Source organism: Corynebacterium sp. HMSC063G05 (genome assembly GCF_001810555.1).
In the GTDB taxonomy this organism is placed as follows: Bacteria; Actinomycetota; Actinomycetes; order Mycobacteriales; family Mycobacteriaceae; genus Corynebacterium; species Corynebacterium jeikeium_D.
In genome coordinates this window covers 57,672-110,877 of sequence record NZ_KV801833.1, presented here as the reverse complement: position 1 = coordinate 110,877, position 53,206 = coordinate 57,672, and the positions used below count along the sequence as shown (strand labels likewise).

Genomic DNA, 53,206 nt, shown 5'->3' with positions numbered 1-53,206 from the left:
ACGCCGAGCGGACACACTTTTTGCTACTTAACCCCCAATTTCATCGAGTCCTACCGCTCCCCCGGGTTAAGCAGGAAAAATATTGTCCGGCGGGCGTCTCGGCTGGCAGGTTTTCCAATTCGGCGAGCTTTGCTGAGCAGCTCGCTCGTCTAAATGCTATGGACGGTCAGCCCATGACAGCTCCCCGAATTTCGGTTTGGCTGGACGCCAAGCCCATCAATTGATACCCCAGCTAAATAGAAATGACCGCCCTAGGCAGTTAGCCCCAGGGCGGTCATTTCTATCCAAACTGCGAACCGAGCTCGATATTAAGCTGCGTCGCGAGCGCCAAGCTCCCGGTCGATACGCAGCAGGCCAGCACCGTTGTCGCCAACGATCTCCAGGCGACCGATGATGCCACGCACGGTGTCCTCTTCCTCAATCTGCTCAACCACGAAGCTGTCCAGCAGCGGGCGGGAGTCGAGATCACCCTCGCTATCAGCAAGCTTGCGGAGGTTACGGATAGATGCCGAAACCTTCTCTTCATGCTCGAGAGCAATGCGGAATGCATCGATTGCGGAAGTGACCTTCACCTCCGGTGCGTCGACAGCACCAATCTGCGGGTGGTTGTCGCGAGCATCGAGGTGTGCGATGAACTGATTCGCGTGATCAACTTCCTCATCCGCCTGTGCACGCATCCACTCTGCCATGCCGGAGAAATCCAGCAGGTCCAGTTCGATTGCCAGCTGGCGGTAGACGTGGGAAGCGGTGAGCTCCATAGTGATCTGGTCGTTGAATGCCTTCTCAAGAGTATCTGTTAGTCGCATGCCCCTACTATAAGTCCAATCCTTATAAATGACAACGATTATAACACTTCCCTTATAAGCCAGGCCTTGCCTATTCTGCAATCGTCGGCTTAACCTCGGCGGTATGGCTACACTCACCTCCGTAAGCCCATCGACCGACGAAATTCTGCAGTTTCTTTCTCGACCTGCGCAAACGACACATGATACAGCGGCGGCGTCTCACAACACCTCCACCGTCACGGCCATCGCCGTCACCAGCTTGGACGGACGCGGCGCCGTCGAAGGCACCTCGGGCCAGCTTGGCAACGACACCGATGCCACGGTTTTCAACACGCTTCGCGCGCTTGCCGACGTCGTTTTCGTTGGTACAGGCACCATTGCGTCCGAGGGGTACGGGCCAGTTGAGATACCGGAGTACCTAGAGGCCGTTCGACAGAAGCTAGGTCGCTCCGAGCACGTGGCGATGTCCACACTTTCGCGCTCGTTGGATCTAGATATAGAATCCGACTTTTTCGCGAATGCAGAAGTCAATCCTCCGATAATCTTCACCCCGACTGAGGACGCTTTTAATGATGAAGGAGCAAAGACCGCTCACAAGAACAAAGCTAAAAAGATGGAGTCGGCCGGGGCTCGCGTCGTTAAGCTCCCTAACCCCTCGGTAAAAGCGGCGTTAACCTGGCTGGCTGAACATGGGTATCGGGACATTGTCGTAGAGGGTGGACCGACGATGTATCGAGAAGCATTCAAAAAGGGGTGCGTCGACGAACTGTTCCTGACGTTGTCGCCGATGTGGGTGGGTAACGGTCCCCTGGCTTTCGGCGAGAACGACCCTGATGATGACGGGAACTCGACGAACCCGCAGGCTTTTGAAGTGCGGGATATCCTACGTTCCGACTCACACATCTTCCTACGCTATTCCCGCAGCTTCACCCAGTAGGGTGGAGTATTGTGAGTAAACCAAAAATCGACGTGAGCGCAAGCGCAACGGCATTAACGCAAACGTCCAAGGACACGCCAGAGACAAATTCGGTGGCTCCACGCCCTCTGTCTCGGCACGTGTCGCGAGGACTCAGCGCTTTCTTGTGGCCTATCGCAGCTGTGGTGATTTTTCACCGCACCTGGGTTTTGCCGAAAGACGTTTCTGGCACAGATGACTTTACGACCGTCTGGTCGGCAATTAATCGATTCGTATCGCAGGTACCCGTTTATTCGGAAGACTACGTAACAGCCGATCCGCACTATCTGTATTCCCCAGGCGCTACCCTACTTTTAGCCCCGATTGATTTGTTCGGCTCGCTTGAATCGGGCCGAATCTGGTTTGCGGTGTTTCAGTCAGCTGCAATCATTGCGGCAATTGTATTGCTGCTGAGGTGGCTTGGTATTGCGCGCTCTGGCCCCATCATTCCAGCGTCGATAGCACTGCTCTACCTCACGGAACCCGTTACCAACACCCTTGATTTTACGAACGTCAACGGTTCACTCTTCCTTGCATTAGTGCTGTTTTTTATTGCTCTGACCGAGCGGCGCAATATCCTGGCCGGCCTGATCATCGGTATCGCAATCACCATTAAACCTGTTTTCTTGCCAATGCTGTTCCTACCGTTCATGCGCAGGCAGTTCTCTACGGTACTGACCAGTATCGGAGTGGTAATTGCAGCCAATGTCATTGCGTGGCCGCTCATGGTCCAACCACGTGACTACCTAGATATCACCGTCCCCTACCTGGGAGTTGTCCGTGACTTTGCAAATGCTTCACTGACTGGACAGCTTGTTTGGCTAGGTGCCCATCCGACCCTGATTTTGCTGTGGCAGATCTTTTTCGGCATTTTCGTCTTGGTATCCGTCGTGCTCCTTCTTCGCTGGCTCGAAAGGGATGAGATATTCTGGATTGCTACGACTTCCGGAGTTCTCTTCACCGGCGCGTTCTTCCTTTCCAGCCTGGGCCAGCAGTACTACTCGATGACGCTCTTGCCAATGGTTCTCACCGTGCTTCGCCCATTGGTTTTGGCTCGCGACAATGAAGGAAATATTGGTTCGACAGTCATGTTGAATTGGGGCGCAGGACTCGGAGTCGTACTCTGTTTCTTCTACGCCAATTGGTGGATTGATGAAGATGACCTCTTTTTCCCGTGGTTCACGGTTGCAATCGGCGGTATTGGATGGGCCGTTCTTATTCTCTCCATCACGGCAGCACTCATTCGAATGACGATTGTGGATGCCGTCAATGGGCGTAGCTTTGCATCCGGCTTCAGCTGGCTGAGCGACTGGAAGATAGCAGGCAGGAAGTCTAATCAGGAATCTGATCTCAAGTCTGAGGAGGCTATTCAGAATGGTTGATTCGCATAGCGAAGACTGGAATCTGAGCGAAGAAGAATGGCGCGAACGCCTCAGTGCCGCGGAGTACCAGGTTTTGCGTCAGGCAGGTACTGAACGCGCCTTCACCGGTGAGTACACCGATACCAAGACTCAAGGTGTCTACCGCTGCCGGGCCTGTGGTTACGAGCTGTTTCGGTCGAACGAGAAGTTCGACTCTCACTGCGGTTGGCCATCCTTCTTCTCTCCACTAGCTGGAGACCGGATTATTGAGCGCCGAGACACCAGCCTCGGTATGGTCCGTACCGAAGTGCTGTGCAGTCGTTGCAAGTCTCACCTCGGCCACGTCTTTGAGGGTGAGGGATACAATACTCCGACCGACCTGCGTTATTGCATCAATTCAATTTCACTCACGCTCGAACCGGACAAGACGGCTGAATAACTAGATAGAGAAGCAGCGCCGCTGGTCAAAATCCCGTCAGTTAACGGGGCTTGACCAGCGGCGCTGCTGATTCTCTCGTTGATTGCGTGAGCTACGGCAGAACGTTGATGATCTCTGCGATGTCATCGACGCGACGTCCCGTGTGGAACGGAATCTCTTCGCGGACGTGCAGACGAGCCTCGGTGTAACGCATCTTCCACATCAAGTCCACAATGCGGTCGAGCTCCGGCCCCTCGAATGCAAGGATCCACTCGTAGTCACCGAGTGCGAACGCCGGGACAGTATTGGCGCGCACATCCGGGTAGTCACGACCGGCCATACCGTGTTCAGCAAGGATGCGGCGTCGCTCGGTCGGCTCCAGCAGGTACCAGTCGTAGGAACGAACGAAGGGGTAAACCGCAATCCATCGTCCCGGCTCTTCACCCATGATGAACGACGGCAGGTGCGACTTGTTGAACTCAGCTGGACGGTGCAGCGCAGCGTTCGACCAGTGCGGAGTGGATGCCTTGCCCAGCGGAGTCTCGCGCAGGAAGGCGTTGTAGAACGCCTGCAGGTCTTCCAGCTTCTCTGCGTGGATCCAGAACATGAAGTCGGCTTCAGCACGCATGGCCGAAACAACGTAGAAACCACGGATGATCAGATCAGTGTCTTCGTAACGAGCCAGGAATTCCTTGGTCTTAGCCACTGCCTCTTCGCGGTTATCACCGAGTGCACCTGGGGTCACCTTGAAGGCAGACCACATGGTGTAGCGGATGGTGTCGTTGAGCTTCTTGAAATCGAGCTTGGTCATTAGTTGTCTCCTAGTTCGGTTGAAAGGTTTGTTTAAAAACGATGGGTCAGCGCCAGTTTCGTACTCAGCACCAATCTCGCAGCTTTATGCCAGCTCCGCAGCAATCTTGCTGGCCGCAGCCTTGGCGTTGGAGATACATTCCGGAATGCCCGGGCCACTGAGCCACGCCCCCGTTGCTGCAAGCTTAGGCACCTCGGCCAATTCCTGGCGAGCAAAATCCATCAGGCCGCCATGCCCCATATCGAAGCGTGGAATCCCCGCCCACCAACGCTGGACGAAAACCGCAGTCGGTTCAGCATCAAAGCCAGTCGCCTTAGCCAAATCCGCCTTTGCCCTGGCGATGAGGTCCTCGTCGCTACGATGCACGTGCGAGTCATCATCAAAACGGCCGAAGCTTGCCCTCACAACGGCACCGTAGCGCTCACCAATATGTGGCCACTTCCGGGACGACACTGTAAAAGCTTTCGCGGACAGGTCAGCACCAATCTCGCACAACACGCCGTTAATCTCCGGCAGTCCTTCCGACGAGTCGAAACACATACCGACCACCGCCGAGTTCGACGTGTCTACCCCACCAATGAGCTCGGCCGCCTCTGGCGCAAGATTGCTCAACAGCTCCGATGTGGTTGCAGAAGGTGCCGCCACGACAACGCCGTCGACGTCGATAGTGCTAACGCTCGTGCCGCTTTCCGACGGCAGTTCCACAGTGACCTCAAAGCCATTGTCATGCTGCCGCAGACCAGTAGCCTTCGTCGACAAGAGGAGTTCGGCTCCCGATTCGTCGACAAGCGTGTTGTAGAGAACCTCGAAGCCATCGCGGAACGTTTGGAAGACCACCGGTCGATTCGTCTTCGTCGAGTCTGTCGCAGCCTCACTGCTCAGACGCGCCTGCTGCGCCTGCTTACGTGCTTCCAGAACGCGCTGGACAGCGCCGGTGAGGCTGACATGATCACCGACACTAGCCATTTCATCAAGCGCTGCCGCCAACTGTGGGATGGTCGCACGCAGGCCCAGGTCGTATGCGGTGGTTGAGTAGACGCCTCCGAGCAGCGGGGAGACGATGCGGTCAACGACTTCCTCACCGAGCCGCGCCGCGACCAGCTGGCCGACATTCATGTCGTCACCCAGTACCCAGTGCAAGGCTGGAGTGAGCTCGGGGTTCGACTCGGCATCAATCTTGGCGAGGGTGGCCTCGCTGAGGAGGTAGCCCAACCCTTCTGAACTTCCTGGAATACCGGTGACCGTGTTACGCGGAAGGTCCTTGAGTTCACCGCCAATGTAGAGCTTGGAAGGCAGCCCCGAAGGGGCGACTAGCTGATCTGCCAACCCGAGTTCCTTGAAAAAATCGGTGGCATCGTGACGGAACGCCAGGTACGCCTCAGCGCCCGCTTCGAGAGGGCCGTTAGTTCCTGTTCGAGTCTTCAGCTTGCCGCCGACCTGTGCACTGGACTCGATGACAATTATTCTTGCGGCGGGTCCGAGCTTTTTACGCAACTCATACGCTGCGCTCAGGCCGGAGATACCGCCACCTATGACGGCAATGGTAGAAGGTTGTGCAACCACGGTATTTCGTACGCTTTCTCTATGCCCGCGCCTCAAGCGGGCACGGTCGATAAGACTTGTAGGAAATTAGCTAGTGCGTGTTTTACACGCCTGTTGCGTCGGCTTTTACGTTGCGTGAATGATCTCAACGGCGCGCGTAATCGCGTCGGCATCGGTATTCGGTAGCACCCCGTGACCCAAGTTGAAGATATGTCCACGGGCGTCACCACGCTTAATTGCACGGTCCGTCTCAGAGCAGATGCGCTGAATCTCTTGGGTCATTGCATCTTCACCGGCAAAGAGAATCGCCGGGTCAAGGTTGCCCTGCAATGCAAGGCTGTTTTCCGCCGGGTCTGCGCCTCGGTGAACGTCGGAAAGCGTGGCACGAATGCGGTTGGCAGCAACGTCCAGTGGCACGCGCCAGTCGACGCCCATGACTTCTGGGCCGGCTTCAGCCATCGCACCGAGAAGCTCGCCGGTGCCCACACCGAAGTGGATGCGCGGAATGCCGGCGTCGGCGACAGCCTGGAAGATTTCCTTCGAGTACGGCAACACAAAGCGGCGGTAATCACGCTCGGTGAGATAGCCAGCCCAGGAGTCGAAGAGCTGAATAGCGTCCACACCAGCGCCAATCTGCGCGCGCAGGAAAGCAATCACCATCGGAGTGATTTTCTGCATCAGGTGATCCCACAATTCAGGGTCCGAGTGCATCAGCGCCTTAGTGCGCTCGTGATTGCGGGATGGACCGCCTTCAATCAGGTACGACGCCAAGGTGAACGGTGCACCGGCGAAACCAATGAGTGCCTGGGTATCAGTCAGCTCTTGCAGAATGAGGCCGATACCCTCGGCCACCGGAGCGAGTTGCTCTTCCGTGACTTCCGGTAGAGCCTTGATGTCTGCTTCCGAGCGCACCGGAGTATCCATTACTGGACCGCGGCCAGGAACAATATCCAGGTTGACACCCGCAGCCTTCAGCGGCACGACGATATCGGAAAAAAGAATCGCAGCATCAACGTCGTGCCTACGTACCGGCTGCATAGTAATCTCAGCGAGCAGTTCCGGACGGAAACAGGAGTCCAACATACCGATGTCCTTGCGCACCTCACGGTATTCAGGCAGTGAACGACCGGCTTGCCGCATAAACCACACCGGGCGGCGCGACGGAGTTCGACCGTAAGCTGCATCAAGAATCGGGGCATCAGTCAAAGTGCGACGATTGTTCATACGGACAATCATGCCCCACTTACCTTAGAAATTGATGTGTGGGGTACTAAGAACAGGGAAATCGCTCGCCCTGCTGTGCGTTTTCGACGAACCGCTTGGTCGCTTCCCACTCTTTTCGGCGCGCCTCCCACTAACGCAAGCGTCATATGGCTAAGTTCAGGCGCGTGAATGGAACCGATTCAATGCCACAGAACTTCCGCGCCGCGGTCCAGTCAATGCACTCTGCTGAACTGCGACCTGAGATTGCTCTGGGCACCGTTCGGCCACCGCAGAAGCTGGCACCGTTTAGCCACGCTGTCTCGCTTGAGGTCACGCAGCCCGAAGCTGATATCGTCCCCGAGTCCTCGGACGACGATGCCTTTGGTCGTTTAATTTTGCTCCATGACCCCCGCAGTGAGGAAACCTGGGACGGTGACATGCGCTTGGTTGCATACATCCAGGCGGATATGGACGCCTCCCTCGCGGAAGATCCGCTGCTTCCCCAGGTTGCCTGGCAATGGCTCACCGAGGCTCTGGCTGAGAACAACGCCGAACTGTCGAACTTGGGTGGCACGGTGACTACTACGAACTCTGTCCGCTATGGCGAGATCGGCGGCAAGCCACAGGCCTTTCAATTAGAAATGCGCGCATCGTGGACTGCTCGTGGCACCGACCTGCGCACCCACGTTGAATCCTTCGCTCAGGTACTAGCGAACGTCGCTGGTCTGCCACCCGTCGGCGTTTCCCTGCTGGGCTGATACCGGCGACTGCTGATACCGACGACCGAAGAGGCGTGCGATGAGCTCCGACGTGGAAACTAGTCCCGACGTAGAAGTAAGACTTGCCCCAGCCGAGGGAACTCCACGCGTGCTTTCTGCCATCGACGACATTATTGACGCCGGTGAGCAGCTGGCCAAAGGACACGGTTGGCTCGCAGTCGATACTGAACGAGCTTCGGCATATCGCTACGACGACCGCGCCTTCTTGCTTCAATTTCGCCGCCGTGGAGCGGGCACCTTTCTCATCGATCCCGAAGATGGTCGCAAGGCGATGGCCGTTTTCGGTTCCTCAGTCAACGACCTGACCTGGATTATTCACGCCGCTCATTCTGACCTTCCCTGCCTCGCAGCTCTGGGTCTCTACCCCACCAAAGTCATTGACACTGAGCTGGCCGGCCGCCTTCTCGGCCTGGAGCGAGTCAACTTAGCAGCTCTGACAGAGCGACTCCTCGGAGTTGGACTTGCCAAGGGGCACGGTCGAGAGGATTGGTCTACTCGTCCACTGCCAGCAGATTGGCTGGACTACGCAGCCTTGGATGTCGAGCTGCTCATCGAACTCGCCGAGGTTCTTTGTCAGGCGCTGACTGAGCTCGACCGTTTGGAATGGCTGGAACAGGAATGCGAACGCGAACTCGCTCTAAACCGTAAATACCTCGATGGTCTGCACGTCGGACACTCGTGGCAGGGGCTCAAAGGGATTGGGAAGCTGCGCACTCCCGAACAACTTCACGTCGCCCGTGCACTGTGGACTGAGCGTGACGAAATCGCGCAGCGCCGTGATGTCTCCCCAACACACGTCATGGGTCACAGCGTTCTACGTACAATCGCAGAACAACTCCCCGGTACGCAGCGTGAACTAACTGCAATCCGTGGATTTCCACGTCGCCGTCGCGGTGCCGCGGACGCTTGGTTGAAGGTCGTTAATGAAGCCCGTCAGGAACCCAGGTCGTCATGGCCGAAGCCCCAGAAGCAGGCTCCCAACCAGATGCCCCACTTTCGCCGTTGGGCTGAACATGCCCCACAAGCCGCCGAGATTTTCGAAACCACGCGAGACTGCATCGACAACGTCTGTGCCCAAATACACCTGCGCAAAGACACACTCATCACTTCCGCGCAGACACGTGAACTGGTGTGGTGGATTCACAGTCGCGCAGTCGGCTCATTCGTATTCCGCCACCACGACAACTACGCTGGCGGCCTGCCAGCCGTTACAGAAATCTCCGCTCACCTCAGGGAACAGGGTTTCCGCCCATGGCAGGCACATTTGCTTGCCGACGTGATCGGCGCCAACGTTCTTGCGCCCATGCGGCAGCCACTCTAGCTACAGCTGCTCCAGCACCGCGATGGTTTCAAAGTGATGCGTTAGACCAAATGCGTCCACGACCTCGAGGTGTTTGAACGCGTAGCCATAGTCAGCCCAGTACCGGGCATCGCGGGCAAAAGTCGCCGGATCGCAACCGAAATGTACGACCGTGCGTGGCTTTGCCTCAGCAATAGCGGCAATGGCATCCTTACCAGCACCGGAGCGCGGAGGGTCGAGAACGACGATATCCGGGTTTGGTGTTTCCGCATTAGCAACTTCGCGGCGCACTACCTTGGTGACATCCCCGGTTACGAACCGGACTGGTGCCGCAGGCGACGCATTTCCACTGTGGTCAGCTGCAGTGAAAGCCTTGCGCCCCGCCGTCGCGGCCGCGGCAAAACCCTCGACAGAGAGAATTGAACCCTCTGCGTCAACTAGCTTGCGCAGTGCCGCCGACAGAACGCCTGCGCCACCGTAAAGATCCCAACCGCAGGAGAAAGACTGACCAACCAACAGGTCGATGATGCGCGATCCATAGAACTCAGGGGCATGGCAATGGGCTTGCCAAAAACCGGTCGTCGGCACATCGAAAGTAATTCCGTGAACGGTGTGCTGTGTAGTTGGCTCGCCTTCAATCAACGTTTGCGTGCGGTTCCTGCCGCTGCCGGAAACGTATACAGCACTTCGGTTACCCTCCGTGTCCATGGCCACATGGAGTTCTCCTGGCTTCGGCTTCTTGCTCCCTCGACCGCGAGCAGGCTTAGCAACAGGGATGGTTCCGGCCGTCGAAAAGCCAGCGATGAGATTGGGAACTGTTTGGACGCACTCGGAGCCGATGACGAGCTCGTGGGAACGGGAACGACGTAATCCCGCTCGTCCCTGGGAATCCACACCCAGCCGCACGCGCGTGCGCCAACGGGAGGTCGGAGCCAGTGGAAGAACATCGATAGCTGGCAGCTCGTCGGCGGTGAAACGTCCAAGACGGCGCAGGCAATCGGTCAAGACATCAGCCTTGAGACGCGCCGCGTGCTCAGGATCAATAAAACCCCAGTCGCAACAGCCCGCGCCCTGCTGAGCTGCTTCGCAACGCTGCGAAATTCGATGCTCTGAGGCATCCAGAACCTCAACGACATTGCCGCGCCAAAGCTTGGCATCAGGTTTGGCAATTTCGACAACAACGCGTTCGCCGGGGATACCGCCGGTGACGAAACCGATACGTCCGTCATAGCTGGCAATGAATTCTCCGCCGGCAGCGGGACGGTCAATAGTCACTTCGATGTTCACGCAGTGTGATACTACCCGCTGACAAGAGAAAAGCCGCCGTCGGGTGACGGCGGCGGGCAGTGCACAGTGGCACCTGCAGATCCTCTTCTACCTTGTCAAGCAGCTAGCCTCTCTCTGCTGGCGGGTTAACCAAACTAATTGGTGGAACCATCCGGGTTGATACCAGTAGCGCCTGGCACCTGTCCAGGTTCACCTTCAGCTTGAGCAGCCTGGGTCTGCTGCTGGTATGCCTGACGAATCTGCTCGGCCATCTGGGACGGCAGCGTAACCGGAAGCGGCTGACCTGCTGGCATCGGGTTCTCACCGCGAGAGACGAAGCTACGGGCAAGGAGACCGCGGGCGAGATTCGCAAGTTCCTCCGCCCGATCAGCCGGACCGGAGGCCGTCATGCGAAGCATCCAACGCGGGCCGTCGGCGCCGATGATTCGCATTTCCATATCGGAGGTGCGACCTACGACCTCAGAACCCCACGGCCCCTGCTCGACATGGACATCGAGGCCATCGGACTCAAGACCGTCCTTGATTTCCTGAGCGGACTCCTCCCAGAGGCCACCCGACGTCGGAGCAGCGAATGCTACAGGAGTTACGCGGCCATGCTCAGTGGCGACGTGCAGCATGGTTGGACCTGTCGGCCCCATCTCCACCTGAATATCACCAACGTGAGGAATAGGCAGCAGCATCGAACCGAGGTTCAGGCTGGCCTTCGCGAAGTCCGAAAAATCAAACTGCGTCGGGCTAGCGCTGTTGATATCGAAGGGGCCGTTTGCTGGTGCGTTCTCCGCGGCGGTTTCCGACGCGTCGTCATGCACGGTTGCGGTAGCCTCCTCAGAAGCTGGCGCCGCAGAGTCGGTGGCAACGGTCTCTGCCTCAGCAGCTGGTTCTTCTGGCTGGTTCTTCTTTCCAAATGGCCACATGGTGGTTTATTGACACCTCGCTAAAAAGAAATCTTTGTATACGCTTTTGTAAACGCTTTATTGAGCTCTTCACGCATTGAACCACACTTGGTAGGGTCCCCGCGCTGTCAGAGGCGTTTTAAAGCGTCGTGGACACTCCGGTTGACCCGTGACCTCCCACGCCGCGTTCAGTTTCATCGAGCTCATCGACTTCCACCAGCGGGCTGAGCTCGACCTTCTGCACAACCAATTGGGCAATTCGATCGCCCTTGGCGATCTCCACCGCATTGGTCGGGTCCAAGTTGATCAGGCAGACTTTAAGCTCACCACGGTAACCGGCATCAATCGTGCCGGGAGCGTTGACGATGGACAGCCCCTTTTTGAAAGCCAATCCGGAGCGAGGATGAACCAATCCCACTGTGCCCGCCGGCAAAGCAATGGCAATACCGGTTCCCACGAGCGCCCGCTGCCCTGGTGCTAGGATGACATCCTCCACTGAGCTCAAATCCACACCGGCATCATCGGCATGCGCACGCTGGGGAATCACTGCGTCTTTAGCGAGCTTTTTCACTTGCACCGGGGCATAAGTCATCTCTTTGTATATCCTTCGCTGTCGCGTCTTTTAAGAACCGCACTTCGGCCTTGTCAGTACCGAGCATAGCCGTGCCCTAGAATGGATAACCGTGAGTGGAAAAGATAACCTGCAGCCTCGTCGCGACGACAGCTCAGCATCCGTCTCTGAAGGTGCGGCAATAGCAATGAGCTCGAGCGGAGATTCATCGATTGTCTATTCCGAAAAGCTCTGGGTTCCCTGGTGGTTCTGGGTACTCGGCGCTGCTGCCGTTTTTGTATGCACGGCCCAGATTGGCTTTAACCGTTCACCGTTTTGGCTTGTCATCGGCGGCATTATTTGTCTGGCCGTGGGCGTGTGGGTGCTGTTGACTATGTCGAAGACCACGGTGTCCGTGGAAGTGGACAGCACTGGTGAACGCTGGCTTCACGCTGGCACGGCAGTTTTGCCAGCATCGGTTGTTGCCAAATCCCTGGTGGTCCCGAAGTCCGCGCAGCGCAATGCGTTGGGCCGTCAGCTCGATCCAGCAGCGTTCCTGGTTACACACACGTGGATTCCCACGATGGTGCTGCTAGTCCTCGACGATCCGGACGACCCCACCCCCTATTGGCTGGTCTCCACCCGCCACCCCGAGGCACTGCTTGACAGTCTCTTCGACCGCTAGGTCAAATCTCTCACCGCCGCTACACGCTTGCCGACGGCCCCAGCGCCGCCAGAACCGTGGTAGTGGCGGTTTTCCTTTTTCCTAGGAAGCTATCCCGGCTGTGCGGGGATTAGGCACAGTCCTGACAGATGGGGAATCCATCGCCGTTATCGATTGCGATCATTGAGCGGTGCATCACCATGAAGCAGGAGCCACAGGTGAATTCATCCTCCCCCTTCGGGGCAACATCCATATCGAATTCTTCACCCGCGATGTCGGCAACCGGCAACTCGAACGGCTCAACAATTTCGCCGTCGTCAGTGTCGTCGATTTCCTTCTCAGCAGATGCAGCCTGAAGGCCCTCGAGGGAATCGGTCTCCAGCTCTTCGGTTTCACGAGTACGCGGGGCATCGTAGTTTACAGCCATGTCCCAAACCTTCTTTCTGGACCTTTGCTAGACATTGTGAACTGACTTTTTCTCGGAGAATACAACGCGTTGAGACGATTGACACCCTGTACTCTCCAGCGCCTTTCTCAGCGGATATTAAGGCAATTCACGCAATCTGTCATCTCTGCAGGTCAGAATAGGTTTCTATGCCCATAAGCCGAGGAGAGGATAACATGATGGCTATGAGTTCAGGCCCCGCGAGCACTTCGAGCACATCACATCGACGAAAAATTGTTCCCTACGTGGTGGTTTCCGTCGTTGCTGTAGTGATTGCCGCTACGTTGTGGGTATTGGCATTCCGCAGCCAACCGGCAAGTTATCCGGTGTCCTGTTCCCTCCCCGCGGCTGGGGCCCCTGTTTCCTCCACCACGCTAATCGGAGAGCACGTCGTTCCACCGTCGGATGTTCATGTGCGCGTTTATAATGCCAACGGCAAAGTCGGCCAGGCTACAACCGTCGCCGAGCAATTGCGGCAGCTCGATTTTGTCCTCGATGAGCAGGTTCCCTACGGCAACGACCCTATTGTGGAAAACCAAGACCTCGGTTGCTTCGGCCAGCTGCGTTATGGCGAGGACTTCAATGGCCACGCCGCGGCGCTTCACGCTCTTTTCCCCTGCTTTGAGCTCATCCACGATGGTCGGCCGGATGCAACCGTCGATGTGTCGTTGGGTAAGGGGTTTAAGGATCTCGAAGTAGCCAGCCAGGTTGAGGAAACGATGTCCGCATTGAACCGTGGCGAACAAGCCGACCTAGAGGGTTTGAGCTCGTTAGGCTCGAGCACCTGCTCCTAGACCGACGCACTAATTCCTAGCCTTCGCGATAGCACCATCCAATGCCTCGAAGAACGCATCGGCAACTTCAGAGTTCGCCGCACCGACACCAAAGTCGAGCGGGTCTCCCTCCGGCCGGCCAGTAACGTTGGCACACTGAGTGAATTCCGGGACCCTAATCCTTGCGCCTGCTTCAGCCGCAATCAGAGCACCAGCTGCATAATCCCAAACCTTGATGTCGTGTTCGTAATACGCATCAACACGGCCGTGCGCCACCATGCACAAATCCAGCGCCGCCGATCCCATGCGCCGAATATCTCGACACTCCCCCAGCAACTGCGACGCTATCCGGCCCTGCACCTGCCGGAGACTAGCGGAATAGCTGAATCCCGTTGCCACAAGTGTCTTTTCCAGCTCGGCCGTTGGGGAACAACTAAGCGTCTGCACAGTGCCGTCCCGTCGAGAAACCTGAGCGCCCTCTCCCTTAGCTGCACTGTAAATCTCTCCCGAGGACGCATTTGCCACTGCACCCGCCACTACCTCATCGCCTACGGCGCAAGCGATACTCACGGCACAATTGGGCAGGCCGTAAAGGAAATTCACCGTGCCATCAATGGGGTCTACAATCCAGGTCACCGCTTCGCCCTCGTTGGCAGCCTGCGCTGGGGAACTCGCGCCGTCGTCAAGCCCGCCTTCTTCGCCCAAAATGCGGTCAGAGCTGCTAAACGTCTTGATAAGCGAACGAATGAGCTCCTCAGATTCACGGTCGACGACGGTGACGGGGTCAACAGATGAGGACTTCGTTTCGGAACTTGCTAAAACGCCATCGGAGCCGAGTTCGACCCGACGACTGGCGATGTGCGCCGCGGCTGCGCGGGCGATAAGTACCGCGCGGTCACGCAATTCCCCGACGCTGGGCCGCACGGACCCGGGGCTATTCGGTGCAGCAGACCCCCTATTATCCGCGCTGTTAGCGAGTTGTTCGGTGCCATGCGAGTTATTGCTCATGCCCCCATTGTGTCTGTTTCGTACAATTTGAGCTATGGGACAACGAATTGGATTTGGCATCGACGTGGGAGGCTCTGGAATCAAGGGTGGCCGCGTAGACCTTGAAACTGGGCAGCTTATTGGCGACCGCATTAAAATTTTCACGCCACAGCCGGCAACTCCGGAAGCGGTTGCGGAGACCATTGCAGAAATTGTGGACATTGCGAAGTGGGATTCCGATGTCGGCATCACGATTCCGTCCGTCGTACAGAATCAGATTGCCTTGCTGGCCGCCAATATTGACGGTTCTTGGGTTAATACGAACTGCCAAGAGCTCTTCGCTAAATACCTGCCCAACAACAAGGCGCACGTGCTTAACGACGCTGACGCTGCCGGCCTCGCTGAAGTCCAGTTTGGCGATCCGGGCAATAAGACAGGCGCCGTGTTGTTGCTAACTTTTGGTACAGGCATCGGCTCCGCGCTTATTCATGACGGACTGCTCTACCCCAATTCGGAGTTAGGCCACCTCATCATTGATGGCATGGAGGCCGAACACTTTGCATCCGCGAGAGTTAAGGATGTGGAGGGGCTCGGCTTCGAAGAGTGGGCTGAGCGCGTGAGCAAGGTGCTTAAGACCTACGAGGCGCTGTTTTGGCCGTCACGGATCATCGTCGGCGGCGGAATCAGTCGCGAACACGAAAAGTGGATTCCGCTGTTGACATGTAAGACTCCAGTTGTCCCCGCAAGTTTGGATAATAATGCGGGTATTGCTGGCGCCGCCTTTGCAGCTGACCAGGGACTTTACCCTTAACCACTTTCATTTCTTATATGGGGATTGGTAGCTACGTGTCGGGCGTGACACGTGCTTGAAGCCATGCCCCGTGGCGGCGATTTTAAGAATTGGTTTACAATAAGAAGTTGACTCACGGCAAGGTTGAATAATCAACAGGCTCGAGGAGGATTGGGAAAATCGAATTCCAGCGCACTGCTTCGATGAGGATTTTCACCGATTACTTCTTCGCTAGGAGCCAGAAAGCAACACTGATGACCGTGGCACGAAAAGGTCAGCTCTGAATGTTTTCCATTCGGCTAGTTGGCTATAGACGAAGTAAAGGCGCACCACTGGCGCGTTGAGCTTCTCTTCGACCGAGAGAAGCTGGCGGCGGCTTTGGCGGCGCACACAACGTACATCGTGAAAGGGCGTTCGTGGCAGGCAACGAACTGGGGCAAGCTCAGGACCAATCCACCGGGAGTGGCACCGGTTCAGCTACTCCTGCAAAGAAGGCTGTAAAGAAGGCCATCAAGAAGGCAGTGAAGAAGACCGTGGCAAAGAAGACTGCCGCGAAGAAAACTGCTGCCAAAAAGACGGCTGCTACCAAAACTGCGGCGAAGAAGACGACCGCTAAGAAGGCAGCGGCCAAGAAGACCGTGAAGAAGGCGGCCAAGAAGTCCGTCGCTAAGAAGACCACGCGTAAGGCCGCCGCCAAGAAGGCAACTAAGCGGACAACGGCTGCGAAGGCCACCGCGGCCAAGGCTGCTGCAGCGAAGGCGAAGGACGCGCAGGCTCTCGACGCAACTGAGAACGAAGAGCTCGAGGACGAGGAACTCGACCACGACTTGGAGCAGGAGCAGGACTACGACCCGGATCTGGATGATGATCTCGAAGACGATGATCTTCACGACGATCTGGATGATGACGACCTCGAAGACGACGACCTCGACGATGATGAAGAAGAGGACGACGAGGACGAAGACGAAGACGAGGATGAAGAGGACGAGGGCGACGAGGTCTGGAACGAGGACGAGTCCGCTCGTCTGCGTCAGGCCCGCAAAGATGCTGCCCTCACCGCCTCCGCCGACTCTGTCCGCGCCTACCTCAAGCAGATTGGTAAGGTCGCGCTGCTGACTGCCGAGGAAGAAGTCAGTCTGGCAAAGCGCATCGAGGCCGGTCTGTACGCGCAGTACAAGATTGACGAGGCCAAGGAAGCCGGCGAGCGCATCGCTTACGCTCAGAAGCGCGACTTGCGCGAGATTTCTCGTGACGGTCAGCGCGCCAAGAATCACCTGCTCGAAGCCAACCTCCGTCTTGTGGTGTCCCTGGCAAAGCGCTACACCGGCCGTGGCATGGCTTTCCTCGACTTGATTCAGGAGGGCAACCTCGGCCTGATTCGCGCCGTCGAGAAGTTCGACTACACCAAGGGCTACAAGTTCTCCACCTACGCAACGTGGTGGATTCGCCAGGCCATTACTCGTGCAATGGCCGACCAGGCTCGAACCATTCGTATTCCGGTTCACATGGTCGAGGTCATTAATAAGCTCGGTCGTATCCAGCGTGAACTGCTTCAGGATCTGGGCCGCGAGCCCACCCCGGAAGAGCTCGCCAAGGAAATGGACATCACAGAGGAAAAGGTTCTCGAGATTCAACAGTACGCTCGTGAACCGATTTCCCTGGACCAGACCATCGGCGACGAGGGTGACTCTCAGCTCGGTGACTTCATCGAGGACTCCGAGGCAGTTATCGCCGTGGACGCCGTCAGCTTCACGCTCCTCCAGGATCAGCTTGGCGACGTCTTGGAGACTCTCTCCGAACGTGAAGCCGGTGTCGTCCGCTTGCGCTTCGGCCTTACCGACGGCATGCCACGTACCCTGGACGAGATTGGTCAGGTCTACGGTGTGACACGCGAGCGCATCCGTCAGATTGAGTCCAAGACGATGTCCAAGCTGCGTCACCCGTCGCGCTCGCAGGTGCTGCGCGACTACTTGGAGTAAAGCTTTAACCTGGAGTTGTTCAGGGGCTAACAGCTAGACCCAGAGAATCGGGCTTGAATGAGGTTTCACACCTTATTCGAGCCCGGTTTTTCTTTTGGTGTCAGCGCTAGTGAGTTACTGACTGCGTTTATGTCAAAAATGACCTCAAAAATGGCCTGAAAGTGTCATAAACTCACACAGTTTCACATTTGCAGCCAAAAGCCCCGAACCACCAAAGTGGAACGGGGCGAAGGAGCATCTGAGCAACGCTAGGCGGAGAAGCCCGACGGTGGTTCAGCACACTGGCCCACCATCCACTACGGGCTACTACCTACCCAGCTAGTACACGACGCCGAATACCCACTGCAGCAGCGTCAGCGATGCCACAGAAATCACGATCAGTGCGACGACGTTCAGCCAAACACCGGCCTTGACCATGTTGTCCATGCTGACGTAGCCGGAGCCGTAGGCGATGGCGTTCGGCGGTGTTGCAACCGGCATCATGAATGCCGAAGTAGCTGCCAGTGCAACTGGAACTGCGAAGATCATCTGGTCGTGGCCCAGACCGATTGCCATCGCACCAACCAGCGGCAGGAAGGTCGCGGCCGTCGCGGTGTTAGAGGTGAACTCGGTCAGGAACAGCACAACGGCGCCGACGACAACCACGAGTGCAGCCACTGGCATCCAGCCGAGAGTAGACAGCTGCTCGCCAATCCAGTCCGACAGCCCAGAGGCACCGAACTGCGAGGACAGCGCCAGGCCACCACCGAACAGCAGCAGCACACCCCACGGCAGCTCCAACGCATTTTCCCAGCGCATGAGCTTCACGCCATTAGGGCCACCCGGAATAAGGAACAACGCAATACCCACGGTCATTGCGATAACCGCATCGGCAATCTTGGTGTCGGGCAGCAGCACCGGAACAAAGACCCACGCCAGTGCCGCCGCGATAAACACTAGGAGCACTCGGCGCTCTCCAGTCGACATACGGCCAAGGCGCTTCAACTCGTCACGCATGAGTTCGCGCCCACCTGGAATATGCGTAATCTCCGGCTTAAACAGAACATTTGTCAGCAAAAACCATGCACAGAGCATGAGCACAACCGCCACCGGGACACCCAGCAGCATCCACTGGCCGAACCCAATGTTGACACCCTGCTCCGCCATGTAGGCCGCCAGCATCGCGTTCGGCGGAGTACCAATAATCGTGCCCAGCGAGCCAATCGATGCCGCGTAAGCGATACCCAGCATCAGCGCGATACCGAAGTTTGACTTTGGCATCGGGTCATAGCTTGACGACGACTCCTCGGCCTCCTCCAGCGCATCCCCACCGGGGGTTTCAGCGACGGATTCACTCGCAGAGCCCGTATCCTCTGCAGGAACCTTTTCATCGTGCAGCATTCGGACAATGAGGCTCAGGACGGACACACCGATTGGCAGCATCATCACGGCCGTGGCCGTGTTGGAGACCCACATCGACAGGAAGCCAGTAGCCACCATGAAGCCGAGAATCAGCATTTTTGGTGACGACCCCATGAGCACCAGAACCCACAATGCGACGCGCTTGTGGAGGTTCCAACGCTGCATCGCCAGCGCCAACAGGAAGCCGCCCATAAAGAGGAAGATGGTCGGGTCTGTGTACTTGCCCGAGAAATCCTTAATCTCCGCGAGGTTGAGAATCGGGAATAGAGCCAGCGGCAGCAGAGCCGTAACGGCAATCGGGATAGCCTCGGACATCCACCACACGGCCATAAGCACTGCTACACCTGCGGTTGCACGCAGGTTGTGATCGAGCTCAGCCGGCATAAAGAAGTACACGAGCAGGGCCAGGATGATACCGAGTCCTAGACCGGTGCGCTTACGGAAAAGCTCCCGGCTGAGGTATCCACGGTCTTGTTGGCCAGGTGACAGTTCCGGGGAGTTATCGCGCGTAGATGTCGCTGCCACGATTCACGCTCCTATTTAATAATCAGCAGACATCCTGTATTGCACGCATGTTCAAACGTTTACCGCATGTGGGGATGCCAAATGTGGGTACTTTCTGACACCAATATCATTACCAACACTCGGCCAAATATGAGATTTCACTAAGAAACCCCCGGCCGAAACTGCAGGCAGTTGGGCTTCGGGGGTGGACTACGGGGTTAGCTCATTTCCTGATTGCGTATCTGGCATTGACCGAAAACTCCGGGCACAAAGTAAGACCGCCATTGATGTCGCTTCCAAACTCACTCCGATTGCTTCTTTGGCTGATCAGTACCCATCTGCTTAGAGATGCACTCGGCATACTCTCCAGAGGTGCGCTCGAACTTCTCGCACTTCGACATCGCATCTGATGTCGACGAATACAGCATCAGCGATACCACGGCGGCTGCAATACCCGTCACAATGCCGACCACGCCCAATCCGAACGAACCGCTGATGACCGCGTCTCCCCCGGCTGCCTGCACGCGTTTCTTGGCACTCATTGCCTTCGCCATCGCGATGATGCCCAGAACAATGCCAAAGACACCGAGGATGCCACCAACAATCATCCAGGACATCAAGAGTCCGCCGACGCCAAAGATCAGTGCCAGCACGCCAATAGTCCGACCGTCATTGCCTGGTACAGCTGACAAACCACCGCCGGTCAATTCCGACGGCCTCGACTTATCACTGCTTGCCGACATTCTTCTCTCCACCATAGATTGCTCAGTTCGTTTGAAACCCTACCAATTACGCAGGTAGCTGATGCGATCACGCAACTGTTCCTCCGTACATAGCGCAGTCGGCGGGCCACCACAGGCGCGCCGAACCTCGTTATGCACTTGACCATGTGGCTTACCGGTTCGCGCCGCTGTCATCGACACCAGCGTATTGAGCTCCTTCCGCAACTTCGGCAACACCTCACTGGCCACCTTCTGCGGCCTTGGGTACGCCGATCCCTCAATCCGGTGCACCGCGCCCCCTTCGCCTCCGCTTGACGACGATTCCCTCGCCTCCTCGCGGGCTTCCTTCTCTCGGGCACTGGCGGCTTTAAGCTGTTCATCCTGCCGCTGACGCAGCAAGAGTCGCATCTGATCGGCGTCGAGAAGCCCTGGCAAACCCAGATAATCGGCCTCTTCGGCGGAACCGGCAACGGTTGCGGTGCCGTAGGAGGAGCCGTCGTAGATGAGGTAGTCAAGTTCAGCATCCGCGCCAATGGATTCGTAGGCCGGCAGCAATTCGTCGGGCTCATCCTTGCGGCGATTGGCCTCAGCGACCAAGTCATCCTCCCAGCCTTCCGAAGGCCGATCCGGCTTGCCGAGCACGTGGTTGCGCTGCACCTCCATCTGCGAGGCCAAGTCGAGCAGCACCGGAATCGACGGCAAGAAGACCGAAGCGGTCTCCCCCGGCATGCGGCTTCGCACGAATCGTCCGATAGCCTGCGCGAAGAATAGTGGAGTCGAGGAACTGGTCGCGTACACGCCGACCGCCAGCCTCGGCACGTCCACGCCTTCGGAGACCATGCGCACGGCCACCATCCACTCATCGGTGGACTCGGAGAAAGTCTTAATTCGTTCCGACGAGCCCGGTTCATCCGAGAGCACTAACGCCACCGGCGTAGAGGCAATCTGCTCGAGAATGCGTTTGTACGCACGGGCAGTTGCCGCGTCGGAGGCGATAACCAGGCCACCCGCGTCCGGGATATGCTGCCTCATCTGCGAGAGCCGGGTGTGCGCTGCCCGCAGCACAGATGGCATCCACTCGCCCTTTGGGTCAAGCGCGGTGCGCCAAGCACGCGTGGTCTCCTCTGGACTCATCACGGTGCCCAGACGCGCAGCAAACTCATCGCCCGCACTATCACGCCAGCGGGCTTCACCGGAATAAGCCAGAAAGACCACCGGGCGGACAACGCCGTCGGCAAGCGCATTGGAATAGCCGTACGTGTAATCAGCGACGGAACGCGAGTAACCATCGCCGTCCGGCGAGTAGCGAACAAACGGAATCGCTGCGTCATCGGAGCGGAACGGCGTACCAGTTAGGCACAGGCGGCGTTCGACATCGCCGTAAGCTTCGGAAATACCGTCGCCCCAGCTCTTGGCATCGCCGCCGTGGTGCACCTCGTCCAGAATCACCAATGTCGGCCGAGCGGTGGCTACGGCATGGTGCTTAAACGGATGCACTGCGACTTGGGCGTAGGTCACAACAATTCCCTGGTAGGAGGGGTTTACCACACCCTTGGCGTTGGTGAATTTGGGATCCAACGCAATCCCCGAACGAGCAGCGGAAGCAGCCCACTGCACTTTCAGGTGCTCAGTGGGAACCACGACGATGATGCGCTCGACGATCCGGCGCGACAGCAACTCACTGGCGATACGCAAGGCGAAGGTCGTCTTACCTGCGCCCGGTGTCGCCACTGCAAGGAAGTCCTTGGGGTTAGTCGCCAGGTATTTGTCGAGGGCCTCCTGCTGCCATTTACGAAGCCCGCTCACTTGCGACGCAGGGACTTGTAAATCCGCTCGCAGTCAGGGCATACCGGTGAACCCGGCTTCGCTGACTTCTTCACAGGGAAGGTTTCACCGCACAGAGCAACGACGTAGGAGCCGTTGACCGCGGAGTTCACGATCTGGTCCTTCTTGACGTAATGGAAGAACTTCGGGGTATCGTCCCTCGTCGACTCATCGACGCGGGTATCGGTGCGTTCAATCGTCTTTGTCGTCTTCAATGGAGTGCTCACAGATTCCAATTGTGCCCCATCGGTCAAATTATGCCCAGTGACCCAGGTGCTGGCCGCTGCTGACTGCTGCCTTCCACAGCCATCCACAACATCGCTACGACTACGCGAGCATGCGGCTGCAACGGACATAGCTAGTTGAGACGACCCCACGCCACAGGCGTATGCTAGACAACCATGGCGCGAATCAATGACCGTCGCGACTCCGCGCTGCCGAAACGCGGAAGTTCCCGGCGACGCAAGAAAGACGCGGCGTTGATTACCGACGCCCGCGGCTCTCGGATTCGCAACTATGACCACCGCCGCCACGTCTACGCGGCTCTGCAATGGTCTCGCATTCCGCTGCTGCTTCTTTCCGGCGCTTTTTATCTGTGGTGGGATGTGCCGTGGATTGCAGCGATTCTCATGGTCGTCTCCGTACCCATGCCGTGGATCGCGGTTGTCATCGCCAATGGCGTTGGAGAACCCGCTGACAAGCGTAAGCCGCGCGTCTACAAGCCTGGAGTTGTACGCGAGCAAAACCGCAAATGGGAGGAGCAGCAACGCCAGCGCGCCCTCAAGGAAGCAGAGATGCGCGCGCTCGGTTCTGCCGCCAGTACCGAAGACACCGACGCACCGACGCAGTCCGGTAACGAGACCACCTCAAATCCCTTCGATGACGCAAATGTCATCGATATGCCGGAAGACGACGATTCGTCGTCAAGCTCCCCTAACTAGCCCCTCCGCCCCGCTTTACGACGAAGGTAGTGCCTACGATGACCTTTTCCCCCTCCACCTTCACCCCACCGACTGATCAGCAGCTTCGTGATTTTGTCGACTGTGCGGAGGAATTTGCCACCGCGCTCAGGCGCCTTGAGTTTTCCAGTGAGTCACTGCGTCGAGTCCTAGGCGCCGAGGGACTGGCCGCGCTGGACCGCGGTGAGCCCGGCGTTGTCGATGTTCTACTTACCGAAACTGAGGGCGTTTCTGCGGACACTGTGACCGCGTTGCGTATTTTCATCCTGGGCGATTTCGCCGACGCACAGCAGCTATTTGGGGCTGAGCTGACAGCCAAGTTACTGGGCAGCGGCATACTTGCCGGCACCGCCACCAACGCACAGGTGTGTATCGATGTGCGCCCGGTCGAGATTGCGGGAGTCGACCGTATTGTCTTTTCCGACCGCGATGCCTCTATGAGCGATCACGTTCCTGGACCCGATCATGTCTTGGGCGTAGGGCGGGCTTCCCGCTCCCTCCTCGATATTTCGCCGACCTCGGCGGTGGAATCCGTACTCGACCTCGGTGCCGGTTGTGGCGTCCAGAGTCTTGCCCAGCCGGATGCAAAGTCGATTGTCGCGACGGACATTCACCCCCGGGCGCTGTTTTTTGCCCGCGCTACTTTCGCCGCAAATGGCTTCGACCAGGCGCAGGCCGTCGAAGGTTCGTGGTTTGAACCGGTTGCAGGCAAGAAGTTTGACCGCATTGTGGCGAACCCGCCGTTCGTCGTAGGGCTGCCAAGTGTGGAACATGTTTACCGTGACTCAGGATTGAATCTGGACGGTGCCACCGAACTTATGATCCGCGGTCTGGCCGACCATCTCACCGACGGCGGCACGGCGCATCTGCTCGGTGCTTGGGCCCATATCGAAGGCGAAAGTTGGCAACAGCGCATCGCCTCTTGGCTCCCTGCTGAAGGCCTCGAAGTGTGGGTAACACAACGAGATGTCGCCACGCCGGCGGAATACATCGGCACCTGGCTTCGAGACGAGTCCATCGACCCCCGCAGCCCAGAAGGCTGCGAGCGCTCCCGTGCCTGGCTGGAGCACTTCCGCAACAGCGGCGTGACAGGCATCGGGTTCGGCTACATCACAGTCCAACGCATTGCCGGCCCGACTTCCGCCGTGTGCGAAGAAATGCCGCAGCCTTTGGCCGCTCCCTTCGGCGCCGAAGCCCAGGAGTATCTCGGCCGCGCCGAATGGCTTCGCGCACAAACTGCTAACACCATCCTCGAAGCTGCCTTTACTCTGCGCCCTGGCGTCGCCTTAGAACGCGTTTCGCTTGCCGACGTCGACAGCGGCCAGGGCTTCACTGAGTTCGATACGCGCATCTCACGCACCGACGGCCCCGCCTGGACACACTCAATCGATGAGTCCGTGGCAACCATTCTGGGTGCGCTGCATCCCGAAGCTGCTCTGGGCTCCGTCATCGACATCATGGCAATGTTTGGAGCCTTTGATGAGTCCGAAGTCCCTGCAATCAAGGACGCCCTAGTTCCCATCGTCGTTGACCTGGTTCGCCATGGTCTGATTCTCCCCACCGAGCTCTTGGAGGATAAACAGTAAATGAAAGCCGTTCTCACCCTAGTTAAATCCGCGTCAGTCACTGTCGACGGCTCCGTTGTTGGCCACGTTGACGGAGGCGATACCGGCGCCATTTTGGCGCTCGTAGGTGTTGGCCGCGAGGACACTGCCGATGCTTGGGAAACGATGGCCCGCAAGATCGCGGAGCTGCGCATTCTGGATGGCGAGCTCAGCGCTGTCGACGCTGGCGCCCCGGTGCTCGTTGTTAGCCAATTCACGTTGATGGGGGCGACAAAGAAGGGACGGCGGCCGTCGTGGGTAGACGCGGCTCCGGGCCCAGAAGCCGAACCCGTCATAGAAAAAATTGTCGAGAACTTGCGCAATCGTGGCTTGACGGTCGAAACGGGACAATTTGGAGCGATGATGGAGGTCGCATCCGTCAATGATGGACCCTTTACAGTTCTCGTAGAATGCTAGTCGCGGCAGTTTTTCTTAACATTATATTTGCATGCCAAAATTACCCTATTGACATTCATCAACTTTCACGGGAACATTTCCGTAACTCCGTGCGTTGTAGTTATCGAGTCCACTTAAAAATCCAGGAGGCAGATTCATGAAGAGTGCCGATATTCAAAATGACGAACTGGAAGGTCAGCCACGGGACAAGGGGCGCCGCACTGGCAATAACTCCAATCCGTCCGCCGATTTGGTTCGTGTGTATTTGAACGGCATCGGAAAGACTGCTCTTCTCAGCGCTGAAGAAGAGGTGGAACTTTCTAAGCGCATTGAAGCCGGTGTATACGCCGAGCATTTGCTGCAGACCGGCGCGAAAATGACCCGCGCAAAGAAGCGTGATGTCAAGATTTTGGCAAAGGAAGGTAAGGCTGCACGCGCCCACCTACTCGAAGCCAATCTCCGTCTTGTGGTCTCGCTGGCGAAGCGCTACACCAACCGCGGTATGCCTCTGCTGGATCTAATCCAGGAGGGCAACTTGGGCCTCATCCGCGCCATGGAAAAGTTCGACTACACCAAGGGTTTCAAGTTCTCCACTTACGCAACGTGGTGGATTCGCCAAGCTATTACCCGCGGTATGGCTGATCAGTCGCGCACCATTCGCCTCCCTGTTCATTTGGTTGAGCAGGTCAACAAGATTTCTCGTATCAAGCGTGAGCTCTACCAGCAACTCGGCCGTGAGGCTACGAATGAGGAATTGGCAGAGGAATCCGGCATTCCAGAAGCCAAGATTGAGATGCTGCTGCGTCAGTCCCGCGACCCGGTGAGCTTGGACATGCCGGTGGGCACTGATGAGGAAGCTCCTCTGGGAGACTTCATCGAGGACTCAGAGGCAACTGATGCCGAGGAGGCAGTTGTCGCTTCCCTGCGTCACCACGATGTCCGCAAGGTTCTGTCCACTCTCGAGATTCGAGAGCAGGAAGTTATTAAGCTCCGCTACGGTCTCGACGATGGCCTGCCCCGCACGCTGGATCAGATTGGCCGCCACTTTGGCCTATCTCGAGAGCGCGTCCGCCAGATTGAGCGGGAAGTTATGTCCAAGCTCCGCGAGGGTGACCGTGCTGACAAGCTGCGTGAGTACGCAAACTAACGCCACATGGCGGTGACATCGATAGGGTTCCTAATTTCAGCCCTGAGATAGAGCTGGACTTCAATGCCGACCCCGTGCCGGAGTTTCATCCACACTGGCGGTCGGCGTTTTCGTCTGCACGTCGAACTTTCGACATCGCGTACGCTCCCTTCCGTCTCAGCAGCGCCCACCGAACCAAGCTTTTCGCTGCCTAATCAGCACCAAAGCCACTAGATTTGCGAGCCCTAACATCTTTCTTGCGCAAGTGTGGTTATCCTAATACTTGAGTGAAAACTTTTAAGACTGTGTTATCGGAGGAAAACCGTGAGGGATTTGGTTGACACCACGGAAATGTACTTACGTACGATTTTCGAACTCGAAGAAGAGGGCATCATTCCTTTGCGTGCTCGCATTGCCGAACGCCTTGAGCAGTCGGGGCCGACCGTTAGCCAAACCGTTGCGCGCATGGAGCGCGATGGCCTTCTCGTAGTTGCCCCAGATCGCAGCTTGCAGCTTTCCGACGAGGGCCGCAGGCTGGCCACGGCTGTCATGCGTAAGCACCGCCTAGCTGAGCGCCTACTTACGGATGTCATTGGCCTCGAATGGGACAAGGTTCACGACGAAGCCTGCCGCTGGGAGCACGTAATGAGTGACGAGGTCGAGCGCAAACTTCTCGACGTGCTTGACTCTTACACACGCTCCCCATTCGGCAATCCGATTCCCGGTTTGGGAGACCTCGGTGGGACTCAGTCACCAGAGTCGTTAGAGAACGTTCGCCGACTGTCCGATCTAAACCCCGGCGAGTACACCGTTGAGATCGTCCAGATTAACGAAATCCTGCAGGTCGAGCAGAGCTACATGAAGCGTCTCCACAAGGCTGGAATTATGCCGGGTACTGAGGCACTTGCCGAGGTTGCCGCCGGCCGCGTGACTCTCGCCCGTGGTGATCATTCTCTTGACATTCCGGATACTCTGTCTCACGCAATCATGGTGATTATCAAATGAAACTCCTCGTCACTGGTGGTGCCGGCTACGTCGGTAGCGTGTGCTCGGCAGTATTGATTTCTCTTGGCCACGACGTCACCATTCTGGACAACTTCTCTGTTGGCAACCGTGATGCGGTGCCAGAGGGCGCGACCCTAGTCGAAGGCGATGTGGCGGACAAGGCCTACGAGGTTCTGTCCTCCGACAGCTTCGACGGCGTCGTTCATTTCGCTGCGAAATCGCTTGTTGGCGAGTCTGTTGAGGTTCCTTCCGACTACTGGCACAACAATGTGGGCCAAACCCTGAAGCTACTCGACGCAATGCGTGATACCGGTACGAATAACCTGGTGTTCTCTTCGACAGCTGCAACCTACGGTGAGCCAGAGAAGACACCAATTACCGAAGACATGCCAACCGCACCGACCAACCCTTACGGTGCCACCAAGCTGGCCATGGACTACGCCATCTCGTCTTACGCCAAGGCATACAACATCGGCGCTACCAGCTTGCGTTACTTCAATGTGGCGGGTGCCTGGGGCGGTTTTGGCGAAAACCGTGAGGTGGAAACTCACCTCATCCCCCTGGTACTGCAGGTTGCGCTCGGTCACCGCGACAAGATTATGGTCTTTGGCAATGACTGGCCGACTCCGGACGGCACCGCGGTTCGTGACTACATCCACATCAAAGACCTCGCCGATGCGCACGTCTTGGCACTGGAGTCCAACACGCCGGGAACCCACCGTATCTTCAACCTCGGTTCTGGCGACGGCTTTTCGGTTCGCCAGGTTATTGAGACCTGCCGTAAGGTCACCGGTCACCCGATTCCTGCTGAGGATGCACCGCGTAGAGCCGGTGATCCGGCAACCCTTATTGCCTCTTCTCAGCGCGCCATGGACGAGCTCGGATGGAAGCCCAATCATACGGAGCTGGAAACCATCGTCGCCGATGCATGGGAGTACACCAAGAACCTCGGCGACCGAGCCCACTCGGCGCACCGCTAGGTACTGCAGCACAGCTTGCAGGGTCGCTAATCAATACGCGGCATTTTCACCTTGTATACCCTGCGCAGCACCTCTTGTGCCGCACCAAGAATTGTGCCAACGCACCTCGGCACAATTTGATTGGCGACCGCAATTTCCAGCAACTGAGTCAGTGAATGATTCGGTTGCTCCCCCGCTGCCTCATCGAGAGCTGTTTGCGCATAGTTCTCCAGCCCAGCCGCGAACTTTGCGATGGCAAAACACGCTAAAGCGTTAGCACGCAGGCTGCCGCGGTGGACGATTGCGGCCTCGCGCCAGATTTCTCCCATTGATTGCGCCAACTGCGTAGTAATGAAAATCATGGACATATCGCGCAAGGTGACGTTGGTCAGTGCTGCAGCAATGGCATATCCCGCGGTTTCATCGCGAACCGCCTCATGTGCATCCATCACACCATCGGCCACGTTTTCCACGGCGGCTTTTAGCATGTCGAAATGCTCGATGAGCGCGGGATTGTCCGAACCAATTTTGAGCTTCCTAGGCTGCTCAACGGCTGTCGCTCGTTCCCGGAGGCGTTCAATCAGAGCCCTGTCTTTACTGTCGCGGAATTGGCCACCTCGAAAATAGCTGCGGTACTCCTCATAGTTTTTGAAAATCTGCTCTCCCTGCCGAGAGATTAGATTTGCATTGTCGGTCATCAGACTGTCACCGACAATGCCGACGATCTCTCCCTGCTCGTCCGTGACAACTTCCCCCGCAGCAATAGTGGCAACGCCCGCCAAACGCACCTCATGCAGGCCGCCTTCTCGCAGCCAGCCTGTAATAGGTGTGGAGTCCTTTTCAATCCCCCAGGATTCGTCGATGATAAACACATCTGCGTGAGTGCATCCTTCATCGAGCAGGAAGTCCGCGGCTGCCCGCACCAAGTCAGGATTGTTCTCCATCGAGGCCACATCCTTAATCAGCATCGGGCCAGCATGCGCTGTCGGATCAAACTCGACCTTGCCATCGATGAGATCTTCGACCTGCTGACGATACAACGCCGCAATCACTACCTGCCCCCGCGGATAGAATCCAACGATTCCCGGCAGGTTCGTCAGAAAAACACTCGGCTCAATTTCAGGCTTTTGTCCTGCACCGAAGTTCTGTTTGTTTCCCATTAATTCCTTACCCCTTTTCCCCCATTGGAATAGCTCGACAGCGGACAATCCTCTCGCCATCTGGTGGCTCTCATTGTTATCGAATCCGCAACAGCCTTGCTTGTGCGCGACCGGAAAAATCGGCCCATCTGTGGACTACTTTCTACTTGTGGATAACTGGAATAGTTTCTGCGGTATCGTGGTTGTTTACTTCAAATGACGAAAAATGTGATGCAGGAGGTAGTCGTACGTGAGTGATCCGACCGACAAGCCTCAGGGCAATATGTACGAGGTAGTTTTTCCGGTTCCTGACGTAACGGGAAGCGAGGGCCATCTGACCCTGGTCATTGCACTTAGCGGTTATGCGGATGCCGGTAATGCCGTCTCGGAATCAGCTAGTTTCCTCTTGGATGCTCTCGAGCACCGTCCATTGGTGAACTTTTCTATCGACGAGCTGATTGATTATCGTTCTCGCCGTCCCTCTGTGACGATGAACCACGACCAGATTGTGGATGTATCCGATTTGAACCTGTCACTCAATGTGGTTCGCGACAACGTCGGTAAGCCGTTCTTGCTGCTTTCTGGCCCTGAGCCAGACATGCGGTGGGAGGCTTTCTCGACTGCCGTTGCAGAGTTGGCGGAGCGCTACGATGTCGGTCGGACTGTGTCGCTGTACTCGGCTCCGATGACGGTTCCGCACACCCGACCACTGGGCATCATCGCCCATGGCACAGATAAGCGGAAACTCGGTGATATGCATACCTGGGGAAACCGCGTCACAGTTCCGGGTGCTGCGAGCCTGAACATTGAGTACGAGCTCGCAAGCCGCGGTTGTGATGCCTTTGGTTTCACCGCACAGGTGCCACACTATGTCGCGGCCTCTGAGTATCCGCTGGCGTCACTGCGGCTGTTGCAGGAGGTAGCAAAACTAGCCAAGCTCGAGCTCCCGCTTGAGGCGTTGGAGAAGGAATCCGCGCGGGTGGCGGAGCTGCTCAATACGCAGACGAATGATTCCGGCGAGGTCTCTCAGCTGGTCAATCTTCTCGAGGAACAGTACGACCAGGAAGTTCAACGTCGTCAAGAGCTGGAGACTTCTCCCCTGCTTGGACCTAACGGCGAGATGCCTTCGGCCGACGAGATTGGCGCTGAGTTCGAAAGGTTCCTCGCTTCTCAACCGCTGCGCCCAGTAGAGGATTCTTCCTCGCTTGACGACGAGGCGGAGACCCCGGCCAGCTCGGATTCCTCGGCAACTACATCAGAGGACACTGACGCACACTCGGAAGAATCCGAGTCGGCCTCGGCGGATGATAGGTCTGCGGAGTTTTCTGCAGACGGCACTGCCGAACAGCCTGAGTCAGAACAGCCTCGGGAAGAGCAGGCGGAAAGCGAAGAATCCGGTGAACCGGAACAACCTCGCCGTCGGCGCGGCTGGAAGCCCTGGTTCCGCTTCTAATCCGGGGTTACCGCTAGGGTGGGAAGCGTGTCACTATCTGAAATGCTTCCCGACCTAGCTGAGGTTCCAGAGTCCCTTTTCGACGATGCGATTATGGACTCGTTCATTGCCTGGACCAGGGATCAGGGCATCACGCTCTACCCGGCCCAGGAGGAGGCCGCTATTGGTCTCGCTGGTGGCGACCACGTCATCCTTGCCACTCCGACAGGTTCGGGCAAGTCCATGGTGGCTATTGCTGCCCACTTCTGCGCCCTCGCTCGTGGCCAGCGCAGCTTTTACACAGCGCCTATTAAGGCCTTGGTCAGCGAGAAGTTCTTTGCCCTCTGCGAGGTCTTTGGCGCTGAGAACGTCGGTATGATGACCGGCGATGCCACCGTCAACGGTGGTGCACCCATCATCTGCGCAACTGCGGAAATTGTCGCCAATATCGCCCTGCGCGACGGGGCCGACGCCGATATTGACCAGGTGGTAATGGATGAATTCCACTTCTATGCGGATCCCGATCGCGGGTGGGCATGGCAAGTGCCCTTGCTCGAGCTTTCCCGTTGCCAATTCCTGTTGATGTCCGCCACTCTCGGCGATACTCAAAAGTTTGAGACGGATTTGAAGGAACGCACGGGACTCGACGTCAACCTCGTTACAGGTACGACGCGCCCGGTACCGCTGGATTTCCACTATGTCTACACACCAGTTCATGACACGCTGGCGGAGTTGCTGGAATCCGGCAAAGCCCCAATCTACATCGTCTTTTTCTCCCAGCGCCAAGCAGCTGAACAGGCTCAGGCACTGACCGGTCTGAAGCTGCTGACGAAGGAGGAGAAGGAGCGGATTCGCGAAGAGATTGGCGATTTCCGGTTTACCACGGCCTTTGGTCGAGTTCTTTCCAAGTTGGTGCGCCAGGGCATTGGCGTCCACCATGCGGGAATGCTGCCGAAGTACCGTCGTTTGGTTGAGCGTCTCTCTCAGACTGGTCTGCTGAAGGTCATCTGTGGCACGGATGCCCTCGGCGTCGGCATTAACGTGCCTATTCGCACGGTGCTGATTACCGGTTTGGCCAAGTTCGATGGCCGTCGTAGCCGTATTCTCAAGTCACGCGAGTTCCACCAGATCGCTGGACGCGCCGGCCGTGCTGGCTACGACACCGAGGGCACCGTAGTTGTCGAAGCACCTGAACACGAAATCGAAAACGCCAAGCTGCGGCGCCGTGCCGGCCAGGATGAGGCCAAACTGAAGAAGTTGCGGCTGAAGTCCGTTCCCAAGGGCGAAGTGACATGGTCGGAGAAGACCTTCGACAAAATCGTTTCTCAGCCACCGGAGCCGCTGACCAGCCGCTTTGCAGTTACCAACGGTATGTTGCTCAACGTCATTGCACGTGGTGGCGATACCTACGAACACATGCGTCATCTGCTGCGCACCAATCACGACACCCGCCACCAGCAAAATGAGGCTATTCTGACCGCAATTGAGCTCTACCGCGGTTTGGTCAACGCGGGAATCGTCGTCATGCATGGCGAGGGCGATGACTGCCGCCCCGAGCTGACAATGGAGCTGCAGCGTGACTTCGCGCTCAATCAGCCGCTGTCGCCTTTCGCCATCGCCGCGCTCGAACTGTTGGATAAGGACAGCCCGAACTACGCACTCGATGTCATCAGTGTGTTTGAGTCAATTCTGGAAGACCCTCGCCCACTGCTCATCGCGCAGCAGAAAAAGGCACGCGGTGAAGAAATCGCCGCGCTCAAGGCCGAGGGTGTTGATTACACCGAACGTATGAACATCGTCGAAGACATCACATGGCCGATGCCGCTTGCCGACGAGCTGGAGGGCGCATTCGACACCTATGCTCAAGGTCACCCGTGGGTGCGTGAGTTTTCGCTGTCGCCCAAGTCTGTGGTGCGCGAGATGGTGGAAAAGGCCATGACTTTCTCGGACGTGGTATCTGAGTATGGAATTGCCCGCTCTGAAGGTATTTTCCTGCGCTACCTCACCGATGCCTGGCGCACTTTGCGACACACTCTCCCTCCGGAAGCCGCTAACGAGGAACTCCGGGACATTGTGGAATGGCTCGGCGAGCTCGTTGTGCAGGTGGATAACTCCCTGGTGGATGAATGGGCGCAGATGGCCGATCCGGACAAGCCATTGGACGAGGAAACTCTCAAGGAAGCGGCTTTTGGCACCGACGAGTCGCGGCCCCTTACAGGCAACGAACGTGCATTTACCCGTATGGTGCGCAATCTCATGTTTCGCCACGTGCAGCTCTTTGCCTTTGAAAAGGAGGAGGAGCTGGCCGACCTGGACAACTACCTCGACGATGCGCCAGATTGGCCTGCCGCGATGGATGACTACTTCGATGAATACGATGACCTAGGGATCGATGCAAAGGCTCGCGGCGGCGATATGATTTCGATTGACCGCAAGGCTGGTGAGGGCCTATGGCATGTGATCCAGATACTCGATGACCCTGAGGGCGACCACGGCTGGCGCTTTGAAGCGGGCGTTGACTTGGCTGCATCTGATGAATACGGCGAGGTCAGGTTGGCATCGCTGCGAATTATTCAGGGATAAACGCGAAAAACCGGGCTGGAACTACCAGCCCGGTTTTGCTTATTTCATACGCTACTGCGGCATGCGCCAAGAGAGCTTTAGGCAACAGCGTCTATGTAGGCCTGCCGTACCAGTTCAGCAATTCGATTGAACTCGCCGCCGCGTACCGATGATGCGCGGTGAACCAGCCCAATGGTGCGTCCCGGCCGTGCCGGACCTTCGAATCGCGCAACAGCCAGGCCGGGACGGTCGGCCTCAATCTTGACAGCCGATTCCGGTACAAGCGACTGCCCCAACCCACCGGCAACACACTGCACGACGGTCGATAGAGAAGCCGCCCGTGTTTCCAAGCTGGAGGTCTCGCCGTGAACAGCATCGACCTTGCGACAAATATCCAACACTTGGTCGCGCAGGCAATGACCGTCGTCAAGCAGAAGCAAGTCCAAGTCTCTGATTGCCTCAAGCTTTACCTCTTCCTTACCTGCCAGCGGATGATCCTCTGGCACGACGATGTAGAACTCTTCGTCGTAGAGGTAGATCTCTTCAAAGGAAGGCACATCGGACGGCAGTGCCATGATGGCTGCATCAATGGTGCCGGAGCGAAGTGATTCGATGAGGCGCTCGGTCGGCTCTTCGACGATCCTAGGCTTTAGATCTGGCAGCTCGTCACGAACCAACTGGAGGAAGTTGGGCAGCACGTATGGAGCAACCGTAGGGATAACACCAATGGATAGTGGTCCGGACAAATCATCTGTACGGCCAGAGGCGCGAGCAACGATCTCGTCAACAATTTCAGATGCTTGGCGGGCATATGGAATCAGACCGCGACCGAGTGGCGTCACCAGCACTCGGCGAGTCGAACGCTCTACAAGCTGCACCCCCAGTCCCTGCTCAAGGGTGGAAAGCGCTTGTGACAGGCTGGGCTGTGAAATGCCGAGGCGGGCAGCGGCTTGACCGAAGTGACCGGTATCGGCAATCGCGACAAAGGCACGTAACTGAGGCAAAGTGGGCCGATAATCTCTATTACGCATACCTATAAGCCTACACGAGCTTATTAACTTTTTCCTCTTGACGGTTCGGGAATCCATAGGCATAATGGTGTGTGACCCCAAAAGGAATACATTCAGGAGGATTCCATGGCAATTTTGACTGTTGGCGACAAGTTCCCCGAGTTTTCTCTGACCGCTCTGAAGGGCGGCAACCTGCGTGATGCAAACGCTTCTTCTCCGGATGACTACTTCGAGCAGGTAACCAATGAGTCCTACGAGGGTAAGTGGAAGGTCGTCTTCTTCTACCCGAAGGACTTCACCTTTGTCTGCCCGACTGAGATTGCTGCATTCGGCAAGCTGAATGAGGAATTCGAGGACCGTGACACCGTTATTCTCGGTGGCTCTGGCGACAACGAGTTCTCCCACTTCAACTGGCGTGCAACCCACGAGGAACTGCTGGACATCCCGTTCCCGATGTTCTCCGACATCCGCCATGACCTGATGCGTGCACTCGGCGTCGAGAACGCTGACGGTGTTGCAGACCGCGCAACCTTCATCATTGACCCGGACGGCATCATTCAGTTCGTTTCCGTTACCCCGGACGCTGTCGGTCGTAACGTTGACGAGGTTCTGCGTGTTCTCGACGCTCTTCAGTCTGAAGAGGTCTGCGCATGTAACTGGCAGAAGAATGACCCGACCAAGAACATCGACAAGATGGACGTTCTGAAGCAGGAGCTGAAGTAACTCATATGAGCATCGATAACCTTCGTTCCGGTCTACCGGAGTACGCCAAGGACATGAAGCTGAACCTTGGCACTCTCACCCGTTCTACGGAACTCTCCGAGCAGCAGCTGTGGGGTACCCTGCTTGCATCCGCTGCTGCCACCCGCAACGAGACCGTTTTCTCCGAGATCGCTGAGGAAGCCAAGGAGCACCTGTCTGACGAGGCTTTCGAATCTGCGCTTGGTGCGGCCACCGTTATGGGCATGAACAACGTTGCTTACCGCACTCGCCACATGCTCGGTGATGACTACGCACAGGTCAAGTTCGGCCTGCGCATGAACATCATCTCCAATCCGGGTGTCGAGAAGGAAGACTTCGAGCTGTGGTCTCTGGCAGTTTCTGCCATCAACGGCTGTGAAGCTTGCGTGACTTCTCACGCAAAGGTCGTCCGCGATGCTGGTCTGACCAAGGAGCAGGTCTGGGAAGCTGTGAAGATTGCAGGCACCGTCTCTGGTGTTGCACAGGCTGTCTTCGCTGAGGCTACCCGCTAAATATTCAGAGCTTAGGTTCGGCTTTTGATAGCCGAACGCTCCCCCGCAGGATTACCTGCTGACGAAATAGCGCCCGAGGAACCAATTTTTATCGGTTCCTTGGGCGCTTTTTCTTGTACGTTTTTGGCTACTGCTGTGGCGGGTAATAACCCGGATTCTCCTGGGCTTCATTAACTACTCGACGGCCACCGATGAGCTGACGGTAGATATGTACTTGCACGAGGAGAGCAAGCGGGACTGTGTACAACATACCGATATAGAAGAGCATTGCACCTGCGGAAGAAACAATTGACGTCAGAATGAATGCAACGAGCATCGTCCAATACTGAGGCTTCACCAAGCGCCATGCGACGACCGGAGCCTCAAGTGCTGTTGCTCGACCATCAAAAACAAGAAGCGGCATAGTCGCTGTGATTGGCATGATGAAGATGGACAGCACAAGTACCAACAGGTAGCCGATGGGAATCATCGCAGCTGCAGCTTCACTGCCGTTGGCAGACAGGGATACTCCAGCGATGAAGAGCACCATCCCCGGAAGCATGGCGAGCAGCCCCACCAGGAACGTGACAATGTAGGCACCGATAAGAGATCCCCACCGGTTTACACGGAAGAAAGTACCGTAGCTCGGCACTCGGCCGTCGACAGCTTCGAATGCACCGCGCAGCATAAATGCCTGCATCGCGAACATGCCCACGGCAAATAGGAGTGCCATCGCGCCGAGAGTCGCGAACATTGACCCTAGATCCTCAAACGGAACATCGCCTGGATAGTTCGGCTCAAAGTCCGGATCGAAGTCACCAGTCGCAAAGAGAATTGCCGCTGCGCCAACAATCAGTGCGACTAGTACGGCGAAGAACGTCAGCATGATGCCAAGCCAGGAAGCAAAATTGCTGTTTAGACTACGAAACGCCGCGGAAAAGGCACTTCCAATGTCGACCTTCGTCGGCCCCTGTGCCACAGGCTTCACCGGCGGCTCATCGCCACCTGGCATGTTGACTCCGGGAGCAAGTGCACCGGCTGCAGAAGCCCCGCTGGACTGGTGCTGCCAGTAGCTCGAGTCCGCACCATAGGGTTGCCCGCCGTAACTATCGCGCGACTCGCCAGTTCCATAAGAAGGAATTTCGCCATAAGCCTGTTCACGGCCGTAAGTCTGATTCCACTGTGGCGAATCCTCTGGTCCACGCGGGCCATGTTGTGCGTCCGAATCGAACCCGTAAGGGTTGTAGTCCTGCGAACCATTGTTGGGAAAACCGTGACTCTGGGAGTCATAGTTATTGGACTCATTGTCCCGGCTGCCGTCACCGTAAGAATCGTTGTTGCTATATGGATCGTTTGAGGTATTCATGAAGCAAATTGCTCCTGCCAAATTGACGGATACATACAAATAACGCGCACAACGGACTATACGTGAGACAAGCCCTTGATGAGTTTTTAAAGGCCGAAGTATAAGTCACATTGTGCGCATGGACGTATTTAATTGGACGTTCTTACACGAGCTCCACCGCGGCGACTCCCTCGAACTCGTTCAGCGAATCACCGGCACCCAACGCGCTACCACGCACGATGATGTCATACTTGCCCGGCGCGACTCCTCCGGTCTCCCAAGTGACCTTGGCGGTGGTGTAATTACCGTCCTTGGCAAATTCAATGACAGTTGCCTGGTCCCAGTCGTCAGAAACGATCTCACCGCGGTCATTCTTGATGAGTAGGTAGCCGTCTTCCAGTCGCAAGTCGTTATTCGGATTTGCCGCGACGAATTGGGCAACGGCCTGCTGCCCTACCGTGACGCTTGCAGTCGATTCGAGCACGTCACCAAAATTCTTGCCCATTGGTACGGAATCGATAGTCTTTCCTCCTGCTGGCGACGGCGGGATGATGCCAGTGAGATCACCTGCAGCACTGCCCGGGTCGACAGCCATGCCGTCGGCAAGCGCGTGGGCGAGATCGTGATAGATGGAGATCATCGCACTGAGCGTGTACTTGCCGAAAGCCGTTGCGCCGCCCTCGTAGTCCTGCTGATCGTATTCCTCTGGGGTAACGACGTAGTGTCCATAGCTGTTGGTGTAGCCCTGGCAGATGACAGTGTCGATTGGAACGCCGAGGACATCGGCGACGTGCTGACGCATGCGGTAACCCGACATCGTGGTGGGTTCAAGGCCGTTGGTAATCAAGGTGAAGCCACCGATGCGGGTGATGGAGAACATGTGGGTCTGCTGGAGAAGACCATCGATGTAGCCCACTGGCAGCAGGCATTCTTTCTCGCCCTGAATCTCCCCGATATTTTTCGGGAGTACGACGTTATTGAGCTGACGTACCCACGGTGTGCCTCCACGCTGGCCCTCGTTGAAACCTAGGGCTGGTTCGCCGCCGCCGTCCTCCTGGCTACTGGCTGCGAAGGCCGCACCGAGGATTGCAGGTCCAGTGCGGTGCGGCTGGCCGTCGGGCGTGAATTGGCCGTCAATGTCGACATCGCCGAGGTTGACCCACTTGTGGACGGTAGAGATTCCGCCTCCTGGCAGTGCAATGGTCTGACCCTGGGTAGCGTCAATCTGACGCTGACCGAGAATGCGGGCGGACTCTGCTTCGTCTCCGTTGCCGGGACCCGAATTTGGCACGAGCCCCATGTTCGGGCTGATGTCACCCGGGCACGACATGGTAAATGCGGCGACAAAGGGGGCATCGGCCGGCTCACGGTGGGTAACCCCGCGGTCGACCTCAACCTTCCATGCTGCATAGCCCTTGTTGTCGCCGTCGATGATGGTGTGCTCGGGGCCGAAGGTGGTCGGATGAATTCCATACCAGTTAATGAATCCGACTTCGCGACCACCGCGACTCACGTGCAGTGTATGGCTTTCCGGGTTGACTCCGTCGGGGAAAAGACGCTGTTCTTCCTCGGGGTTACGCCTGAATGCCTCCAGGGAGCGGTTAACACCCGCATCCTTGGCAATCCCCTTGGTCAGGTGGATAGTCGACGGCTGGTAATCAGCGTGTGCACGTTCAATAGCCTTGACCACACCGACGACCACAGCTTCGAAAGTGACGGGACGGAAACCGAGAGTAGTCAGGTCGACCATAAGATGGCCCGATGTACCACCCGGCGCGACATGCGTATGAGATGCGCAGATAAGCACGTTGCCCTCGTGGTAGAGGTCTCCGAAGAGAGCTCGCAGTCGCCGCAGAACTTCCATCTGGATGGACTGGAACATGAGCCCCATATCTGCGGTGACGTGGACGACACGGTTGTCGTTGTCATCACCGAAGATGAATGCACGCGCCATCTGGCGAAGACGCAGACCCGAGGTGGTCTGGTCCATGACCGCATACCCGTTCATGCCAGCGCCGAGTGGCTCGCCTGTCATGTCAGCCATTCCTCGACCGACATTCAAAGTGGTGGTCGAATTCCCCGCGGCGGCAGAAGCCCCGTTTGCAGGAGCGGCGTTTGCCTTTGATGCACCATTTACGGCAGGCATCATACTCGCAGCTGACACGGCAGTTGCTCCGACGAGGAAGCCTCGCCTGCCCACTTGGTACGGGGCGCGTGCGGTTGGTTCTGCCGAATTCGACGATGATGCCATCTGGGGATCGAGCATGTCACATCCTCTTCATATTTCTTTTTGAATATCAATATGTTGGACTTTAATCAGACAATCCCCTACGCGTGGCCTAATAAGCCAAAGTTCCCAAAATTCCCCCCGCGACAGCAGTAACCGATACGACATTCGCAAGGCAGTATCACTACCATGGACACAGTAGAATTTCGCAAGCTTTAGCGCGCTCCTCGCAGACACAACTTCAGAAAGGGCACCATGGCTCAGGCTGTCGGTTTTAACCGCGAAAAGTACATCGAAATGCAATCCGCTCATATTAAGAAGCGGCGCGCAGACATCGCAGGTGAAGGCGGCAAGCTCTATCTCGAAATGGGCGGCAAGCTATTTGATGACATGCATGCCTCGCGCGTGCTCCCCGGCTTCACGCCTGACAATAAAATCGCTATGCTCGATCGCCTCAAAGACGATCTGGAAATCATGGTGTGCATCAATGCCAAGGATTTGGAGCGCCACAAGGTCCGCGCTGACCTCGACATCACTTACGAAGACGATGTGCTGCGCCTCGTCGATGTCTTTCGTGAACGCGGGTTTCTAGTCGACAGCGTCGTCGTCACGCAGCTTTCCGACGACAACACCCTGGCAAAGAACTTCATTGAGCGCCTGCAGCGACTCGGATTGAGCGTAATCCGCCATCGCAATATCGAGGGCTACCCGACAAACACGGAGAAAATTGTCAGTGAAGCCGGCTTCGGGCTGAATGAATGGGCGCAAACGTCGCGGGACTTGGTCGTTGTTACAGCGCCGGGCCCGGGCTCTGGAAAGCTGGCGACCTGTCTATCGCAGATTTATCACGATCACAAACACGGAATTCGTTCCGGTTACGCAAAGTTTGAGACCTTCCCTATCTGGAACCTGGCACTCGAACACCCGGTAAATCTGGCCTACGAGGCGGCAACAGCTGATCTCGATGACATCAATCTCATCGACCCTTTTCATTTGGCCGCCTATGACACCAAGGTCACCAGCTATAACCGTGATGTCGAGGTCTTCCCACTGCTGCGCACTCTGTTGGAGAAGCTCGCGGGCGAGTCGCCGTACAAGTCACCGACCGACATGGGCGTCAATATGGCCGGTTACTGTATCGACGATGACGAAGTGTGCCGAGAGGCATCCAACCAGGAAATCGTTCGCCGTTACTACAAGGCTCTTGTCGACGAACACAAGAACAGCGCAGACGACGAAGTCTCACAGCGCATTGCCATGATTATGAGCAAGGCCAACGTGTCGACAGCCGCCCGCCGAGTCGTCGCACCAGCACTTGAAGTTGAGAAATCTACCGGGGCACCGGGTAGCGCAATCGAATTGCACGACGGCACAATCATCACGGGCAAGACTTCTGAACTACTCGGATGCTCAGCAGCAATGCTCCTCAACGCTCTCAAGAAGCTCGCCAATATCGACCCGGACTTGCACTTGCTCTCCCCAGCTGCCATTGAGCCAATTCAAACGCTTAAGACGCATCACCTGGGCAGCCGCAACCCCCGCTTACATACCGACGAGGTTCTTATCGCCCTTTCCGTGTCGGCGGCCACCAGCGACGATGCCCGCGCAGCCCTCGCCGAGCTGAAGAACCTTCGAAACTGCGATGTCCACACCACCACCATTCTGGGCAGCGTGGACGAAACAATTTTCCGCAACCTCGGTGTGCTAGTGACTTCGGAGCCTAAGTACCAGAAGAAGGCTCTCTATCAGAAGCACTAAGCCATACCAGCAGCTCACGCCGAAAATAGGATAACTGAGAGAGCAGACTAGAATAGTCCCCGTGAGCATCAGCAAGATTCTTCTGTACTACCAGTTCGCCCCACTGTCCGATCCGCGTGCCATCATGCTATGGCAGCGCGATCTTTGCGAGTCGTTAGGGCTCAAGGGCCGCATTCTGGTGTCCGAGCACGGCATCAATGGCACCGTCGGCGGTGATCTCGATGCCTGCAAGAAGTACATCAAGAAAACCAAGCAGTACCCCGCTTTTCACTCCATGCAGTTCAAGTGGAGCGAAGGCGGCGCTGATGACTTTCCAAAACTCTCCGTCAGGGTTCGCGACGAAATCGTCGCTTTCGGTGCTCCGGGTGAGCTGAAAGTCGATGTCGATGGTGTCATTGGCGGCGGCACACATTTGAAGCCGGAAGAGGTCAATAAACTGGTCGAGGAACGCGGCGACGATGTCATCTTCTTCGATGGCCGCAACGCAATGGAAGCCGAGATTGGCAAGTTTAAAAACGCTGTCGTCCCGGACGTAAAGACCACGCACGACTTCATCGACGAACTGGAATCCGGTAAGTACGACTGGATGAAGGACAAGCCGGTTATCTCCTACTGCACCGGCGGCATCCGCTGCGAGATCCTCTCCGCACTTATGAAGAACCGCGGTTTCGAAGAGGTCTACCAAATCGACGGCGGTATTGTGCGCTACGGCGAAAAGTTTGGCAATAAGGGGCTGTGGGAAGGCTCCCTATATGTCTTCGACAAGCGCATGCATATGGAGTTTGGCGATGGCATCGAAGACGAGGACTACGTACAGCTCGGGCACTGCGTCCACTGCGGCAAGCCCACAAACACCTTCCAGAACTGCATCAACGAAGATACCTGCCGTCGTCAGGTGCTTATTTGCGATGATTGCTGGGAGCACACCGAGACACAGCACTGTGGGCGCGAGGACTGCAAGGAAGTTGCCGAAGAGCTAGCAGCCGCAAAGTAGGACGCTCCCTGCTGCCATCGGACTATCTCGAGCACCTCTTAATCAGCACAGATGTGGGTTGTCTCCCCAGACGCGGCTAATCTAGTAGGCAACCATGAGTACTCCTAGCCGTTCTGATAAACCAGCTCCACGTGCCCAGTCGGGAAACCACCACTCCGGCCACCGCAATTCCGCCAGGCCACAGCGCTCTGGCAAACCTGCTAAGGACACGCGTAAAAAGGAGCTCTACCAGCTCGCTGATCAATTGCCGATTCGGGAGGCTCAGTCCTTCCGACGCCGGCTAAAGCGAGCATCCGCGCCGAAGGCGCTGTCTGCAATCTCTGCAGACCTCGACTTTGCGCTGGAGCGGTTAGAAGATCGTCGTAAAGCGATTCCTCGCATCACCTACCCTGCCCAGTTGCCGGTGTCCGCGCGCCGCGACGACATTGCAGAGGCAATTGAAAACAACCAGGTCGTCATTATTGCTGGTGAGACTGGCTCTGGTAAGACTACGCAGATCCCGAAGATATGCCTCGAACTGGGACGCGGCGTGCGGGGCAAGATTGGTCACACTCAGCCACGTCGTATTGCGGCGCGTTCCGTCGCGGAGCGCATCGCTCATGAGCTGGGCGAAAAGATTGGACAGCACGTCGGCTATGCAGTGCGTTTTGATGATCGCGTGAGCAAGGATACCTGCATCAAACTGATGACCGACGGTATCCTGCTGGCCGAAATTGGCCGCGACCGACTGCTACGCGAGTACGACACCATCATCATCGATGAGGCGCACGAGCGCAGCCTCAACATCGACTTCCTGCTGGGATATTTAAAGCATATTCTGCCGCAGCGTCCAGATCTGAAAATCATTATCACTTCCGCGACGATTGATCCGGAACGGTTCGCTCGTCATTTCGCGCCTGACGACGAGCACCCTGCGCCCATCATCGAGGTGTCGGGGCGCACCTACCCGGTGGAAATCCGCTATCGCCCGCTGGTGCGGACCGTTGTTGCGAAGAATGGGCAGGAAAAGGAAGTCGCCATCGAGCAGATCGATGGTGTAATCGCTGCGTGTGAAGAGCTGATGCGGCTTGGCGACGGCGATATCCTGGTGTTCTTTTCGGGTGAGCGAGAGATCCGAGAAGCTGCCGAAGCCATCGAGGGCAAACACTGGAAAGGTGTAGAAGCCGTTCCACTATTCGGTCGGCTATCTAATGCAGAGCAGCATCGGATCTTCACTCCGCATTCCGGGCGTCGCATTGTGCTGGCGACCAACATTGCGGAAACGTCGCTGACGGTCCCTGGTATCGAGTATGTCGTCGATACTGGTACCGCACGCATTTCCCGCTACTCCACCCGCACGAAGGTGCAGCGCCTGCCAGTTGAGGACATCAGCCAGGCATCCGCGAATCAGCGCTCTGGACGCTGTGGCCGTGTAGCTGATGGTGTGGCGATTCGTCTCTACAGCGAAGAGGATTTTCTCTCGCGCCCCGAGTTTACGGATCCGGAGATTCTGCGCACCAATCTCGCTTCGGTTGTACTGCAAATGATTTCACTGCGGCTTGGCGCGATTGAGGACTTCCCCTTTGTCCAGCCACCAGAGCACAAAGCAATCCGCGATGGCATTAACCTGCTCACAGAGCTTCAGGCTATTACCACCACGTCGGGGTCTGATGCCCCCGAGCTGACGGACATCGGCCGACAAATTGCCCGTATCCCAGTCGACCCGCGTCTTGCCCGCATGCTGGTCGAAGGGTACGAGAACACCACTCTTGGGGCGGTAACCGTCATTGTCGCCGCTTTGTCTCTGCAGGATGTGCGCGAACGTCCACTGGAGTTCCAAGCTCAGGCAGATCAGCTACATGCCCGTTTTAAGGACACCACCAGCGACTTCAACTCCCTACTGAAGCTCTGGGAGTACCTGGAGGAAAAGCGTCGCGAGCTTAGCGGTAACCAATTCCGCAAGATGTGCAAGCGCGAGTACCTCCACTATCTGCGCGTTCGCGAGTGGCAGGACTTGGTGCGTCAGCTCCACCAGGCAACGGCCGAGCTGGGCTGGCATCTTTCGGCCCGCAGCTCAACCAACGGTGTCGACAATCCCGACGAGGTGGCAAAGTCACTGTTACCGGGTCTGTTATCGATGATTGGTACGCGCGAGGGCGAGGGCAAGGAATTTACTGGCACCCGCAACACTAAGTTCCTCATTCACCCCTCGTCCGCGTTGGCAAAGAAGCCGCCTCGCTGGGTGATGGCTGCGGAAATCGTCGAGACCTCGCGCACTTTTGCGCGCAACGTCGGCACGATTCAGCCGCAGTGGCTAGAGAAGGTAGCCCCTCATCTGCTCAAGCACCAGTACTCAAAGCCTCACTGGTCTACTAAGCGCGGTGCAGCGATGGCTTACCAGAAGTCGACGCTCTACGGCGTGCCCGTGGTGGTTGACCGTTTGATGCCTTATCACCGAGTCAATGCCGACGCCGCCCGCTCGATCTTCATTCGCTCTGCGCTTGTCGACGGCGAATGGAACACACATCACGAGTTCTTTAAGAACAATCAAGACAAACTTGCCGAAGCCGAGAAGATCGAGGAAAAGCAGCGTTCCCGCGGCATTGTCGTCGATGACGACGTGCTCTACGCGTTCTACGACTCCAAGCTGCCCGCCTCTATCACCACGGCCACCAATTTTGACCGCTGGTGGAAGAAAACTAAGCCCAAGCAGCCAAATCTACTGGACTTTGATCCCAATAAGCTGCTCAACCCCGAAGCCGGCGACATCGACGACAACGCCTTCCCCGAAATGTGGCAGCAGGGCTCGGTCGATTTCTCTCTGTCCTATAAATTCGAACCGGGCGCCCCTGATGACGGTGTGACTCTCCGTGTCCCCGTGCCTCTTCTTGCAGGTCTGCGTGAAGATGGCTTCGACTGGCAGGTACCAGGTCTTCGCGCTGAGCTCGCGGAAGCCTACATTCGCACTCTGCCGAAGGCACTGCGGAAGTCCGTTGTCCCCGCCCCGGATTTCGCACGCCGCGCGCTGGAGACGATGACTCCGTACTCAGGCCGCTTCGTCGATGTTTTTGCCGATGCTTTACGACGACTCGGAGGCTCGGGCATCAATGGTGCAGACTTTGCCCCTTCGAAGCTGCCAGCACACTTGCGCTTTAACTACGCAGTGGTCGACCGCCATGGAAAGATCGTCGATCAGAGCCGAGATCTTGCTGCGCTTCGAGACAAGCATGCCTCGACGGTCTCAACTGCTGTGTCGAAACGTTCGAAGTCTGCAGCACGCGAAGCTGTGAAAAAGTGGACTTCAGAGAACTTGGGCGCCGTCTCATTAACGGTCAAAAGTAATGTCGACGGTCAGTCCGTCACGATGTATCCGACGCTGGTGACCACCAAGGATGGCGTGGCCATTGAGGTCAAACCAACTAAGGCTCAGGCTGAGGCGACGTTGGCGACCACAAACTTGACAATGCTATTGCGGGATTGCCCAGTAAATGGTGCACAAATGACTAAGGGGCTTCCACTCCAGCAACGTGTTGGCGTGGACGCATGGCCACATGGGGGCGCCGATGGGCTTGTCGAGGACTGCCGTGTCGCAGTGATTCGCGACCGTATGATGGCTGCCGGCGGCCCGGTCCGCGATCCGAAGGAATTCGACAAACTACTCGAACACGTTCGTTCTGGAGTCGCCTCAGAGGTGCGCCAATTGGTCGTCGGCGTTGCCCAGGCAATGCCTCGTTATGTCTCGGTGGTAAATCAGCTAAACAAGTGGGAAGGCGATGCTATTGACGATATGCGTCGCCAGCTGGAGTTCATGTTCCCTAAGGGCGCTGTGGCAAGGCACGGTTGGCAGCACCTACGACATTTGCCACGTTATCTCCAAGCGATGGAGATTCGGCTTGAGGAAATGAACCGTGACCCGGACCGTGATGCCGAACGTGAAGATGAGGTGACTGAGGCCCGCGAATACTTGGCGGCAAAGCTTCAGCAGCTGCCTAAGGCACGTTCGAATTCCGCGGAGGTACGGGATATTCAGTGGCTCATTCAAGAGCTGCGCGTCAGCCTTTTCGCACAACGGCTGGGTACCGCCCAGAGCGTATCCCTGACTCGAATAAAGAAACGTGTGGATAAACTGCGTTAGTTCTTTTTAACCTCGTTGCCATTAGCCTGCGGTCCTTTCCCCTTGCGCATGCTGGCAATCTCTTGCGCGAAATCGTCCGCGGAGGAAAAGGACTTGTACACCGAAGCGAAGCGGAGATAGCCAACTTCGTCCAGTTCTTTGAGCGGCTCAAGGATGGCAAGGCCGATATCGTTTGAGTCCACCCGGGGCGTGCCTTTCTCGCGGAGGCTCTCCTCCACTTTTTGTGCAAGTTTCTTCAGCTGAGACTCTGATACTTCGCGCCCCTGGCACGCACGTCGAACACCCTGGATAACCTTTTCGCGGTTGAATTCCTCAGGGATTCCATCCCGTTTAACGACCATCAGCTGCGAGCGTTCAATCGTAGAAAAACGTTTGCCGCAATTCAGGCATTCCCTTCGGCGACGAATCCCCATACCGTTATCTATCAACCGTGAGTCCAAGACTCGTGTCTGATCATGATGACAAAACTGGCAATACACGGTCTCCAGTCTACGTCCCACCCCAACACCGGAAACTGGAATGATTATTGCGCGGAGTAGGAAGCGTACGTAGACGTAAAGGTGCTTTCGACCGCCTCACTTTGTCCCTGTTCAAAGACCATGCTGCCGAAAACTCCGAAGAAAGCACCAAGCCCTAGAGCCCATACCGCCATCAGGCGAGTCAGGTTAGTGCCTGCGGATACATCACTACGATTGGACTGCTGCGCCCTGCTAACGGATAGAGACGGACGCCCGTAGTTGACCGAGACATGACTGGGCCGCGACCTGTCCCTCCGCATTCGCGCCGATGAAGCCCCATTTCGATTGCGCTGTGCAATACGTGCACGCTGACCGGGCCGAACGATGTGCTGTGTGCAAGACGCACTACGTTCACCCCACACCAACGGGGCTTTCCGTGTCGTCCGAGCAGGGAGCTCGGAAACTTGAGAAAAGTCAATATCAGATGTGCTGCTAACACCAAGTGCGGTTGAAACCGTAGACATCATGTTTTCTCCCTTTCCAACGTTGACTCTCCCACCGTTGCCGGCCTGGAGAGAATAAGAGTTGTACGACCGTTTCCCGACGCTGTGGAGACTATGTCCAAGGGCGGATGCGGAGAATCCGTCTAGACCCTTTCATCAAACGACTGTTCGAGTAACTTGTCATGTTCGATTTATAACACCATGTTCGAATATTGTCTACTGCTATCCGGATTTATTTTCGATTTTCGACATCATCACCGCCTCCGAGCACGGATAATGTACACGTTTTCTAAAGAATTCAAGGGCGCACAGTGTTCGATGCTCGACGATTCGAACAGTTTTGAGTTATGATTCATTCGAAAGAGTTTGAGAAGGGATGTTCCATGGCTCAAAAGAAGAAAGCGAACCCTAAAACACTCACCGATCGGCAGCGTCGGATTCTTGACGTCATTTCGGATGCCGTCGTACTTCGCGGATACCCACCGAGCATTCGAGAAATTGGGGATGCTGTGGGCTTGAATTCCACCTCGTCGGTGGCATACCAACTCAAGGAGTTGGAGAAGAAGGGCTTTCTCCGCCGCGACCCACACAAACCCCGCGCGGTAAACGTAAGGGATTCGAAGTCCTCCGCTGGCACTTTCACTCCGGTAAAGCCTGGGCCAAAGGCTACTGGCACCACCCAAACTCCCGAGATGCCAGAGGACATGCCAGAGCCAATCTTCGTTCCTATCGTTGGACAGATTGCGGCTGGCAACCCTATTTTGGCGGAGCAGCATGTGGAAAGTCACATGGCACTTCCGATGGAGATTACGGGCTCTGGTCAGCTATACCTACTCAAGGTCGTGGGTGATTCCATGGTTGACGCGGGCATTCTCGACGGAGACTGGGTGGTAGTCCGTTCCCAAGACGTGGTCGAACAGGGAGATTTCGTTGCAGCCCTGTTTGAAGATGAAGCAACAGTCAAGGAATGGCACGAAGACGCTGCTGGCAAGTGGCTCATGCCCCATAATCGCGCCTTTGACCCACTCCCCGCGGAGCACGCCAAGATCCTCGGCAAGATTGTCAGCGTCCTACGCAGCCTCTAATTTCCCACATTTTCGTTGCCCGAAACAGACATAAACGGGCATACTGGGAACAGATAGTAAAGCTGAGATTTCTTAACAGCTAAGGAGCGGGGAATGTACGCAGAGGAACGCCGCCGGAAGATTGCGTCTTTGACAGCAGTCGAAGGGCGCGTGACGGTCGCTGATCTTGCGGAAGCTTTCGATGTCACAGCAGAGACGATTCGCCGTGACCTAGCTCAGTTGGATGCAGAGGGCGCAGTTCACCGCGTACACGGTGGCGCTGTGGCTACTCGTTCTTTTCAGACTGTTGAGTTTTCAGTTGCCGCTCGAAAGAACGCGCAAAAGGACGCGAAGCTCTCTATTGCCCGCTGTGCTGCGGATTTTCTGCCTGACTCTGGTGGTGGAATTTTTCTCGATGCTGGAACTACCACCGAGGCTCTTGCAGAGCTGATGGTCCACTCCCCTGATAACCGCCGTTGGTCGGTTGTCACAAACTCTCTTCCCAACGCCATCACACTCGCAGGATCGAACCGCATTGAGCTTCAACTCCTTGGCGGCCAAGTTCGCGTCATTACTCAGGCGGTTGCTGGCGATACGGCACTCCGCACTCTCGCGGTTATGCGTGCCGATGTCGCTTTCATTGGTTCTAATGCCTTGACAATTGACCACGGTCTTTCTACTGCTGATCCACAGGAAGCGGCGGTAAAGCGCGCGATGATTACGAATGCGCGCAAGGTCATCGTTATGGCGGACTCGACGAAACTTGGCCGCGACTTCCTCGTCAGCTTTGCAGCATTGGAAGATATCGACGTCGTGATTACAGATTCCTCTGCCCCGGAACAGTTCGTCAATGACCTCAGGGAGCAAGGTGTCGAGGTTGTGGTTGCTTCATGATCCTGACCTTGACTGTAAATCCGTCAATCGATCGACTTGCTCGACTCGATACGGAGCTCAAGCGAGGTGGCGTGTTCCGTCTACCAATGGCTGAGGACATGGCTGGTGGCAAGGGAATTAATGTGTCCAAGGCGTTGCACTACGCCGGAGAAAAGACGCTCGCGCTCTACCCGGCATCGGACTCCGGAAAATTCACGCGCCTGTTGGAAGTCTCTGGCATACCTCATGAAGCCATCAACACGACTAACGAAGCCCGCGTTAATCTCACACTCGCAGAGCCAGATGGGACGACCACCAAGCTCAATTCCCCTGGCATGACATTGACGAAAGCGCACCGTAGGCGTGTCCTGGAGAAACTTATCCACCATGCTAAACACGCCACGTGGGTAGTTTTCGCAGGTTCATTGCCCCCTGGTGTCCCCAGGGATTTTTACGTTCAATGCACCGAGGCGGTGTATTCGGTCAACCCGAATATTCGTGTTGCTATGGATACGAGCGACGGCCCACTGACTGAGGTCGTTCGCGCATTTCCAAAGGTGCGACCTTTCTTGATGAAGCCGAACGCCTACGAACTTGGTCAAATCATTGATCAGGACGGCGAAGAACTTGAGGCCGCTGCAGCCGAAGGGAACTATCTTCCCGTAGCGCAGGCTGCTCGTGCGCTGAACGAGCTTGGCGTTTCCGAAGTCCTGGCCACTCTCGGCGAAGCAGGGGCGGTGCTTTCAGTGAAGTCAGGCGGTTGTTTCGCTGCTACCTCCCCCTCGATAGTCGCTCAGTCGACGGTCGGTGCTGGAGACTGTGCTTTGGCCGGCTACGTTATGTCCCGCGAACGCGGTGATAGCTACCAAGATGCACTAACCACCGCCGTAGCTTATGGGGCGGCGGCAACCAGTCTTCCCGGTACGACCATCCCCTATCCAGAACAGGTTCACCCCGAGGCCGGCCGGTTATGGCAGCTCGACACTTAGCTTTTCGATGCCTAGATAAGGAGCATTAGAAAACCATGTCTTCTTCGGCAGATTTTTCCGCTATTGCATCAGACCTAGCCGATGAGTCGACAGTGTTCCTTGACCTAGATATCGGTCCGCAAAAGGAGAAGATCCTTAACTATCTCATCGCTAAAGCTGTAGAGACCGGCCGCGCCACCGACAGCAACGGCATCGTCGCAGCAGCCCTCGAACGCGAAGAGAAGGCCCCGACAGGTCTGTCGGGAGGGATAGCCATCCCCCACTGCCGCCATGAGGACTGGTCGAAGCCGACCCTGATGTTTGCCCGCTTAACCAGCGCTACAGAATTCACCACACCAGATGGGCCGGCGGACCTGCTCTTTTTCATTGGTGTCCCATCTAGTAACAGCGATGTCCACGTCGATATTCTGGCCGCACTCGCAAAAGCACTTCGCGATAAGGGGTTTCGCGCAGCTCTTCGCGGTGCTGATAGCGATGAAGAGACTGCCCGGATCATTAGCGAGCACGTCACCAAAGCGCCTCGTCGGAAAGCGAAAAAACCTCCGGCGAAGACCAATATCGTCGCCATCACGGCCTGCCCCACGGGCATCGCACACACTTATTTGGCAGCCGAAGCGCTTACTGGCGCGGCAGAAAGCATGTCTGATGTCACACTAACTGTAGAGACGCAGGGCTCGGCAGGAACCCAGGAAGCCCCCGCAGAGGCAATTGTCCGGGCCGACGTGCTAGTAATCGCAGCCGATATTGGGGTTACGGGGCTTAAGCGCTTCAGCGATAAACCACAGGTCAAAGTGCCAATTCGTAAGGCAGTCAATGAACCTACTGCAGTTATTAAACAAGCGAAGGCAAAAGCAGAACAATCACGGGTTCGCGCCTACGACCGAAAGGCGCCGCAACCTAAGGATGACCACGACAAGGAGGCCGGTTCGCAAACCGGTACTACAGGCGCAGACCCTTCATCTGAGAGGGTACAAGCAACTACGAAGGTGGGGGCACATAAATCATCCTTAGGCGGTGACAAAGCCTTCGGACACTGGGTTCGTGATGCCATTATGACCGGTGTCAGCTATATGGTGCCGTTCGTGGCCGCATCGGGGTTGTTGATTGCGCTGGGATTCCTCGTCGGCGGTCATCAGGTTGGTGTAGTAGCTGACGCCGTGACTAGGGATTTGCGGCTGCCGGAGATTATCGGACTCGATGCCCCGATTGCTGTGCCGACAAAAGATCTCGGCACCGTGCTAATTGATCGTAGTGGGCTGTGGCTGTATCTCGGCTCGGCGCTTTTTGCCATTGGCAACCACGGCATGCAGGTCATTGTGGCTGTAATGAGTGCTTATATCGCCTTTGGCATGGCTGGCAGAGCCGGCATTGCACCAGGCTTTATTGGCGGTGCCATCGCGGTCACGGTTGGCGCCGGCTTCCTTGGGGGCCTGGTGACAGGCATCCTGGCGGGACTAGTTGTAGCCCTACTGTTGAGGATGAAAGTCCCGGACTGGCTGCGACCGCTGATGCCGGTTGTCGTGATTCCTATGCTCGGAGCTATGGCCGTTGGGCTCACCATGTACCTGCTGCTCGGGATGCCGCTGGCGTGGCTGATGACGGCTCTGCAGCAGTGGCTGCAATCACTGGATACGACGGCGGCGTTCCTGTTCGGTGGTCTTCTCGGCGCAATGATGTGCGTGGATATGGGCGGAATGATCAACAAGGCTGCTTATCTTTTTGCCGTCGCAAACATCGCCTCAGCAGATCCCGCATCATGGAAGGTCATGGCCGCTGTGATGGCGGCGGGCATGGTACCTCCATTGGCTACATCTCTGGCAGTTGTGCTCCGACCAAAGCTGTTCAGTTCGGCGGAGCGTCAAAACGGCAAAGCGGGCTGGGTGCTCGGTGCGGCCTTCATTTCAGAGGGAGTGATTCCCTTCGCCGCCGCAGATCCGCTACGTGTGATTCCGTCGATTGTGATTGGCGGTGCCGTCACCGGTGGCACCTCAATGGCTTTGGCTGCGGCCACACGTGTTCCGCACGGAGGTATTTTTGTGCTGTTTGCAATCGACAACCCTGTCGCATGGCTTGCTGCAATCGTCTTGGGCAGCATAGTGGCAGCAATTCTCGTTGTGGCAGCTAAAAGCCTGTGGCCGCGGCAAGTCAGCACCGATAATCAAAACCTAGAAGCAAACATTTCAGCGGAAGCGTAGTTTTTACCGCACCGGCTGGTTTATCCCAACGAGCATTTCTACGATTTTCAGCAAACATTCCCCAACCCATCCGGGCAACCTATTAAGCTCAGAAATGGCATCGAGGAAATCGAGAAGCAGAAAGGCAGGATGCCGCTCGCATGGTTACTCAACATGTCCACGTCGGCTCCAAGGTGGGTATTCATGCCCGCCCTGCAACGGTCATCGCTGAGCGTGCCTCCCGTTTTCAGGAAGAAATTCTGGTCGAGCTCCTTGACTCAGACGAGCCCGACAACGAACCGGCCGATGCTTCATCCTCGTTGATGCTCATGGCACTCGGTGCCGAATTCGGCGATGAAGTCACTGTGACCAGTAGTAACGCGGTTGCGGTAGAGAAAATCGCCGAACTCATCGCCCAAGACCTGAGCGATTAAAAAGCAAAAGAGCTTAACGACGAAACATCGTGGCAACGGTCACGGGGTCCGTCGTTAAGCATTCGTGCGAGATTCTGCCCTGGACGGGTGGCCTACGAGCGGTTCTCGCCGATGCGATTGTAGAGCCAGTTCAAAATTGGATAGCCGATAATAATGCCGACCGACCCCCAAGCAATACCCTCCAGCGTCAGCGAACCAATGTCGAGGGTGAGGTTACCGATACCCGCGATCAGCGCGGTGGCGGCAGCGGTGAGATTAACCGGGTTGTTGAAGTCGACCTTTTCGTCCATCCAGATGCGCACACCGAGCAAACCGATCAGGCCGTAGAGCACCATCGTTGCCCCACCGAGCACGCCGGTAGGAATGGTCAAGATGAGTGCGCCGAACTTTGGAATGAAAGCCAGTGCAATGGCGGTGAAAGCTGCCACCCAGTAAGCTGCGGTCGAATAGACACGGGTAGCGGCCATAACACCGATATTTTCAGCGTAGGTAGTGGTACCAGAACCACCAGCTGAACCGGCGATGGTGGTGGCTAGACCGTCTGCAATAAGAGCATCGCCAGCGATGTCATCGAGGTTTCGGCCGGTCATGGCAGCAACAGCCTTGACGTGACCGACATTCTCTGCGATGAGTACTACGATGACGGGCAGACCAATCAGCATCGCATTGAAGTGGAACTCCGGCGCGTGGAATGCGGGCAGACCAATCCAGGCGGCATTGCCGACAGTTTCTGTAGCCTCGGGCGAGAGATTTCCAGTGGCAGCGGCGAAGACCCAGCCGATTAGTACGCCGATAAGGACACCCAGACGGCTGACCATACCGCGGCCAGCGACGGTTGCGAAGACAATGGATGCCATCGTGACAAATGCGACCAAC

The 53,206-nt window shown here is 56.8% G+C and carries 46 protein-coding genes (1 of these 46 running past the window's edge); 27 read left to right on the top strand and 19 right to left on the bottom strand.

Annotated elements, in window-relative coordinates; translation table 11 throughout:
- Positions 1 to 308: 308 nt before the first annotated feature.
- Positions 309 to 806: a ferritin gene (locus HMPREF2751_RS01300; RefSeq protein ID WP_070438323.1), complete on the bottom strand. Its 498-nt coding sequence runs from the start codon at positions 804 to 806 to the stop codon at positions 309 to 311.
- 103 nt (positions 807 to 909) lie between these two features.
- Between HMPREF2751_RS01300 and HMPREF2751_RS01295 the strand changes: the two genes are divergently transcribed.
- The 3 genes from HMPREF2751_RS01295 to msrB all read left to right on the top strand — a co-directional run bounded on the left by HMPREF2751_RS01295 (position 910) and on the right by msrB (position 3,540).
- Complete coding sequence (locus tag HMPREF2751_RS01295; protein ID WP_049189727.1) at positions 910 to 1,722, top strand: dihydrofolate reductase family protein; 813 nt, start codon at positions 910 to 912, stop codon at positions 1,720 to 1,722.
- Between the two features lie 143 nt (positions 1,723 to 1,865).
- The gene (locus tag HMPREF2751_RS01290) at positions 1,866 to 3,122 is read left to right on the top strand and encodes a glycosyltransferase family 87 protein (protein ID WP_070827430.1); all 1,257 of its coding nucleotides are present in this window, start codon (positions 1,866 to 1,868) and stop codon (positions 3,120 to 3,122) included.
- Positions 3,115 to 3,540, top strand: coding sequence for a peptide-methionine (R)-S-oxide reductase MsrB (gene msrB / locus HMPREF2751_RS01285; RefSeq protein ID WP_048733231.1), 426 nt, complete (start codon positions 3,115 to 3,117; stop codon positions 3,538 to 3,540). The genes HMPREF2751_RS01290 and msrB overlap by 8 nt, the downstream gene beginning before the upstream one ends.
- Positions 3,541 to 3,631: 91 nt before the next feature.
- Here msrB and hemQ read toward each other — a convergent pair whose 3' ends face one another.
- The 3 genes from hemQ to hemE all read right to left on the bottom strand — a co-directional run bounded on the left by hemQ (position 3,632) and on the right by hemE (position 7,108).
- Positions 3,632 to 4,330, bottom strand: coding sequence for a hydrogen peroxide-dependent heme synthase (gene hemQ, locus HMPREF2751_RS01280; RefSeq protein WP_070595194.1), 699 nt, complete (start codon positions 4,328 to 4,330; stop codon positions 3,632 to 3,634).
- Between the two features lie 84 nt (positions 4,331 to 4,414).
- Positions 4,415 to 5,893, bottom strand: coding sequence for a protoporphyrinogen oxidase (gene hemG, locus HMPREF2751_RS01275; protein ID WP_049189729.1), 1,479 nt, complete (start codon positions 5,891 to 5,893; stop codon positions 4,415 to 4,417).
- A 105-nt stretch (positions 5,894 to 5,998) separates the two neighbouring features.
- Positions 5,999 to 7,108 (bottom strand): uroporphyrinogen decarboxylase, encoded by a 1,110-nt coding sequence (hemE, locus tag HMPREF2751_RS01270; protein ID WP_016422662.1) that lies wholly within the window; start codon positions 7,106 to 7,108, stop codon positions 5,999 to 6,001.
- Between the two features lie 170 nt (positions 7,109 to 7,278).
- Between hemE and HMPREF2751_RS01265 the strand changes: the two genes are divergently transcribed.
- Positions 7,279 to 7,833: a DUF3000 domain-containing protein gene (locus tag HMPREF2751_RS01265; protein WP_016422661.1), complete on the top strand. Its 555-nt coding sequence runs from the start codon at positions 7,279 to 7,281 to the stop codon at positions 7,831 to 7,833.
- A 40-nt stretch (positions 7,834 to 7,873) separates the two neighbouring features.
- A complete protein-coding gene (locus HMPREF2751_RS01260) occupies positions 7,874 to 9,175 on the top strand; it encodes an HRDC domain-containing protein (protein ID WP_016422660.1) in 1,302 nt (433 codons plus the stop codon).
- Here the strand turns inward: HMPREF2751_RS01260 and HMPREF2751_RS01255 are convergent, their stop codons facing one another.
- From HMPREF2751_RS01255 to dut, 3 genes are all read right to left on the bottom strand, one after another.
- Positions 9,176 to 10,441, bottom strand: coding sequence for a class I SAM-dependent RNA methyltransferase (locus HMPREF2751_RS01255; RefSeq protein ID WP_016422659.1), 1,266 nt, complete (start codon positions 10,439 to 10,441; stop codon positions 9,176 to 9,178).
- Positions 10,442 to 10,575: 134 nt separating this feature from the next.
- A complete protein-coding gene (locus HMPREF2751_RS01250; protein WP_049173039.1) occupies positions 10,576 to 11,355 on the bottom strand; it encodes a DUF3710 domain-containing protein in 780 nt (259 codons plus the stop codon).
- A 118-nt stretch (positions 11,356 to 11,473) separates the two neighbouring features.
- On the bottom strand, positions 11,474 to 11,926 hold the full coding sequence (gene dut / locus HMPREF2751_RS01245; RefSeq protein ID WP_016422657.1) for a dUTP diphosphatase: 453 nt from the start codon (positions 11,924 to 11,926) through the stop codon (positions 11,474 to 11,476).
- A gap of 166 nt (positions 11,927 to 12,092) precedes the next feature.
- Here dut and HMPREF2751_RS01240 point away from each other — a divergent pair, with 166 nt between their 5' ends.
- Positions 12,093 to 12,569, top strand: a complete 477-nt coding sequence (locus tag HMPREF2751_RS01240; RefSeq protein WP_070549532.1) for a DUF3093 domain-containing protein — start codon at positions 12,093 to 12,095, stop codon at positions 12,567 to 12,569.
- Between the two features lie 109 nt (positions 12,570 to 12,678).
- Here HMPREF2751_RS01240 and HMPREF2751_RS01235 read toward each other — a convergent pair whose 3' ends face one another.
- Complete coding sequence (locus HMPREF2751_RS01235) at positions 12,679 to 12,975, bottom strand: DUF4193 family protein (protein WP_016422655.1); 297 nt, start codon at positions 12,973 to 12,975, stop codon at positions 12,679 to 12,681.
- A 203-nt stretch (positions 12,976 to 13,178) separates the two neighbouring features.
- Here HMPREF2751_RS01235 and HMPREF2751_RS10565 point away from each other — a divergent pair, with 203 nt between their 5' ends.
- Complete coding sequence (locus tag HMPREF2751_RS10565; protein WP_160310020.1) at positions 13,179 to 13,787, top strand: LytR C-terminal domain-containing protein; 609 nt, start codon at positions 13,179 to 13,181, stop codon at positions 13,785 to 13,787.
- 9 nt (positions 13,788 to 13,796) lie between these two features.
- Here the strand turns inward: HMPREF2751_RS10565 and HMPREF2751_RS01225 are convergent, their stop codons facing one another.
- Positions 13,797 to 14,774, bottom strand: coding sequence for an inositol monophosphatase family protein (locus HMPREF2751_RS01225; RefSeq protein WP_070595190.1), 978 nt, complete (start codon positions 14,772 to 14,774; stop codon positions 13,797 to 13,799).
- 34 nt (positions 14,775 to 14,808) lie between these two features.
- Here HMPREF2751_RS01225 and ppgK point away from each other — a divergent pair, with 34 nt between their 5' ends.
- Both ppgK and HMPREF2751_RS01215 read left to right on the top strand, forming a co-directional pair.
- Complete coding sequence (ppgK, locus tag HMPREF2751_RS01220; protein WP_042388657.1) at positions 14,809 to 15,564, top strand: polyphosphate--glucose phosphotransferase; 756 nt, start codon at positions 14,809 to 14,811, stop codon at positions 15,562 to 15,564.
- A 395-nt stretch (positions 15,565 to 15,959) separates the two neighbouring features.
- Positions 15,960 to 17,522, top strand: coding sequence for an RNA polymerase sigma factor (locus tag HMPREF2751_RS01215; protein ID WP_016422651.1), 1,563 nt, complete (start codon positions 15,960 to 15,962; stop codon positions 17,520 to 17,522).
- 318 nt (positions 17,523 to 17,840) lie between these two features.
- Here HMPREF2751_RS01215 and HMPREF2751_RS01210 read toward each other — a convergent pair whose 3' ends face one another.
- From HMPREF2751_RS01210 to HMPREF2751_RS01195, 4 genes are all read right to left on the bottom strand, one after another.
- Complete coding sequence (locus HMPREF2751_RS01210) at positions 17,841 to 19,448, bottom strand: SLC13 family permease (protein WP_070549534.1); 1,608 nt, start codon at positions 19,446 to 19,448, stop codon at positions 17,841 to 17,843.
- Between the two features lie 281 nt (positions 19,449 to 19,729).
- Complete coding sequence (locus HMPREF2751_RS01205; protein ID WP_016422649.1) at positions 19,730 to 20,170, bottom strand: hypothetical protein; 441 nt, start codon at positions 20,168 to 20,170, stop codon at positions 19,730 to 19,732.
- A gap of 39 nt (positions 20,171 to 20,209) precedes the next feature.
- On the bottom strand, positions 20,210 to 21,955 hold the full coding sequence (locus HMPREF2751_RS01200; protein ID WP_048733265.1) for a DEAD/DEAH box helicase: 1,746 nt from the start codon (positions 21,953 to 21,955) through the stop codon (positions 20,210 to 20,212).
- Positions 21,952 to 22,200, bottom strand: a complete 249-nt coding sequence (locus HMPREF2751_RS01195; RefSeq protein ID WP_005509477.1) for a DUF3039 domain-containing protein — start codon at positions 22,198 to 22,200, stop codon at positions 21,952 to 21,954. The genes HMPREF2751_RS01200 and HMPREF2751_RS01195 overlap by 4 nt, the downstream gene beginning before the upstream one ends.
- Before the next feature lie 174 nt (positions 22,201 to 22,374).
- On the opposite strand from HMPREF2751_RS01195, the gene HMPREF2751_RS01190 reads away from it, so the two are divergent.
- The 6 genes from HMPREF2751_RS01190 to galE all read left to right on the top strand — a co-directional run bounded on the left by HMPREF2751_RS01190 (position 22,375) and on the right by galE (position 28,043).
- The gene (locus tag HMPREF2751_RS01190) at positions 22,375 to 22,914 is read left to right on the top strand and encodes a DUF3099 domain-containing protein (protein WP_016422647.1); all 540 of its coding nucleotides are present in this window, start codon (positions 22,375 to 22,377) and stop codon (positions 22,912 to 22,914) included.
- Between the two features lie 38 nt (positions 22,915 to 22,952).
- Positions 22,953 to 24,518: a DUF7782 domain-containing protein gene (locus HMPREF2751_RS01185; protein WP_070595188.1), complete on the top strand. Its 1,566-nt coding sequence runs from the start codon at positions 22,953 to 22,955 to the stop codon at positions 24,516 to 24,518.
- Complete coding sequence (dtd, locus tag HMPREF2751_RS01180; protein WP_070549538.1) at positions 24,519 to 24,953, top strand: D-aminoacyl-tRNA deacylase; 435 nt, start codon at positions 24,519 to 24,521, stop codon at positions 24,951 to 24,953. It abuts the gene before it with no gap.
- Positions 24,954 to 25,089: 136 nt separating this feature from the next.
- A complete protein-coding gene (locus tag HMPREF2751_RS01175; protein WP_016422644.1) occupies positions 25,090 to 26,079 on the top strand; it encodes a sigma-70 family RNA polymerase sigma factor in 990 nt (329 codons plus the stop codon).
- A gap of 303 nt (positions 26,080 to 26,382) precedes the next feature.
- Entirely contained in the window at positions 26,383 to 27,063 is a 681-nt protein-coding gene (locus tag HMPREF2751_RS01170) for an iron-dependent transcriptional repressor DtxR (protein WP_016422643.1), read from the top strand.
- Complete coding sequence (gene galE / locus HMPREF2751_RS01165) at positions 27,060 to 28,043, top strand: UDP-glucose 4-epimerase GalE (protein WP_016422642.1); 984 nt, start codon at positions 27,060 to 27,062, stop codon at positions 28,041 to 28,043. The genes HMPREF2751_RS01170 and galE overlap by 4 nt, the downstream gene beginning before the upstream one ends.
- Positions 28,044 to 28,069: 26 nt before the next feature.
- On the opposite strand, the gene HMPREF2751_RS01160 is transcribed toward galE, so the two are convergent.
- Entirely contained in the window at positions 28,070 to 29,182 is a 1,113-nt protein-coding gene (locus tag HMPREF2751_RS01160; protein WP_049193020.1) for a DUF4192 domain-containing protein, read from the bottom strand.
- A gap of 229 nt (positions 29,183 to 29,411) precedes the next feature.
- Between HMPREF2751_RS01160 and HMPREF2751_RS01155 the strand changes: the two genes are divergently transcribed.
- The gene (locus tag HMPREF2751_RS01155; RefSeq protein ID WP_016422640.1) at positions 29,412 to 30,614 is read left to right on the top strand and encodes a PAC2 family protein; all 1,203 of its coding nucleotides are present in this window, start codon (positions 29,412 to 29,414) and stop codon (positions 30,612 to 30,614) included.
- A 42-nt stretch (positions 30,615 to 30,656) separates the two neighbouring features.
- Positions 30,657 to 33,176 (top strand): DEAD/DEAH box helicase, encoded by a 2,520-nt coding sequence (locus HMPREF2751_RS01150; RefSeq protein ID WP_141747425.1) that lies wholly within the window; start codon positions 30,657 to 30,659, stop codon positions 33,174 to 33,176.
- 77 nt (positions 33,177 to 33,253) lie between these two features.
- Here the strand turns inward: HMPREF2751_RS01150 and HMPREF2751_RS01145 are convergent, their stop codons facing one another.
- Complete coding sequence (locus HMPREF2751_RS01145) at positions 33,254 to 34,186, bottom strand: hydrogen peroxide-inducible genes activator (protein ID WP_049193018.1); 933 nt, start codon at positions 34,184 to 34,186, stop codon at positions 33,254 to 33,256.
- Between the two features lie 105 nt (positions 34,187 to 34,291).
- On the opposite strand from HMPREF2751_RS01145, the gene HMPREF2751_RS01140 reads away from it, so the two are divergent.
- A complete protein-coding gene (locus HMPREF2751_RS01140) occupies positions 34,292 to 34,888 on the top strand; it encodes a peroxiredoxin (RefSeq protein ID WP_016422637.1) in 597 nt (198 codons plus the stop codon).
- Positions 34,889 to 34,893: 5 nt separating this feature from the next.
- Positions 34,894 to 35,418 carry an alkylhydroperoxidase, AhpD family gene (locus tag HMPREF2751_RS01135; RefSeq protein ID WP_016422636.1) on the top strand — a complete coding sequence of 175 codons (525 nt, stop codon included), beginning with the start codon at positions 34,894 to 34,896 and terminating at the stop codon, positions 35,416 to 35,418.
- Positions 35,419 to 35,545: 127 nt separating this feature from the next.
- On the opposite strand, the gene HMPREF2751_RS01130 is transcribed toward HMPREF2751_RS01135, so the two are convergent.
- Together HMPREF2751_RS01130 and HMPREF2751_RS01125 are read right to left on the bottom strand one after the other, a co-directional pair.
- Entirely contained in the window at positions 35,546 to 36,763 is a 1,218-nt protein-coding gene (locus HMPREF2751_RS01130) for a hypothetical protein (protein ID WP_016422635.1), read from the bottom strand.
- A 142-nt stretch (positions 36,764 to 36,905) separates the two neighbouring features.
- Positions 36,906 to 39,008, bottom strand: coding sequence for a neutral/alkaline non-lysosomal ceramidase N-terminal domain-containing protein (locus tag HMPREF2751_RS01125; RefSeq protein WP_016422634.1), 2,103 nt, complete (start codon positions 39,006 to 39,008; stop codon positions 36,906 to 36,908).
- 216 nt (positions 39,009 to 39,224) lie between these two features.
- On the opposite strand from HMPREF2751_RS01125, the gene HMPREF2751_RS01120 reads away from it, so the two are divergent.
- The 3 genes from HMPREF2751_RS01120 (at position 39,225) to hrpA (ending at position 45,835) form a co-directional block, all read left to right on the top strand.
- Positions 39,225 to 40,727, top strand: coding sequence for a DUF1846 domain-containing protein (locus HMPREF2751_RS01120; protein WP_016422633.1), 1,503 nt, complete (start codon positions 39,225 to 39,227; stop codon positions 40,725 to 40,727).
- Positions 40,728 to 40,788: 61 nt separating this feature from the next.
- Positions 40,789 to 41,721, top strand: coding sequence for an oxygen-dependent tRNA uridine(34) hydroxylase TrhO (locus tag HMPREF2751_RS01115; protein WP_016422632.1), 933 nt, complete (start codon positions 40,789 to 40,791; stop codon positions 41,719 to 41,721).
- Between the two features lie 94 nt (positions 41,722 to 41,815).
- Positions 41,816 to 45,835 carry an ATP-dependent RNA helicase HrpA gene (gene hrpA, locus HMPREF2751_RS01110; protein ID WP_016422631.1) on the top strand — a complete coding sequence of 1,340 codons (4,020 nt, stop codon included), beginning with the start codon at positions 41,816 to 41,818 and terminating at the stop codon, positions 45,833 to 45,835.
- Here hrpA and nrdR read toward each other — a convergent pair.
- Positions 45,832 to 46,314 carry a transcriptional regulator NrdR gene (gene nrdR, locus HMPREF2751_RS01105; protein WP_042388651.1) on the bottom strand — a complete coding sequence of 161 codons (483 nt, stop codon included), beginning with the start codon at positions 46,312 to 46,314 and terminating at the stop codon, positions 45,832 to 45,834. The genes hrpA and nrdR overlap by 4 nt on opposite strands.
- 865 nt (positions 46,315 to 47,179) lie before the next feature.
- Here nrdR and lexA point away from each other — a divergent pair.
- The 5 genes from lexA to HMPREF2751_RS01080 all read left to right on the top strand — a co-directional run bounded on the left by lexA (position 47,180) and on the right by HMPREF2751_RS01080 (position 52,330).
- Entirely contained in the window at positions 47,180 to 47,881 is a 702-nt protein-coding gene (gene lexA / locus HMPREF2751_RS01100; protein WP_016422629.1) for a transcriptional repressor LexA, read from the top strand.
- Positions 47,882 to 47,974: 93 nt separating this feature from the next.
- Positions 47,975 to 48,754, top strand: a complete 780-nt coding sequence (locus tag HMPREF2751_RS01095; protein ID WP_016422628.1) for a DeoR/GlpR family DNA-binding transcription regulator — start codon at positions 47,975 to 47,977, stop codon at positions 48,752 to 48,754.
- On the top strand, positions 48,751 to 49,722 hold the full coding sequence (locus HMPREF2751_RS01090; RefSeq protein ID WP_016422627.1) for a 1-phosphofructokinase family hexose kinase: 972 nt from the start codon (positions 48,751 to 48,753) through the stop codon (positions 49,720 to 49,722). Before HMPREF2751_RS01095 ends, HMPREF2751_RS01090 begins: the two co-directional genes overlap by 4 nt.
- Before the next feature lie 35 nt (positions 49,723 to 49,757).
- Positions 49,758 to 51,917 (top strand): PTS fructose transporter subunit IIABC, encoded by a 2,160-nt coding sequence (locus HMPREF2751_RS01085; RefSeq protein ID WP_083304387.1) that lies wholly within the window; start codon positions 49,758 to 49,760, stop codon positions 51,915 to 51,917.
- A 140-nt stretch (positions 51,918 to 52,057) separates the two neighbouring features.
- Positions 52,058 to 52,330: an HPr family phosphocarrier protein gene (locus HMPREF2751_RS01080; protein WP_016422625.1), complete on the top strand. Its 273-nt coding sequence runs from the start codon at positions 52,058 to 52,060 to the stop codon at positions 52,328 to 52,330.
- Between the two features lie 92 nt (positions 52,331 to 52,422).
- Here HMPREF2751_RS01080 and HMPREF2751_RS01075 read toward each other — a convergent pair whose 3' ends face one another.
- Positions 52,423 to 53,206: the 3' portion of a uracil-xanthine permease family protein gene (locus HMPREF2751_RS01075; protein ID WP_224433128.1), read on the bottom strand. The gene runs 560 nt beyond the window's last position; only the last 784 of its 1,344 coding nucleotides appear in the window; its start codon lies off the right edge, out of view — the gene reads right to left on this strand; it ends in the stop codon at positions 52,423 to 52,425.

What these genes read in the sequence shown, in the direction of transcription:
- HMPREF2751_RS01300 (WP_070438323.1), bottom strand. Translation starts at nt 806, where the DNA reads ATGCGACTAACAGATACTCTTGAGAAGGCATTCAACGACCAGATCACT.
- HMPREF2751_RS01295 (WP_049189727.1), top strand. Translation starts at nt 910, where the DNA reads ATGGCTACACTCACCTCCGTAAGCCCATCGACCGACGAAATTCTGCAG.
- msrB (WP_048733231.1), top strand. Translation starts at nt 3,115, where the DNA reads ATGGTTGATTCGCATAGCGAAGACTGGAATCTGAGCGAAGAAGAATGG.
- hemQ (WP_070595194.1), bottom strand. Translation starts at nt 4,330, where the DNA reads ATGACCAAGCTCGATTTCAAGAAGCTCAACGACACCATCCGCTACACC.
- hemE (WP_016422662.1), bottom strand. Translation starts at nt 7,108, where the DNA reads ATGATTGTCCGTATGAACAATCGTCGCACTTTGACTGATGCCCCGATT.
- HMPREF2751_RS01265 (WP_016422661.1), top strand. Translation starts at nt 7,279, where the DNA reads ATGCCACAGAACTTCCGCGCCGCGGTCCAGTCAATGCACTCTGCTGAA.
- HMPREF2751_RS01260 (WP_016422660.1), top strand. Translation starts at nt 7,874, where the DNA reads ATGAGCTCCGACGTGGAAACTAGTCCCGACGTAGAAGTAAGACTTGCC.
- HMPREF2751_RS01250 (WP_049173039.1), bottom strand. Translation starts at nt 11,355, where the DNA reads ATGTGGCCATTTGGAAAGAAGAACCAGCCAGAAGAACCAGCTGCTGAG.
- dut (WP_016422657.1), bottom strand. Translation starts at nt 11,926, where the DNA reads ATGACTTATGCCCCGGTGCAAGTGAAAAAGCTCGCTAAAGACGCAGTG.
- HMPREF2751_RS01240 (WP_070549532.1), top strand. Translation starts at nt 12,093, where the DNA reads ATGAGCTCGAGCGGAGATTCATCGATTGTCTATTCCGAAAAGCTCTGG.
- HMPREF2751_RS01235 (WP_016422655.1), bottom strand. Translation starts at nt 12,975, where the DNA reads ATGGCTGTAAACTACGATGCCCCGCGTACTCGTGAAACCGAAGAGCTG.
- HMPREF2751_RS10565 (WP_160310020.1), top strand. Translation starts at nt 13,179, where the DNA reads ATGAGTTCAGGCCCCGCGAGCACTTCGAGCACATCACATCGACGAAAA.
- HMPREF2751_RS01225 (WP_070595190.1), bottom strand. Translation starts at nt 14,774, where the DNA reads ATGAGCAATAACTCGCATGGCACCGAACAACTCGCTAACAGCGCGGAT.
- ppgK (WP_042388657.1), top strand. Translation starts at nt 14,809, where the DNA reads ATGGGACAACGAATTGGATTTGGCATCGACGTGGGAGGCTCTGGAATC.
- HMPREF2751_RS01205 (WP_016422649.1), bottom strand. Translation starts at nt 20,170, where the DNA reads ATGTCGGCAAGCAGTGATAAGTCGAGGCCGTCGGAATTGACCGGCGGT.
- HMPREF2751_RS01190 (WP_016422647.1), top strand. Translation starts at nt 22,375, where the DNA reads ATGGCGCGAATCAATGACCGTCGCGACTCCGCGCTGCCGAAACGCGGA.
- HMPREF2751_RS01185 (WP_070595188.1), top strand. Translation starts at nt 22,953, where the DNA reads ATGACCTTTTCCCCCTCCACCTTCACCCCACCGACTGATCAGCAGCTT.
- dtd (WP_070549538.1), top strand. Translation starts at nt 24,519, where the DNA reads ATGAAAGCCGTTCTCACCCTAGTTAAATCCGCGTCAGTCACTGTCGAC.
- HMPREF2751_RS01175 (WP_016422644.1), top strand. Translation starts at nt 25,090, where the DNA reads ATGAAGAGTGCCGATATTCAAAATGACGAACTGGAAGGTCAGCCACGG.
- galE (WP_016422642.1), top strand. Translation starts at nt 27,060, where the DNA reads ATGAAACTCCTCGTCACTGGTGGTGCCGGCTACGTCGGTAGCGTGTGC.
- HMPREF2751_RS01160 (WP_049193020.1), bottom strand. Translation starts at nt 29,182, where the DNA reads ATGGGAAACAAACAGAACTTCGGTGCAGGACAAAAGCCTGAAATTGAG.
- HMPREF2751_RS01150 (WP_141747425.1), top strand. Translation starts at nt 30,657, where the DNA reads ATGCTTCCCGACCTAGCTGAGGTTCCAGAGTCCCTTTTCGACGATGCG.
- HMPREF2751_RS01145 (WP_049193018.1), bottom strand. Translation starts at nt 34,186, where the DNA reads ATGCGTAATAGAGATTATCGGCCCACTTTGCCTCAGTTACGTGCCTTT.
- HMPREF2751_RS01140 (WP_016422637.1), top strand. Translation starts at nt 34,292, where the DNA reads ATGGCAATTTTGACTGTTGGCGACAAGTTCCCCGAGTTTTCTCTGACC.
- HMPREF2751_RS01135 (WP_016422636.1), top strand. Translation starts at nt 34,894, where the DNA reads ATGAGCATCGATAACCTTCGTTCCGGTCTACCGGAGTACGCCAAGGAC.
- HMPREF2751_RS01130 (WP_016422635.1), bottom strand. Translation starts at nt 36,763, where the DNA reads ATGAATACCTCAAACGATCCATATAGCAACAACGATTCTTACGGTGAC.
- HMPREF2751_RS01125 (WP_016422634.1), bottom strand. Translation starts at nt 39,008, where the DNA reads ATGCTCGATCCCCAGATGGCATCATCGTCGAATTCGGCAGAACCAACC.
- HMPREF2751_RS01120 (WP_016422633.1), top strand. Translation starts at nt 39,225, where the DNA reads ATGGCTCAGGCTGTCGGTTTTAACCGCGAAAAGTACATCGAAATGCAA.
- hrpA (WP_016422631.1), top strand. Translation starts at nt 41,816, where the DNA reads ATGAGTACTCCTAGCCGTTCTGATAAACCAGCTCCACGTGCCCAGTCG.
- lexA (WP_016422629.1), top strand. Translation starts at nt 47,180, where the DNA reads ATGGCTCAAAAGAAGAAAGCGAACCCTAAAACACTCACCGATCGGCAG.
- HMPREF2751_RS01095 (WP_016422628.1), top strand. Translation starts at nt 47,975, where the DNA reads ATGTACGCAGAGGAACGCCGCCGGAAGATTGCGTCTTTGACAGCAGTC.
- HMPREF2751_RS01090 (WP_016422627.1), top strand. Translation starts at nt 48,751, where the DNA reads ATGATCCTGACCTTGACTGTAAATCCGTCAATCGATCGACTTGCTCGA.
- HMPREF2751_RS01085 (WP_083304387.1), top strand. Translation starts at nt 49,758, where the DNA reads ATGTCTTCTTCGGCAGATTTTTCCGCTATTGCATCAGACCTAGCCGAT.
- HMPREF2751_RS01080 (WP_016422625.1), top strand. Translation starts at nt 52,058, where the DNA reads ATGGTTACTCAACATGTCCACGTCGGCTCCAAGGTGGGTATTCATGCC.